The sequence below is a fragment of the Shewanella sp. GXUN23E genome (genome assembly GCF_050865035.1).
In the GTDB taxonomy this organism is placed as follows: Bacteria; Pseudomonadota; Gammaproteobacteria; order Enterobacterales; family Shewanellaceae; genus Shewanella.
In genome coordinates, this window is the sequence record NZ_JBOZWP010000001.1 from 346,028 (window position 1) to 403,698 (window position 57,671).

Genomic DNA, 57,671 nt, shown 5'->3' on the forward strand with positions numbered 1-57,671 from the left:
AAAACCTTCAGGGATATCTTTGGTGCCAATGAAACCTCTGATGTCATTCAGGACGCCAGAGGCAACATCTGGGTCAGCAGCTATGGTGGCGGACTGACCAGGATGAGTCCGGATGGCGCAATAACCCGTTTCAGCACTGACACCAAACCAGCCCTGCCAAGCAAACACCTGATGACTCTGGCTGTCACCGGACACCGGATATGGGCCGCAACATCTGATGGCATCATCATGTTTGACCCGGATAGCCAGCAAAGCCGGGTCTACAATACGGAGAACGGACTTATCAATGATGCGGCGTATCTGATGCACCGGGACAATTTCAACCGCATCTGGGTTGGTTCAGCCGCCGGACTCAGCCTGATTTTTCCAGAAACCGGCGTTATCCGTAACTTTTCGGTCAATGATGGCATTCAGGGTAACGAGTTCAATTTCGGCGCCAGTTTTGAAGAATCCGATGGCACCCTGTATTTCGGTGGCACTGAAGGTTATAACCAAATCATGCAGGGACAGACCTTCAATGTTAACAAGCCTGTAGCCCCGATTATCGAGTCAGTGCGGTTGATGGACGGGGTACATCAACTGTCGTCAGTAGCGCAACCCAATGCGTCCAATTCTCCTCTGATATCGTTGAGTTACGATGCCAACCTGTTTGTTCTGTTTTTCCACTCACCTTCACTGAGCCATGGTGACACCCTGGGTTATGAATATCGGATGCAGGGCTTCAACGACAGCTGGTTCAAAACTACCAACAATGAAGTCAACTTTACCGGTCTGGCGCCAGGCCATTACAAATTGCAATTGCGGGCAGTCAGTTTAAGCCGGGATTACAGTGATATCACAGAAGTGGAGGTCTATATTGCGCCTCCGCCTTGGCAGAGTTGGTGGGCCTTTATGCTATACGGACTGATGGCTCTCAGTGTACTGGGACTCATCTTTTACGTCTGGCAACAAAAGTTCACTGTACAGGAAAAATTGCTGCTGCAACTGGGTCGCAGCGAACAGCGTCTGCAACTGGCACTGTGGAGCAGCGGCGATGAGTTCTGGGATTGGCAGTTAAGCGACGGTAAATTAACCCGCAGCAACACCTTCCTGCGCTACCCCAGCAAAGAGAGCAGCCTGCAGGAAACCATTATGGCCACAGTCCATCCTGAAGATCAGGAAGCCGTGGTTCACAGAATGAAAAACTGCCTTAAAGGCAAGTCAGAAACCATTCATGTCTGTTATCGCGGGCGCTCTAGGGAAACAGATGAATGGATTTGGGTCGAGTGCCGGGGTAAGATCACCGAGCATACAGTCGATGGCAAAATCCAGCGAATGACCGGCACCATCAAGAATATTCAAGCGCTGAAAGATACCGAAGGGGCCTTGCGCCTGCTCAATATGGAACTGGAAGACAGGGTTGATGCGCGCACCCGGGAGCTGAAATCCAGCCAGCACAACTTGCAGGCCATGCTGGAAGAACTGCAACTGACCCGGGAAGAGCTCAAAGACAAAGAGAAGATGGCAACATTGGGGGGCCTGGTCGCCAGTATTACTCACGAACTCAATACCCCGATAGGCGTCTGCATTACTGCATCCTCCAATCTGATGGAGCGGATCAGCGAATTTAATCACAGGTATAAATGCAGAGAGGTCTCTGAAGGTGACTTCGCCCAATATCAGGAGGATGTTGAAGAGTCCTGCCGCCTGTTCCTCACCAATATGAAACGCATATCCAAGTTGATGAACAGCTTTAAGCATGTGGCGGTTGATCAGTCCCATGAAGAAGTATGTCAGTTCAATTTTCATAACTACCTCATGGACATACTCCAATCCATGGAACCTATGCTCAAACGCACCCGGCACCATTATGGTATTCACTGCCCGGAAAACCTGTGGCTCAAGACCAACCCGGGAGTGTTCTATCAGATAGTGTCCAACCTGTTCAACAACTCCATCATGCATGCCTTTGAGGACGGCGTTATCGGCAACATGACCCTGACAGTCACCCAGGCCAGAGACGGGATAGAACTGTGCTACCGGGACGATGGCTGTGGTATGAGTCCGGATGTCAGAGAGCAGATTTTCTGCCCCTTCTTTACCACCAAACGAGGCCAGGGTGGCAGTGGACTGGGCATGAATATTGTCTATAACCTGGTCACTCAGATACTGGAAGGACAACTGCAGGTAGAATCCATGCCCGGACAGGGCACCATAGTCACCATTTTACTGCCTGCCAACCTGTTGATAGAGCAGCCCAGAAAAGAAGCATAATCACTCATTGTGGCTGTCATATGTCGGTCATCGGCCTGTCATCTGACAGTCATCCCAGCTCTCTACTCTGAAGCCAACATGCCGGTGAATTCGCCACCGGCCGGCGTTCAGGACAGGGACAATGATATTCACTTCAGACCAATTGGTTGCACAGAACTTTCCAACTCTCAGCCGGCATCCCCTGCTGGCCAATCCCACCAAAGCGATACTGAAATACTTGCTGCATGAACAGCAATGCAATGATATCGCCGCCCAATTGTCGCATCTGCAGGGAACCGACTTTGTCGATCAATTGCTGGAAACCTTCGACTTCAGCTATACCCTCGCGGATCGTGAACGCGAACATATTCCCCACAGTGGTGGCGTCGTTATTTTTGCCAACCATCCCATAGGCTCTCTGGACGCGCTGGCGCTGATCAAACTCATCAGCGAAGTACGTAAAGATATCAAAGTCGTAGCCAATCAACTGCTGATGGCCATAACCCCACTTCACCAAATTCTGTTACCGGTGAACAACATGTCTGGGGGCACCGCCAAACAACATTTGACGGCCATCCACCAGCACGTCAAAAACGGTGGTGCATTGTTGATATTCCCATCGGGTGAGGTCTCCCGCCTGCGTCCCAACGGGGTCCGGGACAGCCATTGGCAAAGCGGCTTTGTCAAAATCGCCCGGGCCTGCAACGCCCCGCTGTTACCGGTGCTGGTTGACGCCCGCAATTCCGCTGCATTTTATGGAGCTTCCATGCTGTTCAAGCCACTTGGCAGCTTACTGCTGGTCAAAGAGATGTTTAAACAACAGGGTCGCCGCATGCCGGTGCGCATTGGCGGGCTGATTCCATTGCAGGCTCTGGACTCAGCTCATGGCGATATACATCAGCAGGCGCAGCGACTGAAATCCCATCTTTACCGACTCGGCAGTGGCCGCCCGTCACTGTTCAAAACACTGCCCCCCATTGCCCCGCCGGAACCCCGTAAAGCGCTGTGGCAAGCCTTGCGGGAGTGTCAGCTTCTGGGATATACCCAGGACAAGATGGCGATTTATCTGTACCGCCATCAGGAGACCAATCCCGTGATGCGGGAAATCGGTCGACTGCGGGAAGTGGCCTTCCGGGCAGTCGGCGAAGGGACGGGCAAGCGCCGGGATATTGATGGCTATGATTCCCGCTACCTGCATCTGGTACTTTGGGATCCTCAGCAAATGGAGATCGCCGGCGCCTATCGCTTGGGCTGTTGCCGACAAATCCTGGCAAACAATCAGGATTCTGGCCTTTACAGTCAATCTCTGTTTCATTTCAGTGAAGAATTTCACCCCATTATGGAACAGGGGCTGGAACTGGGACGCAGCTTTGTGCAGCCGCAATACTGGGGCAAACGCGCATTGGATTATCTTTGGTATGGTATAGGTGCCTTTCTGGCTCAACATCCTGAGTATCGCTACCTGTTTGGCCCGGTTTCCATCAGCAATGACATGCATCCTGAGGCCAAAGCCATGCTGGTACACTTCTACCGCCGTTTCTTTGGTCAAAGCGGGTGGGCAATCGCAAATCAGGGTTACCAGCTGACAGATGAGTTGCAGACCCGCCTCGATGCTCTTTATCCCGACCATGACTATGCCACCGGTTTTCCTTTGCTGAAGGCCAATCTGGCGTCACTGGGAGAATCTGTTCCTACCCTATTCAAACAGTATGTGGAAGTGGCCAAAAACGGCGGAACCCGGTTCCTTGATTTTGGCGTTGACCCTCAATTTAATCATTGCATCGACGGTCTGGTGTTGGTGGATATCTCGCTGCTTAAATCCAAAAAGAGAGCACGTTACGTGGATGCTCACCGTCAAATGGTGACCGAGGGTGACACTGAGCGAGCGGTTTGATGCCGTTTGATGCCTAAGTAATATTGCACAGTTTGAGAATAAGCCGCTCAGTCAATGCAGCGACTCCCCGGCTCATAACTGATGACTCAAACCGAACCCCAGAATCCGCTGAGTAAGTGCCGGTAGATCCGATATAACGTCATAATATCCTCCAGGCTGACCCGTTCATTGACCTGGTGTATTGTGGCATTGGGCAATCCCAATTCCACCACCTGGGTTTGCTCGGAGGCGAGAAACCGGCCATCAGACGTGCCACCTGAAGTAGACAAGCGCGGATAGGTGCCGGTCACGGCATTCACGGCCTGCTCGACTCTGTGTATCAGGCTGTCGTCCAATCCGGCCGGGGTGAAATAGGCGTCACATACTCTGTCCCACTGCAGCTGATAGTAGACCGCGTCGCGGGAGCCAAAGGCCATCGCCAGCTCAGTCTCTATCCGCGACTGTATGTCGGTGACCGAATACCTGTGACTGAACCTCACGTTAAAACAAAGCTCACAACGTCCGGGCACCAGATTGTCGACAAATGCCCCGGAATGAATCCAGGTGATCTGCAGACAGGTACCGGGAAAGTCATCACTGCCGTTATCCCACTCAAGCCCCTGCAGACTCGCGATAACCTGCTGTGCCAGTATAATCGCATTGACGGTACTGTCCGGGTAAGCCACATGTCCCTGTTTGCCAGTCAACGTCATACGGCAGGAAACCGCACCCCGACGGCCTATCCTGATGGCATCCCCGCTGCGGGTGGCAGCCGTGGGCTCTGCAATCAGGCAGTAGTCAGGCAAGGCATTCATGGCCTGCAAGTGCCTGACAATGTCGATTGTGCCATGCTCTGCCTCGCCTTCCTCATCACTGGTCAGCAGTACCTGCACCTGTAAATCGCGGGGTAGTCCGCAGGCTGTCAGTTGATCTTCCAGTGCTGCCAGCATGACCGCCACACCGGATTTCATGTCCACGGCACCCCGACCGTATAAGCAGTCACCAATAATCCGCGCCGCGAATGGGTCAACTATCCAGTTTTCCATTGCTCCCGGCGGGACCACATCTGTATGCCCGGCCAAGGCCAGTCTGCGGGAGCCCTTTCCCAGCACCGCCACAGTGTTGGTCACGCCCTGGCTCTGCCAGCAATCTATACTGAAACCAAGGGTCTGAAGTTTTTCATTAATCCACTTCTGACAGCCGCCATCCTCCGGCGTGACAGAGGGCATGGAGATCAGCTTGCGGGCATATCGAACGGCTTTGTACTCAGTTTGCCTGGTTTTAACAGTAGCAATGGAGCTTGGTATCGGCACTTGAATATCCTTCACTGACAGGAAACACACAGCACACTATTCCACCTCAGGCAGATGACAGCACAATGACCGCATTACAGCAATCACACTCTTTCGGAGGCTAACCATGTCAACAATCAAGCAGATCATGACCACTAAAGTGCTCACATTGCAGATGGACGACAGGCTGGAGCTGGCTCATCAGCTACTGGAACAGATGAGCTTCCATCACCTGGTGATTACCGAGGCAGGAAAAGTGGTTGGCGTGCTATCTCAAAGGGACATTTTTCGTGCGCTCAGCCCCAAACTGGGGATGAGCGCACAAACCGATAAAGACCTGAGCTGTCTGAACATCAGATTACATCAACTGATGAGCCGTCATCCGATTACCGTGGAACCACATACCAATCTGCAGACAGCGGCGGCCATTTTGCTTGAACATGGCATCGGCTGTTTGCCTGTGACCTCCGGAGATGGTCAGCTTGTGGGGCTGATCACCTGGAAGGACCTGCTGGCCGCGTTTATTCATCAACCCGCGCCCTGCCAGTAGCGCAAGGTCGCATGTGACGTACCACGCAATTCAGGCAATATTGCGACAACCGCCACCCGTGACTCAGATCACAGTCTTATCCCCATGAATCTACAGGCAAATAGTCTGGCAGCAGAGCTTACAACAAAGGTTCACGAAACAGTGTAATGCACTGATATCCACCAATATCAGAGAATATCTGCAAAGACGAGGCACACTTCATTCCCGTCCAGGTTTAAAGCAGCAGCGTCAATATCATGATATTTATGATAAAAATCACGATAACGCCGATTTCTTTGAGATAGATTTAAAAAGCTTTAATTTGCCGCCGCCATCAAACGCCAGTTACCGTGCCACAACAGGCTGTTCTGATTACAAAACTCTGCAGGCCAGAGTGCTTTTTCACAACTTTACATATCCTGTCAAAAGATATTCATTCTGACCGCCATAACGGTTCATATCGTTGAACTATAGTTTCTAAATTACACAGTGAATCTATTGGAGACTAACCAGTTATGGCGACCAATACCCCCTCCGAGCACACCGAAGAGCAGGTAAAGAGCAGTGAGTTAACAGCGCTGGGCTTTATCGTCGTCGTGCTGTTCCCCCTTCTGGCCGTAGGCTTTATCGGCTTCTATGGCCTTTGCGTATTCCTGTATGACACCTTTGGCGGTATGCCAGGTCACAACTAATCTCACATCCGATTTCGAGGACACTTTATTATGAAGTGGTTAAGCAATCTCTGGCGAACCCTTAACCGCCCGTCGCGCTATTTGACGCTGGGTATGATCAGCATTTCTGCATTTATTATGGGTATTATCTTCTGGGGTGGATTCAACACTGCGGTTGAAGCATCCAGCAAAGAAGAGTTTTGTATCAGTTGTCACACCATGAAAGACAACCCATACAAAGAATTGCAAAGCACAGTTCACTATTCCAATAATTCAGGTGTCCGTGCCACCTGTCCTGACTGCCACGTGCCACACGACTGGACCCAGAAGATGGCAGTAAAAGTGGCAGCGGCCAAAGACGTATATGGCGAAATTTTTGGGGTGATCAATACACCTGAAAAATACAACGCCAAGCGTCTGGAAATGGCCAGTCGCGTGTGGAAGCAGTTCGACCGCACCAAGTCTCAGGCCTGTAAAAACTGCCACAGATACGAATCTATGAACTGGGCAGAAATGAGCCCATTGGCCGTGAAACAAATGAAGCAGGCGGCTGAAAAAGACCAAAGCTGTATTGATTGCCACAAGGGTATTGCTCACCACCTGCCCAACATGGGGACTGCCCGTGCTCCTGAACTGATTGCTCAGGTTGGTCATGGTGTAACACCTGCCGTGGGTCAGGAATACTACTCAGCTCTGACCAAAGAGCTGTATGAAGGACCAACTGATAATACTGATGCCGGTATTCTGAACATCGCCACTGAAGTTAAAGTGCTTGAAGCCCAGGGCGACCGGGTAAAAATCAGCCTTAATGGCTGGCGTAAACGCATCGGCGCAGGCCGGGTTATCTACAAGGACTTTGGTGTAAACATTCTGTCAGCGCAGCTGACCATGGAAGCGGCCAAGCATGACGGTAATATCCGGGTATTTGAAGAGAAACAGGATCCACTGACCGGTCTGACCTGGCAGCGTGTGGAAGTCGACATCTGGACCAGCAAAGACTATCTGCTGCAAAACCCTGACATGCTGTGGAGCTACGCGAAGGACACCTACAACACCTCCTGTAGCGTATGTCATACCCAGCCAGAACCATCACATTTCGACGCCAATACCTGGCCTGGTATGTTCCAGGGCATGCTGGCCTTTGTGAACCTGGATCAGGACACCACTGCACTGGTACAAAAATACCTGCAGGAACATTCCTCTACTTTTGATAAGTCTGGCCAACACTGATTAGGATGCCACTGATGACAATGAATAGAAGACATTTTCTCAAAGGCCTGCTGTCTGTCTCGTGTGTAGCGCTGGGAAGCACTTCTGTGCTCAAGCCGCTGACAGCCATGGCCGGACCATTGAGTGAACCCAAAGAAGACTGGCTGGTTACTGGCAGTCACTGGGGTGCATTTCGCATCAATCGCAAAAATGGGGTAATCGATCAGGTTCTGCCATTTGATACCGATAAATATCCCAGCGATATGATCCATGGTATCCGCGGCCTGGTGTACAACAACAGCCGGGTACGTTACCCCATGGTGCGCCTCGACTATCTGCTCAAAGGCTGGGACAGCGACACCACCAAACGCGGTGATTTCCGCTTTGTGCGTGTGACCTGGGACCAGGCACTTGAACTGTTTATCGATGCACTGAACACGGTGCAGACCCAATACGGTCCCTCTGGTCTGCATGCTGGCCAGACCGGCTGGCGCGCTGTCGGACAACTGCACTCCTGTACCAGCCACATGCAGCGTGCAGTGGCAATGCACGGCAACTTCGTCAAGAAGGTTGGTGACTATTCAACCGGTGCAGGTCAGGTCATTCTGCCTTATGTACTGGGCTCCACCGAAGTGTACGCACAGGGTACGTCCTGGTCACTGATCCTTGAACACGCCGATACCATAGTGATGTGGTCAAATGACCCTTACAAGAACCTGCAGGTTGGCTGGAACACAGAGACTCACGAGTCTTATTACTATCTGGCTGAACTGAAGAAAAAAGTTAAAGAAGGCAAAATCAAGGTCATCAGTATTGACCCTGTGGTCAGCAAGACCCAGAACTATCTGGAAAATGTTGAGCATCAATACGTCAACCCTCAGACAGACGTGCCTTTGATGCTGGGTATCACCCATGAGATGTACAAAAAAGGTCTGTATGACGCCGACTTTGTGCAGGGGTACAGCCTGGGCTTCGATGAGTTCCTCAAATACCTGCTTGGCGAAACTGACGGTGTGGAAAAAACACCTGAATGGGCAAGTAAGATTTGTGGTGTCAGCCCTGAACGCATCCGAGAACTGGCAAAAGTACTGACTACGGGGCGGGTTCAGCTGATGATGGGCTGGTGTATCCAGCGTCAGCAACATGGAGAACAGCCTTACTGGATGTCTGCTGTGCTGGCAACCATGATTGGCCAGATCGGCTTGCCCGGTGGCGGTATCAGCTATGGTCACCACTATTCAGGTATTGGTATTCCGGCGTCCGGTGCGGCCATGCCAGGTGCCTTCCCCCGTAACCTGGATGAGGGCATCAAACCGATTTTCGACAATAACGACTTTAAAGGCTACAGCAGTGTCATTCCGGTAGCCCGCTGGATTGATTCGATCCTCGAGCCCGGCAAGGTGATTGACTCCAACGGTGGCAAGGTAACCTTACCGGACATCAAGATGATGGTGTTCTCCGGCTGTAACCCATGGAATCACCACCAACAGCGCAATCGGATGAAAGAGGCGTTCCACAAACTCAAGTGCGTGGTCACCATCGATACCAACTGGAATGCCGGCTGTCGTTTCTCAGACATAGTACTGCCCGCCTGTACTACGCTTGAGCGCAACGACATGGATATTTACGGTGCGTACGCCAACCGCGGTATTCTGGCCATGCACAAGATGGTTGAGCCACTGTTTGAAAGTCTGTCTGACTTTGAAATCTTCACCCGCTTTGCCCGCAAGCTGGGTAAAGAGAAAGAATATACCCGCGGCATGACGGAGCTGCAGTGGCTGGAATACCTGTACAACGGCAGCAAACAAGCCAACGATGGCCAGTTTGCCATGCCTGATTTTGCAGAGTTCTGGAAAGCCGGTTATGTCGATTTCGGCCAGGGACAACCCTGGGTACGCCATCAGGCATTCCGCGAAGATCCTGAAATCAATCCACTGGGTACTCCATCCGGTCTGATTGAAATCTACAGCCGGAAAATTGCCGGATACAACTACGACGATTGTCCTGGCCACCCAGCCTGGATGGAAAAAATCGAGCGCAGCCACGGTGGACCGGGATCCAAGAAACATCCTATCTGGTTGCAATCCTGTCACCCTGACAAACGTTTGCACTCGCAGATGTGTGAGTCTGACGAATACCGTGAAACCTATACAGTTAAAGGTCGTGAACCCTGCTATATCAATGCCAAGGATGCTCAGAAACGTGGCATCAAAAATGGCGATATTATCCGGGTGTTCAATGACCGTGGGCAACTGCTGGCAGGCGCCGTAATTTCGTCCAACTTCCCTGAAGGCGTAATCCGTATTCAGGAAGGTGCCTGGTTCAGTCCAGTGGGTAAAGACGGTTCCAAAGCAGGTGGCTGGGAAATTGGCGCACTGGATTCCTACGGTGACCCCAATACTCTGACACTGGATATCGGTACCTCAAAACTGGCTCAGGCTTGCTCTGCCTACACCTGTCTGGTTAACTACGAGAAATATCAGGGCAAGGTTCCTGAAGTCAGTGGTTTCAGCGGTCCAATTGAGGTTTCTCTATGACAGACAAGGAGTTAAACCAGGCCAGAAGTCTGGTTTACCAGTTGCTCTCGTCGCTGTTTGCCTGGGAAGTCAGCGAGCAGAGACAAAGGGAGTTGACCAGTGATGATGCCATGGCTTTTTGGCACTCACTGGCACAGGACGAGGCGCTGGCTCCTCAGGTGCAAATACTGCAATCAACGCTGATGCACATGATCAATGAGCGTCAGCGACTTGAGCTGGCCGCCGATTTTTGCGGCCTGTTTCTGGTCGGCGACAAGCAGTCGGCCTCTCCTTACGCCAGTCTGTATCTGAGCGATGAGGAAATGCCCACCCTGTTTGGTGAGCAACACCATGTCATGTGTGATTTTCTGCGCCAGAGTGGCTTGCAACTGCAGAGCGATTTCAAGGAGCCAGCAGATCATCTGGCAGTGATGCTGGCCTTTATGGGACAACTCTGCCTGCATGCTGACCGGGGATCTCAGCTGAGCTTTCTGGAAACCTGCATCGACTCCTGGCTGGGGCGTTTTGTCGATAAAGTTGATACCTGTGATCCTGGTCAGTTCTATCGGGCACTGGCCAAGCTGACCTTACTATGGGTCAGGGACGATATCAGCGCGCTGGCGAATTGATGAGAACTTCTCTGGCAAGGTGACGCTCTGAAAGGACAGACACTGTGTCAGGATCCCGGCAAACAAGCAGGGGTGTTGCTCTTTTCCCTAGCTTGTATAGCCTGACACTCAGGTAATTTGCTCAATAAAAAACGCAGTCACTGATATCAGCGACTGCGTTTTTTCTATTTTCTGTCTCACCCACTCAGTAACTTGCGGCCCCTTCAGTTGCATCGCCCCACCCGGAGATGGAAGAGATTGGCAGTAATCAACTGAACTGCGAAGCAATAGATATTGGCAGGGACTTTGTTGGTTGCCGTCTATATAACCAGCCCCGCTATCTGTTGACAGTTATGCCGCAGACCGCCAACGCCTAAGGCAAAATCAGTCCCGTGGTGAGGCCGCAAACAGATAGCCTTCACCGTGCACAGTCACAAACAAATCGCAGGACATCTTGTTACGTAAACGGCGGATAATGACATCTATGGTTCTGTCATTCACATCCTGATTACGATGGCTGGTCTGTTGCATCAATCGCTCCCTGGTCAACACCTGCTGCGGATGCAGGGCAAACACAACCAACAATTCAAACTCGGCTTTGGTCAACTTAATCAGCTCAGCACCTTTGCGCAGCTTCCTGCTGTTGAGTTCCAGCTCATAGTCTTCAAACTGGATCAGATTGTCCTGCCTGGCATGGGGCGCCGTGGCGGCCGCTTCAGCTTTTCGCACCAAAGAAATACGCCACAACAAATTGCGCAGCCTGACCTGCAGTTCTCTCAGTTCAAAAGGGGAAGCAATATAGTCATCGGCCCCCATTTCCAGTCCAATGATCCTGTCAATGGACTCACCTCTGTCACTGATCAGCACAATACCCACAGTGGATCGCGCCCGTAACTCTCTGGTCAGGTGCAATCCGGCAGAACCTGGCTGTCTGATGTTAAGCAGTACTAAATCAAGATGTTGTCTGTTGAACTCATACCAAAACTGCTCTGGTTCAGTCACACAAATCAGGCGATACCGGTTAGGTTCCAGATAGGTTTCCAGCTGAGTAAGCAGGCAAGTGTCAGTATCAAAAATAAGAATGTTGTACATAAACTTCAGCTGATCGGTAGATGAATTTTCTAATTTTATTCACAACTATTCATATTTTCACGGAAAATTAGTTTAAATTTAGTTTAAAAATGAACAAATTTCATCAACTGACGGAGTGCTGCACCAGCAGGCAATACCGTCACATACTGCTGATGGCGGGCGATTGCGGGTGGTTTTCTGTTGCACCCTGAAAAAGCTGAGATATGCTTATACAACAATAATGACACATCCACTTCAGGAGACGTTTTCCATGACTGACAGGCGTTTATATTCACGGATTTTGTTTCAGGCACCGGCCGAACTGAAGCAACATAATGGTGCTTGGTCTACCCGAATTCTGGACTTGAGTCTTAATGGCGCCCTGCTGGAACGACCTGATGGCTTTCAGCCTTCCGAAGAGCCGTCATTCCTGAGCTTTTGTTTACCCGACTCACAGATCGAGATAGATATTGAAATGCAGCTCAAGCATCTTGATGACGACACCATGGGGTTTCGCTGTCTGCATATTGATGTAGTCAGTATCAGTCATTTACGTCAAATGCTGACACTGAACAAAGGTGATGCATCGCTGCTGGAACGGGAGCTTGAACACTTCGTCGCCGAGCGTGCAGGTTCCCGCTACTGAGACGCCTCACACGCTCAGTGATACGTCAATCGATATTGCTTAACGCATCCAGGGCTTCGGACAGTTTACTGACACCAAGCACCTGCATACCCGGTGGCATTTTTTTGGGCACATTGGCAACAGGAACGATAGCTCGGGTGAAACCGTGCTTGGCAGCCTCCAGCAGACGTTCCTGACCATTGGGCACAGGACGGATTTCACCGCTCAGCCCCACTTCACCAAAGACCACCATATCCTGAGGCAATACCCGGTTACGGAAGCTGGAAACCATGGCCAGCAACAGTGTCAAATCGGCGCTGGTTTCAGTCACTTTGACGCCACCGACAACGTTGACAAACACGTCCTGATCGGACATTTGCAGGCCGCCGTGACGGTGCATCACCGCCAGTAACATTGCCATCCTATTACCATCCATACCAACGGCTATACGTCTTGGGTTGGCCAGTGCCGAGCTGTCTACCAAAGCCTGCAGCTCTACCAGCATCGGTCGGGTACCTTCCCAGATCACCATAACCAAAGAGCCGGAGGCCGCCTCACTGCCCCGGGACAGAAAAATTGCAGATGGATTGGCCACTTCCCGTAACCCTCTTTCGGTCATGGCAAACACCCCCAATTCGTTGATGGCGCCGAATCGGTTTTTATGTGCTCGCAGCGTACGGTAGCGGCTGTCACTGTCGCCTTCAAACATCACAGAGCAATCGATACAGTGCTCCAATACCTTGGGCCCCGCCAAACTGCCATCCTTAGTCACGTGACCGACCATAATCACCGCGATGCCATGTTGCTTGGCAAACCGGGTCAGAAATGACGCCGACTCTCTTACCTGTGATACGCTGCCTGGCGACGACTGAACATCCGCCATATGCATCACCTGAATAGAGTCAATCACCATCACCCGGGGTTTCTCTTTCAATGCAACATCACACAGCTGCTCTACACTGGTTTCAGACAGCATCCGCAATTTACCGGTAGGCAATCCCAGACGATGTGCCCGCATAGCCACCTGCTGCAATGACTCTTCGCCGGTGACGTAGAGAGCCGGCATGGTTTCAGCCAGCTGACACAGGGTCTGTAACAATAACGTACTCTTGCCGGCTCCCGGATGCCCGCCAATCAAAATGGCACTGCCCGGGACAATCCCGCCCCCCAGCACCCGGTCAAACTCTTTGAACGAACTGCCAAGTCTGGGCAATTCATTCAAATCAATTTGATCCAGGGTTTTCACGTCGCTGCCGCTGGTGCCGGCATAACCACTGAATTGATTGCCTCGGGTTGCCGCTACGCTGCCCAGCCTGACCTCTGTGATAGTGTTCCATTGCTTGCAGGCACTGCACTGCCCCTGCCAGCGGGGAAAGTCCTGACCACACTCATTGCACACATATGCAGTTTTATTTTTCGCCATGATTTAAATAAATTTTCGTATAAACTTTAATAAAGTAACCGGTCTCGCTGCCGACATTAACAGGTGAAAACCGGCATTCAAACTAAAACCAAAAAAAGACCAGAACATGAGTATCGAGCTGCAAGCCCTACTGATAGATCAACTCAAACCGTTACTGAAAGAGGAACACTTTCAGGAAGTTTTTGAGCACCTCACCGCAGACGAAACCACCTCCACCCGTTTTCTGATAAAGATGGAACTGAACCGTATTTCAGCGCCCTGTAGCCGTACTATCGATCTGCGCGATCGCAGCGACCTGCCCTGTGATGCCGTGCAACACGACAAACTGGTGCACTTTCTCGATGAACCGGCCAAAGCCGTATTTGAATCTAATCTTGCCCTGTATCAGGGAGAGTATACCGTAGGCGTTTACGAAGAGGTCATTGAGAGTTTTCGTACCCGAAGGGCGCAGCAGAATGAACTGCGGGCTCAGGGACAACCGGTAGTGCGTGAGGAAGGTAATCCGCTGATCGCCCCCGGAGTATTGCTGGGCAATCATTACAACCGCAACGAAGTGCGTCTGAATATGGCCATCAAGATATCGGCCAGTCAACATAATGGTCCTGCGCTGCTGGGCAACACTCTGGATTTATCTGTCAACGGTGCCAGAGTCCGACTGTCTCCCGCCACTCGCATTGATACCAACCGCCCAATCCATATTAAGCTGCAGTATATCGATGAAGAACACCTGTTTGATGAACTCGCCAGAGGGATGGATTACGAGGTGCTGAGTGCAGAAGAGCCTGTCGACGATCAGGTTGTACTGCGACTCAAGCGCATCGACAACAGCGCCAGCTTAACCGAGCTGCTGGAAAGCTTTATCGCCAGTTACAAGCAAAAATACAAACTGGATGTAAACGACGTAGTGCAATCCGCGATCTCGTTGGGACTGGAGCGTCAATATCTGCCCAGAATGCCTCACCTGCCATTGTTTATCAGTAACAAGCATAATGAACCTCTGATTGGACACATGTTGCTCAGCCAGGACAATCATTCTCTGGTTAACTATTTCTTCGATGAAAATGACAAAAGCCAGCTGACGTCAATGCTCACGCCAACCCGTCTGCGGCGGATCATTACCGAGCCGAAAAACAGCAGCCACCGTCTGATATTTTGCTTTACCCACACAGTCAAAGGCAGTATTCACTTTTACTCCGCCACGCTGGCCGAACTCAAAGCCAAGAAACTGGTCCCATTGTTTCTGGGGTTTGGCTCCCGCAAAAATGGCTGGAAGGTGTTTCGTGTGGGTTGCCACAGAATTGATCACAGTAAGCCCTACCGCGCCATCTCCATGCCGTCTGATGAAGATCGCTATTCTGATATCACCGAACACAAGCTGTCGCGCTTTAGCCACATACTGCAGTTGATTGACTGCACGTCGGCCAACGCCTCGACGCAATACCAACAATGGTTCAATAATCAGGATGTTAACCAGCTAAAGATATTCGCCCAGCACAAGGTAAGAAGCCATCAGGCGCAACTGGTCTCCCTGCAATTCAATGAACGCCGTGCCGAGGCCCGATTTGCTTTTAAAACGCTGGTCACTCTGACGCAGGGGGGCAAGTCCGCCCACGCCATCACCCAGAATATCTCCGGCAAAGGGATGCAATTGACGCTGGAACATCCGGTCGAGTTTAACGAAAAGGAAGTGGTTTCAATCGCCTTCCCCAAACTGCAACCGCTGGCAGGTAAGGTCAATCTGTCTGAATTGCCCTACCGGATAGTGCGCACCCGCAAAAACGGAGTCACGATTCATTTAGCCGCCGTCATCGGCCATGAGATCCATGTGGGAGTGGAGTTCATTCGCCGTCTCATAAAACACAATGCTGACAAACTCGAGCATCTCACCGAGAGCAATGGAGAAATTAAAGAGCTGGCCGACGGCATGAAGAATTTGTTGATGAGCAAACTGCCATCAGTGCCTTTGTTCATCGAAAAAACAACCAAGTCTGCCAAAGTCTGTGCACTGGGTATCGGCCCTGAGTCCAACGAACTGACCGATATGTTCGCCGCAGGCAGTGGCAATCATTTGGAGTTTGATCTGACACCTTTGCTGGCCGAGGAGCGTTTCAAAAAGTGGATCATGACGCCAATCAGGGATGCAAAACCAACGGACAAACCCGCGGTGGTGGAAGTTTTCGTTGAGATGGCGCGTCAGTCCAGGGGGCAAATTGAGCTGTATTGCTACGAGGCCGAAGAAGTCGGCGACAGGGACGGACAACTGGCGTTTATTCAGCGCTGTCAGCGTAACGGCCAGTTCCGGGCCTTGCGTCTGTATATCGGCGCGACGACCAAGCCTGATATGTTCTACATCCGTCGGGAGATGGATTACATCACGGTGCAGGCGCCGCACAAAGCCAAAATGGTGGAGCACATGATGTGGCACCTCATAGGTGTCGGTGAACTGCTCGATGTCACCCAGGAAGTGTTGATGCGCTTCCCTGAGCTGCATCAGACGCCATCATCTGCGGACTAACGCAGTCCGCAAACATTGTGTGACAGATACCAGTCCAGCACCTCTGGAAAATGATCCGACTCTGCATCCATATGAGTCAGCATACCGGCGTGGTCATAGTCGTGCCGGTATCCGGATGCGCGGGCCAGCAACGTATACCGGGCACCGGCAATACCACACTCAGCAATGGTTCGCTGCACATCCGCCGGGTTCCCCAGCACAGTGTCGTTACGGCCGGCAATAAACCAGCACGCAGGCCAGTTAAGTTCAACCGCCTCCGCCTGATAGTCAAAAGCATCCTCATCATCGCGCCAGTCACCCCGCACCCATTCAATGCTTTGCTGCAGCGATGCCCGGCTTTCATTGTCCATTCCCATACGCCATTTATCCGCCGCAAAATAACCGTCTCGCCGGGCGAGTGCCGGCGCAATACGATTCCACACCAGGTCAACCATCAGCCATTTTTTCAGTGAGCGGGTACGAATGGCCCTTTTGGTGCCAAAAGTCAGAATCGACGCCACACTCCGGCGCAGCTCAGGACAGCGAACAAAGCTGCTGAGCATCAGTACGCCTCCCCATGAGTGCGCGCACCAGTGAATCTGCTTTTGCTGATGACGCTCAAGAATATAGGCCTGCACCAGTGGCAGTTGCTCAACGATGACTTCACTCTGCCCAAGCTCAAACCCGGGCCCAAGCCTGGGCGTGCTGAGCCCCCGACCGGCCGTATCCAGGACATATACATTAAAACCGGCTCGCGCGAGGAAACAGGCCAGCCCTTTACCTGACTGGCTGTAAAACACCCGGCCGTTGGACATGGCACCATGCAGCATCAATACCGGGGGGTAGGTATCACAGGGATTGGCAGGCGAAACCCGCCTGAGGTGCAGTTGCCCCTGACGATATGGCAGAAACAGCGACTCCTGAACGATTGCGGACATAAGGATAAATGTTAATAAACAGTGAATACACCCTACCCTGCGTATCGTTCAATCTCAAGAGTCTTTACTCTAAATAAACCGGACTCAGAGCGACAACAGGAATGGCAGCACCCGCAAATCCAGCTGCTCAATGGCAGCATCAGCAGCCTGTTTGAGTTTGGGCTTGGCGTGAAAGGCGATACCAAAGTCCGCTCTCTGAATCATAGGGATATCATTGGCACCATCGCCGATAGCAAGCCGTTGCCCCTGAGGTATGTCGTACTGGTTTGCCAGTGTCATCAACACGTCGGCTTTAAAGGCGGCATCCACCACCCGCCCATCGACTTCACCCACCAATAAACCATCGCGCACCACCAAATGATTGGCGAAGGCAGCGCTCAATCCGAGTTGTTGCCTGAGATGATTCACAAAAGGGGTGAATCCACCCGATGCCAGTGCAATCTGCCAGCCATAAGACTGCAATTCGGCCACCATCTGCTCCAGTCCCGGCATCAGCGGCAACTGATGACAAAGTTTATCTATGATGCTGGCCTCTGCCCCGGCCAATGCAGCAACACGCTGCCTCAGACTCTGCTCAAAATCCAGCTCCCCCTGCATTGCCCGCTCGGTAATGGCGGCCACCTCATCACCACGCCCGGCCATCGCGGCCAGCTCGTCAATGCACTCAATCTCAATGGCTGTTGAGTCCATATCCATCAACAGCAGACCGGGGCGGGATAATGAAGCCAGCGGGGAAGTCAGTTCAAACCATTCCAGCTTCTGAATTGCCGGAGCGACGATGGCTTGCTCACTGCCAAGTTCAACACCGGTCAGTGTATTCTGGCGAACCAGCGGACACAGACTGACAGTATTCGCAAGTCCGGCAAGCCAATCCAGAACCTCTCCCCGCCCTTCGTGAGACTCCCATACCAAACGATAGCGATAACAAAAACCAGAACCCTGCGACTCAGCATGAACAGGACAATGAGTCCGTTGGTTCAGGTGATGAAACCACTGGGGAAAGAGACTGTCGGCAGTAAAGCGAGCTTGGCTGTCCATGTTAAATTAAGGCTCCGGTACAGAAGGGGGCGTGTGATTAATTGATTCAAGACGCCCAAAGAATCATTTATCATGGCTCAATACAAGCAAATTCTATTCATGGAACGCCAGTGTTTTTTCTTCGTGGCCTCAAAAAAAGTCATAAGTTTTTCCGCCTGCTGCAGCTCGCCATTGCTGTGGCCTTAATTATTGCGCTGGTGCAACTGTGGAAAACATCCCTGGTTCAGGGGCAGGAATTACTGGAATCTCAGACTGAAAAAATGGCTCGTCTGATGGTGCAACAAACTGCCTACAGCGCAGCGCCGGCTTTGCAACTGCAAAATGACGAACAACTGCAATGGCTGACCGAGGCACTGGTGGAAGACCCGAAGGTCATGGCAGCCACCATTTTTAGCGCGGAAGGTCAACGTTTATCATTTGCTCAGAGCCTGTCGGAGCAGGAACTAGAGCCGGGCTCAGAAGAGTTGACCGAGTTACTCGCTCCTTACCCTCCCTATGTGGAAGCCGTATATCAGGGCGACACCAATCTGGGGTACGTTGAGGTCTATCTGGCGCCGCAACTCTTCTTTAATGAAATTAAAACCGCCCATCAGATGAACATGGAGCAGCAACAGCTGATGCTGCTGATCGCCGGTTTAATCGGCTTTCTGCTGTGCCGTACATTTTCTTATAAACGTGCTGACTTCGACCGTCGTAAAGCCAGAGCCAATCGAATAAAGCAAAGCGCTCAGACTGAAAGTGCTCGCTCTGATGCCGATATTTCAGATACAGAAAGTTCAGATACAAAAAGTTCAGATACGGATATTGCAGATACGGATAGTGCAGATAAGCCTCACCGCCAGTCAACTGATTAGCAAAATCAAGATATTGGAACATCAAACCTGACTGAATACCGGCGTCGCCAGCGACTGGTCATATCGTCAATCCAATAACGATTTATTCCTGATAGCCAATCGCCTCTGCTGAGATAACTGCTTCAGCGACAAGTTGGACAGTCACTCGCTTGATACAACGCAAGTTACCGTCATCGAGGTAGTGGACCGTATCCAGATTGACCTTACGCGCAATTCCCCGCCCCCATGTCCTGTACTCGTTGCCCGTTCCCAGTGCTCTGAACAGTCACAACACCTGACATTACTGACCGTTTCAACGTTTTCGACCGTTATACCAATCCGCACAGAAAAAAAATCGGAAACCCTACAGGTTTCCGATTTATCACGTTCACTGATTTCGGGAGCAGTTGAAAATCCAACTGCTGCCATCCGTAAATTAGAACGTCAGGTCATACTGGATGTACATGAAGCGACCAATGTTGCTGTATACCCCCTGATCATAGAACGGCCAGTCTTCCGGAGCGGAGAACGATGGCTGGCGATCCAGCAGATTACGTACACCAACGGTCAGTTTGTTATGGTTGTCGATATTGTAGATACCGGTCAGGTCAAACTGTACATAACTGGCAACGTGCTGAGGGCGGCCTGGGTTAACCAAATCTCCGTTGGCATCAACTTCTGAGCCAGCATCATAATAACCGATCAGCTGGCATGACTTATTACCTGTGTTACGGGTACGGTACTCATCATACCCCTGCAACCAGCGGGCATTCAGAGTAGCGGTGAAATCATCCAGCTCATAAGAGACATCACCATTCACACGCCACTTCTGCATGGCATCATCCGCTGCCCAGTCACACAAAGGCTGAACCTTGGAAGACTGAGTCTCGAAGGACAGATATTGCTCTGCGCGCAGGTTGGCAGAAATGCCACCAAAGGAGAAATCTCCACTGTACTGCAGGTCATAAGTCAAACCCGTGGCGCTCTGCTCAGTCAGGTTTTGCAGGTTGGTCCGCACATAACCGGTTCTCAGACTGTCATCCAGACGGCCCTGAGAGTTACGCACAACCAAATCTGTCAGTTCACCTTTGGCTTCTGCATCCAGAATCTCCTGAATACCCAGAGAATCAATGATGTTATCGACGCTCAAAGACCAATAATCAACAGAAACCGACAGGTCTTCAGTGATCTGATAAACCGCACCCACATTGTAAGAGGTAGAAGTTTCAGACTCGAGCTCTGGGTTACCACCGCTCTTGCTGTTCAGTTCAAGGATCTTACAGTCTACGTTGTTTTTATCGTTACCCGCTGCGTTACACAACTTGGTGTCAATGGCGCGGGATACACCGGAAGACTCAGCCAGGTACAGGGCGTCCAGTCCAGGCGCCTTGAAGCCGGTACCATAGCTGGCACGCAGCAGCAATTCTTCAATCGGTGAATAAGACATATTGGCCGAATAAGTCGTCTTGGCGTCGTCACTCAGTCCCCAGTCAGCCTTATCGTGGCGGGCAGCCAGACCAATTTCCATGTTTTCCATCACTGGCAGAGACAATTCGATGAAACCTGCCATGTTCTTGAAATCGCCGCCACCGTTGGAACCGGCACCACCAATTACCTGACCATCGATAGACGCCGGGTCAGAACGATCCAGGTACTCTTCATAACGATAGTCCAGACCAGCTGCCAGACCGATCTCACCACCCCACAACTCAAGAGGAGTCAAACCGGACACCACCAGAGAAGAAAACTTCATGCTGTATTCGCTGGTACGATGGATAGAAGCCTGCAGATCGTTACAAATTTCAGACAGTTCAGCAGAGTTACAATCGTTGATGACGAAAGGATTCAGCTTGCCGTTGGCAAACGCGTCCGTCACGCCGTCAATCAACAACTGGCCACCGGCACCAATCTGACGGTTGGTCAGACGGGAGAAGCCCAAGTCGTAGTCCACCAGCCAGTTGCCATCGATGTCATAGTTGAAGCCCACGATGGACTCGAAGGTTTCGTTGGTGTTGTCTTTCTGGCGGTTCGGGAAGTCCAGGTAACGACGACCGACATAAACCTCTGCTTGACCGGCTTCAATCTCATCAATGATTTGCTGAGCCTTGATAGGGTCATCCTTATAGCGGTCGTTACGCAGGAAATCGTAAAGATAAGGACTATTGGTCACTTCTACTGCACCGGGAGAAGGAGCATTGGAGGTTTTGGTATAAGCACGGGTATAACGGAACTGACCATCAAACTTCAACTGTTCACTGAAGTTGTAGTTCAATGCGGTAAAGATAGACTGTCGGTCAGAAGCCGGCTGCAGCTGGTACAAAGGAGCAAAGTCGTAAGCACAACGGCCGTTGGACAGCTTGTCACCTTCAGGACAGTTTGACCATGGCGCATTACCTTCTCCGGCAGATACAGTACCTTTGTCACCATAGATAGCGGTAAAGCCAGGAATACCCCAGGTGGAACGGCCATCACCACCTTCCTTACCAGGAATGTATGCAGAACTGCCCAGTTCACGATCAACAGCCATAATGGGTTTACGCTCGAAATACTCAGCGGCAAACAGGATGTTGGCTTTGTCATTGGAAGCACCGGCAACCAGCGAGAAGTTATACTCGTCGGCATCCATGTGCTCAGGCGCTACGCCATAACGCGCAGAAAAGTCCAAACCATCAAAATCTGTCTTGGTAATGATGTTGATAACACCAGCTACCGCGTCAGAACCGTAAATTGCAGAAGCGCCATCAGGCAGCACTTCAATACGGGCAACCGCAGCGATGGGCAGCTGGTTAACGTCGGTAAATACGCCACCGGCAGAGTTCTTTGGAATACGACGGCCATTCAGCAGGATCAGGGTGTAATCAGATGAAAAACCACGCAGACCAACAGAAGAAGCACCGGCCGCCTGAGACAATGTTGATGACTCATTAAAGCCGCCGGAAGAAGCTTCTGAGCGCAGGAACTCAGAGACTGTAGCGAAACCGGTTTTGTCGATATCTTCAGCGGTGAACACTGTTACCGGGGTCGCAGTTTCCATGTCTTTACGCTGTATACGGGAACCCGTTACTTCAATACGTTCAACTTTGGCACCAGCGGCTTCTTCGGCAATCGCAGGCGCCATACCGACTACACCAGTACCCACTATCAGAGCTAAACTGATTGATTGACTCAACTTTGTTTTATTAATCATACTTCCTCGCAGGTTACATATTGCAACATGTTGATTGTTATAATTTTGCGAGACAACTATTTAACAATTGCAATAACAAAGTCAACACCAAGGTATCACTTAAATCTGTTGATTACGTACAACAATCCACACAACACCCCGAAAAACCTTGATACGCCTAGCTCACAGAAGAATGTTAAAAATAAGTAAAATATTTCAAAATGATACAAAAAAGCCCCGCACAGGCGGGGCCTTTTACAAACCCATTAACAATTACAGGGTAATTGCAGCATCCAGAGTCATTTCAATCATCTCGTTGAAGGTGCTCTGACGCTCGTCAGAAGAGGTCGCTTCACCGGTACGGATGTGGTCAGATACAGTGACCACACACAGCGCACGGGCACCGTATTCGTGGGCAACACCGTACAGACCGGCGGCTTCCATTTCCACGCCCAGTACGCCCATCTTTTCCATGGTATCGAACATGCTTGGATTAGGGGTATAGAACAGATCTGCAGAGAATACGTTACCTACACGTACCTGAGTACCGCGAGCCTTGGCAGCATCGACCACGGCCGACAGCAGTTCATAGCTGGCGATTGCGGCAAAGTCCTGGTTCTGGAAACGGATACGGTTTACCTGAGAATCGGTACAGGCCCCCATACCAATAATCACATCACGTACTTTAACGTCAGTGCTGATCGCGCCGCAGGTACCCACGCGGATCAGGTTTTTGACACCATAGTGCTTAATCAGCTCAGTCGCATAGATAGAGCAGGAAGGAATCCCCATGCCTGAGCCCATGACGGAAATGCGCTTACCCTTGTAGGTACCGGTGAAGCCCAGCATGTTGCGCACGTCAGTCACCTGCTCAACATTTTCCAGGAAAGTTTCTGCAATGTATTTGGCACGCAGTGGGTCGCCTGGGAACAGAACGGTATCTGCAAATGCGCCCTCTTTGGCGTTGATATGTGGTGTAGCCATCTAATTAACCCCTGTATTGGTTGTCATTATGGCCGGCGTTATCACACCGGCGTTTTGTATTCAGTTAATAAAAGATTCGCCGTATTCCATCGGCTCCAGCTTGAAATAGCTGGCAATGGACTGGCCGATATCGGCAAAGCTGTGTCGCTTGCCCAGAGAGCCAGCACTCAGACCCGCCCCCAGTGCCAGCACAGGCACATGTTCACGGGTATGGTCACTGCCCGGCCAGGTTGGGTCGCAACCATGGTCAGCGGTCAGGATCAGTAGATCTTCATCATCCAGCAGCGCCAGCAGTTCAGGTAGGCGGGCATCGAAATACTCCAGCGCACGGGCATAACCGGCGACATCACGGCGATGGCCGTAATGGGAATCGAAGTCTACAAAATTGGTAAACACTATGGTGTTGTCACCGGCTTGCTTAATCTGCTCCAGGGTCGCATCGAACAGCTCTTCCAGGCCTGATGCCTTCACCTTTTTGGTGATCCCACAGTGGGCGTAAATATCGGAAATTTTGCCCACAGACACCACTTCACCGCCGGCAGCTTTCAGCTTGTCCAGTACGGTTTTTGATGGCGGCTCAACCGCGTAGTCACGACGGTTACCGGTACGGGCGAAATCGCTGGCACAGGTGCCGACAAACGGACGGGCGATCACCCGGCCAATGTTGTAAGGCTCCAGCTCTTCACGGGCTATTTCACACAGACGGTACAGATTTTCCAGACCGAAGCTCTCTTCGTGGCAGGCAATCTGAAATACCGAATCGGCAGAGGTATAGAAAATCGGCTTGCCGGAAGTCATGTGCTCTTCACCCAGATCTTCCAGAATGGCGGTACCGGATGCATGACAATTGCCGAGGTAATCACTCAGGCCAGCACGTTCAAGGATTTTATCCGTCAGTTCTTTCGGAAAAGAGTTCTGCTTATCAGAGAAATAGCCCCAGTCAAACAGCACGGGTACGCCGGCCATTTCCCAGTGACCACTCGGGGTATCTTTACCTGAGCTCAGCTCTGCCGCATAACCGTAAGCGCCAATCACCTCAGTTTCAGCAAAACCTGCAGGCAGCTCACCAGTGCTCTCTTTGGCAGCCATAGCCAAACCCAGTTTGCTCAGATTTGGCAGTTTCAGCGGACCTTCACGACCGTCATTGGCTTTACCCTCAGCGCACATGCGGGCGATGGCACCAAAAGTGTCAGCACCTACATCACCAAACTGGGCAGCGTCTGCCGAAGCACCGATACCGAAAGAGTCCAGCATCAGAATAATGGTACGTTTCATCAATCTTCCTCTTACAGATCCGCAGCGCGGATCTTGCGATAGACCTGTGGATGTTGCTCTGGTGCAATATCAGCCACAGTAATTGCTTGCTTCACCGCATTGGCTGCGGCAGCAAAGTCATCTTCAGACTGGGCATGCACCACTGCCAAAGGCCGGTGCATATCAATACTGTCACCCAGAGCGCAGACATCAGACAGACCCACACTGTAATCCAGCAAATCGCCCGGTTTACGGCGACCGCCGCCCAGTGTGACGACAGCCAGTCCCAGTCCCCGGGTATCCATGCTATGCGCATAACCAGACACATCGGCATACACAGGGCGGACGATTTTAGCGGTGGGCAGATACTTGTCAAAGGATTCCACAAAATCTGCAGGACCACCCAGACCGGCAATCATACGGCCAAAACGTTCTGCCGCCGCGCCATTATCCAGCACACGATTAAGGTTTCTGCAGGCTTCAGCCTCGTTGGCAGCCAGGCCACTCAGCACCAGCATCTCGCTGCACAGTGCCATGGTCACTTCATACAAACGGGGATTGCGGTAGGCGCCGGTCAGGAAATTCACCGCTTCGCGCACTTCCAGCGCATTACCGGCGCTGGATGCCAGCACCTGATTCATGTCGGTCAGCAAGGCGGTGGTTTTGGTGCCGGCACCATTGGCAACCGCAGTGATACTGCGCGCCAACTCTTCAGACGCTTCATATGTTGGCATGAACGCGCCACTGCCGACTTTGACGTCCATCGCCAGTGCATCCAGCCCTGCGGCCAGCTTTTTGGACAGAATGGATGCAGTGATCAGCGAGATGGATTCAACGGTGGCAGTATTGTCACGGATGGCATAGAAGCGTTTGTCGGCAGGCACCAGATCGCCGGTTTGACCTATAATGGCCACCCCAACCTCTTTGACCACTTTACGGAACGTCTCGCTGTCGGGCTCGGTTTGATAGCCGGGAATGGCATCAAATTTATCCAGGGTGCCGCCTGTATGTCCGAGGCCACGCCCTGAGATCATCGGCACATAGCCACCACAGGCCGCCACCATAGGGCCAAGCATCAAACTGGTCACGTCACCCACACCGCCGGTGCTGTGCTTGTCGACCACTGGACCGCTGAGATCCAGCGCATCCCAGTTAAGCACAGTGCCTGAATCCCGCATGGAGGTAGTCAGGGCGATGCGCTCATCCATATTCATGTCATTGAAAAATACCGCCATGCCCAGAGCGGCAATCTGCCCCTCAGAGACACTCTGATCGGTAATACCTTTTACAAAAAACTCAATCTCCTGACGACTCAGCGCCTCACCGTTGCGTTTTTTGCGAATGATTTCCTGTGCCAAAAACATCAAAAGCCTCCGGAAAAATCTGCAACCGGCATCCACCGGTTATTCCTTTGGTATCGGGCCCCTGCGGGGCCCCAATTAGCGCTATCAGTAGCCCTGAGTCTGGGCTGGTGCGTCAGTCAGTTCCAGTGTGTGCAGCAAACTGGCCAGCAGGCTGGATGCCCCAAAACGGTATGTGCGCGAAGAGATCCAATCTGCGCCCAGAATACGCTCGGCAACGCCCAAGAACTCGGCAGCAGCCGCTGCGTCACGCACACCACCGGCTGGCTTGAAGCCAACACCAGTGTTCTTTTCCTTGATCACAGTCAGCATGATCTCGGCCGCTTCCAGCGTGGCGTTAACCGGTACTTTACCGGTAGAAGTCTTGATGAAGTCAGCACCGGCATCGATAGAGATTTCAGAGGCGCGCCGGATAAGCGCAGGGTCTTTCAGCTCACCGGACTCGATGATCACCTTCAGCAGCACATCCTCACCACACTCTTCTTTACAGGCCTTAACCAGCTCAAAACCCACCGTCTCATTGCCTTCCATCAGTGCACGATAGGGGAATACCACATCCACTTCGTCGGCGCCGTAGGCCACAGCTGCACGGGTTTCCAAAACGGCGATAGCGATATCATCATTGCCGTGAGGGAAGTTGGTCACAGTGGCGATTTTGATGTCTTCAGCACCCAGTTCCATCAGGGTCTTGCGGGCAATCGGGATAAAACGTGGGTAGATACAGATAGCGGCAGTGTGACCAGCTGGCGTCAATGCCTTGTGGCACAGGTCGATAACCTTCTGATCGGTATCGTCATCATTCAGAGTCGTCAGATCCATCAGTGCAATGGCCTGCTTGGCTGCCTTTTTTAAATCGCTCATAGTTGCTCTCCAAAGCATTAAATCAAATGAGTAACAATCGGAATTGGCAACAGCTGAAAGTGGCTGGGATGGAGTTCGTATTGTGACCGAGCCTTCAATTGCTGCCAGATGTTTTTTACACCTAACTTAAGTATTCAAATTTGATAGCGAGTATCACGACTTGAATCCTTGAAGACCGGAAGGAGGGAACAGAAAGCTATAGCAAGCGTTCCTGCCATTCCGCGAAAAGTCCGTTTTAGCGCGAGGGAAAATCATAAACCTTACTTAAACAAGCTCAATCAATATAAACCATGCTTAACTAAAGATTAAGGGTTGCAGGTCACATTCCCATCCTGCAAAGAAGCCGCCCGCAGGCGGCTTCCAGTACCACTTCTTAGAACTTGTAAGAAGCAGAGAAGTAGTGGCTGATACCGGTAGACTCGAAACCGTCTGAGTCAGGGATCAGGTATACATCGTTATAGGCTTTCAGGCCGTAACCCAGAGCAAACTGCTCAGAGTGCCAGAACAGACCGAAGAACGCAGCACCACCGTTAGAGGTCTGGGCATTACCTTCAAAGTGCTTGTCTGCACCGAACTGCCAGTCAACATAACCCTGGAAAGAGACAAAAGAACCGTTATCAAAGTTGTGCAGAGGCTTGAACCAGTTGGCAGAGAACTGGTAACCATTCCAGTCTTTGGCATTCAGATCATACAGAGCATACAGGTTCATACCTGTGGTACCCAGCCAAGGCACTTCCACGTCTGCACCGATACCCCAGAAAGAGTTGTTAACATCTACGGCGTTACCGCCCCAGTTGAACAAGGTAGAGAAGTAAACTTCTTTAACAGGGCCGAAAGACAGATCTTTACCGGTCAGCGCATCCAGAGAAACACGTGGTGCCAGCTTCATGAACATCTTTGCTGCATCACCGTTTTTATCGCTGGACTTACGCTCGGTAGGGTTGAACACGTCAACATAACCGTACAGGCTGAACATACCGCTACGACCGCCGAATTCCATTTCCAGGTAATCGTGACCGGTAGGTGCGTCAGGAGAGCGTGGCAGCTCTTCCAGAGCATACATGTAGTTGAACTGCATCCAGGAGAAATCGTTCTTATGGATATCGTCAGAGTAGTCTGCAGCGCTTACTGCACCGGTCATACCGGCGGTCAAGGCAGTGGTCAGAGCCAGAGTTTTTACAGCTTTCATCATCAACCCCATTTTGTGTAGGTGTTCTGCTTATTTAGCAGTGTGTTATTTTGCGTCCGCATTTTACTCATTTAGACGTAAATCGCAAACACTAAATTCGCACATGTGAACAAACGGTTAATTCATATATCACTGAAGTTGCACATATGCATTTTGCGCACACACGAGCGGTAACTCTTTGGCTACTTTATTGTGCTGGTGTCTGCGCAGATTGTGGGAGCGCATCTGGCTCCACGATTGGATTAGGTTGGAAAAGCCGGGCATATCGCCCGGCTTATCGTCATTGATTATAGTGCGAGGAACAGACCCGCAATGGTGGCGCTCATCAGGTTTGCCAGTGAGCCGGCGATAACAGCACGGATACCCAGCTTGGCTAAATCGTGACGACGGTTTGGTGCCATGGCACCCAGACCACCCAGCAAAATAGCAATAGATGACAGGTTGGCAAAACCACACAGTGCGAAAGAGATAATCGCCTGAGTACGGGCGCTCATCGCAGCTCCGGTACCTTCCACACATAAAGGCAGAGAACCTTTCACCACGTCAGCAGCAACTGAAGTACATGCCTGAGCCGCATCGTTAATGTATGGCGCGAAGTTCAGGTAAGCCACAAACTCGTTCACGACGATCTTCTGACCAATGAAAGAACCGGCAACCATGGCTTCATTCCAGGGCACACCAATCAGGAATGCCAGCGGCATAAACACATAACCCAGGATCAGCTCCAGGCTCAGACCTGGCATACCAAACCAGCCACCAACGCCGCCCAGAATACCGTTCAGCATGGCGATCAGACCGACGAAGGCCAGCAGCATAGCGCCTACGTTCAACGCCAGGTGCATACCGGAAGAAGCACCGGCTGCAGCCGCGTCCAGTACGTTGGCAGGCTTGTCACCATCTTCTGGCAGATCTTTCATTTCATTGATGGTGTGCTCTGTCTGAGGGTGCATCAGCTTGGCCATCAGCAGACCACCGGGTGCCGCCATAAAGGAAGCCGCAACCAGATATTCAATAGGTACACCCATCTGTGCGTAACCGGCCAGTACAGAACCGGCGATAGACGCCAGACCGCCCACCATAATGGCAAACAGCTCAGATTGGGTCATGGTTGGAATGAAAGGACGAACCACCAGCGGCGCTTCAGTCTGACCAACGAAAATGTTGGCGGTTGCGGACATGGACTCAGTACGTGAAGTACCCAGAGCAGCCTGCAGGGCACCACCGATAATACGGATAATCCACTGCATCACACCCAGATAGTAGAGTACAGCGATCAGCGAGGAGAAAAATACGATAACCGGCAGTACGTTTACGGCAAAAATAAAGCCCAATTTAAATTGAGCCAAATCACCAAACAGGAAGTTAATACCATTCTGGGCATAACCGATAACCGAGGATACTGCATCGGAAACGGACTTCAGAATGTCTTTACCGACGGGAACATACAGAACAAATCCACCAAAGGCTGCCTGAATCGCGAGCGCACCACCCACGGTACGCACACTGACTGCCTTACGGTTGTTGGACAGTGCATAACCAATGGCGAGCAACACGGCAATGCCGACCAAGCTCATAAGAATATTCATTTACCATCACCCTTCTGTTAACATTTATTGTTTATGTTGTTAACCAACCTATTTCCGAGCTGGATTATATCCAATAAGGCGGGGGAAATCGCGCTTTTCAGGTGAATTTTGAAGTTAAATTTCAAAAGTTTACCCAAATGCGCCCGGATTAAATTCGGCTGTTTCAACAAATTCAGCTAGACGTCAAATAGTTGGGTCACGTTTCTGAATAATTGTTCTTTTAACTGAACAACGTCAACCTGCCTCAGTCTGGCGATTTCTTCAACAACCTGCAACATTATAAGGGGGGTATTGCGGGATATTCCTTTAGGCGCCATGGCCGGAGAGTCAGTTTCCGGCAAGAGTGACGCTATTTCCATATTGGCAACACAATGACGTAACTTCTTCATATTGGTGTTAAGGACCGCGGCACCAATACCAATCAAAAATCCCAGTCCGGCAAATTGCCTGGCAGTTTCCAGACTGCCGCCAAAGCCATGTATCACGCCCCGGCATCCGGGATATTGCGCCAGCAACTCCAGCAGCGGCCGCTGCGCTTTCACGCAGTGCAGGATCAGTGGCAAATCGTATTGAATCGCCAGTTCAATATGTCCGCGTAAACTCGCCAGCTGAACATCCAATGTCGGGCCTTTCAGGCTATCCAGCCCGGTTTCACCTATGGCAACCAACCGCGGATCGTCCTTTTGCTCACTGAGCATTTCAGCTAACTGCTGCAGATGATGCGCGCAATGCTCAGGCGTCACCCACCAGGGATGAACACCCAATGCATAATGACAACCAGTTTGACGCGCCACTTCACGCACCCGCGGCCAGCAGGCTGGGTCGGCAGCCGGAATAATCGCGCCGCCAATGCCAGCCTGACGCATCTGCGCCAGCAATGGCTGACGGTCAGTATCAAACTCGGGGAAGTCCAGATGGGCGTGAGTATCAATCAGCATGTTCTGGCTTATTGGTTGGCTTTTCTGCAGGCAAGTCTGCCGAGGTTGCAGCAGGCAATGGGCGACATTCAGTTCGGCGTTCAAGCTGCGGGTCCGACAGACTTGGGGCACAGCAGCGGCGGGATTCCGGCGTCAATCCCATACGATCACACCAGTCACAATAACCTGTCCAGATCCGTTTTATCCAGTTCATCTCCCTCTCCTGCTGGATGTCGTTTGCAGCAGAATAACAAAAGGCAGCCGAAGCTGCCTTTGAAATCCCAAGCCGCGAGCAATTAATGTTCGCGGGTCTTGGCAAACTCGATGTCAGGATAACGCTCGGCTGACAGGTTCAGGTTCACCATGGTCGGGGCGATATAAGTCAGATTGTCACCGCCATCCAGCGCCAGGTTGGTGGAGCACTTGCGACGGAACTCTTCCAGCTTGCGCTCATCCTTGCAGTACACCCAGCGCGCGGTTGCCACGTTCACCGCTTCATAAATCGCTTCCACGTTGTACTCAGACTTGAGACGGGCCACGACCACTTCAAACTGCAGCACACCCACGGCGCCAACGATCAGATCATTGGTATCCAGCGGACGGAATACCTGCACCGCGCCCTCTTCTGACAGCTGAACCAGACCTTTAAGCAGCTGCTTCTGCTTCAATGGGTCTTTAAGACGGATACGACGGAACATTTCCGGCGCAAAGTTAGGAATACCGGTAAATTTCAGATCGTCGCCCTGGGTAAAAGTGTCACCAATCTGAATGGTGCCATGGTTGTGCAGACCGATAATGTCACCGGCATAGGCTTCCTGAGCACGCTCACGATCACCGGCCATAAAGGTCACAGCATCCGAGATGCTGACGGTTTTGCCGATACGTACATGCTTCATCTTCATGCCCTGGGTGTATTTACCCGACACAATGCGCATAAAAGCAATACGGTCGCGGTGCTTGGGATCCATGTTTGCCTGGATCTTGAATACAAAGCCAGAGAACTTCTCATCCTGAGCTTCAACTGTACGCTCACTGGTTTCTCGTGGCATAGGTGCCGGTGCCCACTGAGTCAGGCCATCGAGCATATGGTCTACACCAAAGTTGCCCAGTGCAGTACCAAAGAATACAGGCGTAAGCTCACCGGCAAGGAACATCTCCAGATCGAACTCGTTGGAGGCGCCCACCACCAGCTCCATCTCTTCACGCAGGGTGTCGGCCAGGTCACTGCCCACGGCCTCATCCAGCTCAGGGTTATCCAGCCCTTTGATGATACGCACTTCCTGAATGGTATGACCGTGACCGGTTTGATACAGAATGGTCTCATCACGGTGGATGTGGTACACGCCTTTGAAAGACTTGCCACAGCCGATAGGCCAGCTGATAGGCGCGCACATGATGTTGAGCTCAGTTTCAACCTCGTCCAGCAACTCCATGGGGTCGCGGATATCACGGTCGAGTTTGTTCATGAAAGTCACAATCGGCGTATCACGCAGACGGGTCACTTCCATCAGCTTGCGGGTACGGTCTTCCACACCTTTGGCGGCATCAATCACCATCAGACAGGAGTCAACCGCGGTGAGTGTACGATAAGTATCTTCCGAGAAGTCTTCGTGACCCGGGGTATCCAGCAGATTCACCAGACAATCATTGTAAGGAAACTGCATCACAGAGGTGGTCACCGAGATACCACGTTCTTTTTCCATCTCCATCCAGTCTGATTTGGCATGCTGATTGGAGCCACGGCCTTTTACCGTGCCCGCGGTCTGGATCTGGCGACCGTGCAGCAACACCTTCTCGGTGATGGTGGTCTTACCGGCGTCCGGGTGCGAAATAATGGCGAAGGTACGGCGTTTGCCGACTTCCTGCTGCAAAGAATTGGACATCTGTGACTATCTTCTGGTTGACCGGCCAACGCAGGTGGCCAGTGGAGTGAATCAAAAATTGGCGGGTATTTTCTCCGATCCGGCCGCAATAGACAATCGGTGACGACAAAAGTATCGGTCAATAGGCCTGATCTGGAGATATCCAAGCAGTTACCAGCGGGAGTTTTCTGGCAACGCGATAATGACTGAGTGGCCGTTGGGAACCCGGCAAGCAATTGAAGCATGGCATTGATACAGTTCTGCCACTTTAGATTTATTGTAATATAAATGTTACATATGATAGAAATTAGAGTCCTTCATTTTTTGTGGCCGTTGAAGGAGCAACAAGGTTTCGAAAGCAAAGATGTAGTTGGAGCCCCCGTCTTCACAATGAAGACCGTACAAATACGAGGAACTCTACATGAAATATATACTTGCCACCCTGCTCATCTGCTCGGCGTTCGCCGGACAAATGGCCCAGGCCAAAGACAGGATCACCGGCTTTGTGCTGCGCGGTGACACCAGCGGTGCTGTGGGTCAGCGCAATCACTTCGACAATCCCAACGGTGCCAACTGGGGCACCTCAGTTGATGGGATTGTTGTTCAGGTTGAATGGGCACACCTGCAAACCACCAAAGACGGTGAAATCACCTCAAACAACGTGATCGACCAGGCAATTACAGCAGTTACCCAGTGGAACGATGCACATCCCAACAACAAGCTGGGAATTAAACTGCGGGTGTTTGCCGGGATTTACTCCCCCGCCTGGGTCGGGAAGGAAACCGGCCAATTCTATGCCCAGTACAAAAATGGTAAAGAAGGTTACCTGCCGTTTTTCTGGAAATCCAAGCTGTTCCGCCCACTGTGGAATACATTCCAAACCAAACTGGCGGCCAAATATGATGGCAATCCGCTGATCCGCGAGGTAGCAGTGTCCGGCTGTATGACCCACAACGCCGAAACCATGTGGCGTAATCCCAATGACAACAACCGGGATGATGGCCGCAAAAATATCGACATCATGAGGGACAACGGCCTGACTCTGGCCAAGGATGAAAACTGTCTGGAGTGGGAAATCCGCATTGCCGCCAATAAGTGGAAAAACACCCATATCGGCATGGCTTACAACATGTGGAAAGACTATGAAAACGGTTGGGCGCTGAAGCCTGAGTTCGTCAACAGTCTGATGGATTACTGTCTGGCACAGGCGCCCGGCCGCTGCGTGCTGGGAAATAACTCACTGGGACTGGCCGACATTGGCGATGAAACCAGCCGCAATGACGTCACTTACTATCTGCGGCAAAAAGGCGGAGCAGGAAATCCGATTTACATTCAAACCGAAACCGTCGCCGATGATATTCATGTAGCCATCAATCATGGCGCCGACCGTTTGCACGCTGCCATGGCAGAGCTGCCCAAACTCAGCGCCATGGCGAAGGTCAGCCCCACCTACCTGCAAGGCACCAATATGCAGGATGCCAGACAAAACCTTAAAGGTAACTGATAAGCAGTAATTGCTCTGGTTGTTAACCAGTGGCACAGGCTTGAGACTGTGCCGGCCTGTCAATCAATAAAGCTCCCAATCGGGAGCTTTATTTTTCATAACCGCCAGCATCAACGCGTTAATTTAACTGCGAATTATTGCGCATCCTTATTTCACCAGTGGCCTGGCCTGCTCAATCTGATAGCGCTGATACCAGCTATCCAGTTGCTGCTGCAATTGCTGATGAACCTGTGGTTGCTGCGACAACAGATTTCGCTGCTCGGTAATATCACTGGCCAGATTATACAGCTCCTGGCGGTTATCCTCATAAAAGGTAATCAGCTTCCAGTCTCCCTGCCTGACCGCTACGCTGGGCGTGTTGCCGCTGGCATGGTAATGAGGGTGGTGCCAAACCAGAGTACGCCCTCTGGCCTCATCCGGATGTTCATCCAGCGCCAGCAGATCATCACCGTCTATGCCCTGAGGCACACTTGCCCCGGCGACATGCGCCAGCGTGGGATACAGATCGACCGTGGAGGTCAGGGTGTCATACAACTGCCCCTTTTGCTGCGCGGGCATGCGGATCATCAAGGGGATGCGGATCCCGCCTTCATACACCCAGCCTTTGCCCAATCGCAGCGGCAGATTGGCGGTGGAAACCTCTCTGTCGTCACCCTGTGCCCGGGTAGAAAATCCCCCATTGTCCGACGTCAGCACCACCAGGGTATTGTCATCCAGCTCCAGTTTATTCAAGGTCTCCAGCAATCTGCCCACCGAGCGGTCCACCGCCCAAATCATGGAGGCATATTTGGCGTCGACCTGACTGAGCTGAGTACGGCTGTGATTGACGTCATCCAGTAAATAAGCCGGTTTACTGCCCACTTTGTCTGATTTGTCACTGAAGTATTCGTACTTCTGCGGTCCGGCCTCCAGCGGAGTATGTACCGCGTAGTAGGACAGCATGGCAAAAAACGGTTTATCGTGGGGCTGCTCGATAAAGGCGATGGTTTCTTCCGTCAGCCTGTCGGTCAGATGTTGCCCCGGCTTACGATTGGGCAGTTGCGGATTTTTATAGGGATCATAATAGCCACCTCTTGGCGAGCCTTTGTCGAACCCGCCAATATTGACATCAAACCCCTGATCAGTCGGCAAATACCCGTCGCCCCCCAAATGCCATTTCCCGGCAAAGAAGGTGTCGTAGCCACTGGCTCGCAGCGTCTCGGCCAGCGTCACTTCCTCCAGCGCCAAATGTTCGGCCTTTTGGGGTTCAGTAACTCTGGGATGAGGCTCCTCGAATCCGGGGATATGAGTGGTGATTTTGAGTCGGCTGGGATGTTTGCCTGTCATCAATGCTGCCCGGGTCGGCGAACAAACCGGAGATGCGGCGTAAGCCTGGGTATACAACCGGCTTTGACTCGCCAGCCGGTCAATGTTGGGCGACTCATAATACTGGCTGCCATAGGCCCCCAGATCCATCCATCCCAAATCATCCACCAGGATCAGCAGAATATTGGGAGCCTGTTGCTCCGCGGCAATGAGCGGCAATGCGCAGCTCAATGCCAGTAATCCGCTGAGCAAAGTCAATTTGGCTTGTTTCATTACGCTTATCCCCTGTTCGTTCGCTATGGCAAAAACCCGGTTATTTCACTGCCAGTTGTTGCCAGTACTGCAGTTCCCAACCGGCAGGCTTTGCCAGCGTGTTGAACCACTGCCGGTAGTCCTCAGTCAGTTTGGCGACCACCTGAGGATTGGCCTTGGCAAGATTGTGCTGCTCCGCGTGATCCTCTGTGACATCAAACAGCTCAGTGGTTTTGGTGTCTGCCCAGTATCTCAGCATCCAGGGACCACTGCGTACCGCCCAGGCTGGTTCGCCGGAGGCTTTGTCGTCAACTTTTCCACCATCGTCATCCCGGTCGAATCCCCAGTGATGAGACACCTGACTGGCCCAGAACAGCTGGCGCCTGTCTGCAACCGGCGCTTTCAGGCGTGGCAGCAGGCTTACACCATCCAGATTGGCAGGTAACGTCTGACCGGCTGCCGCCAGTGCGGTAGGCAACAAATCCATTGACGACACCGGCTTATCATCGACCCGCCCGCCGTTAATCAATGATTTTGGTCCCCAAATCACCACCGGCACCCGGGTGCCACCCTGCCAGACCTGACCTTTGTAACCGGTAAAAGGCGCATTGGCCGGCAGCGGGAATGGCTTGCCACCCGGGGCCCCGTTATCACTCAGGAACATAATGATGGTGTTGTCCAGCTGCCCCTGCTTGGCCAGGGATGCCATCACGCGGGCAACCCCCTGATCCAGTGCGTACAGATAGGCATAGAAAATATCCAGATACTTATCACCGCTCTGAAATTGCTGCTGATATTGTTCGGGAGCAGGCTCTTTCAACGGACCGTGTACCGCGTTGTAGGCCAGATATAAAAAGAAGGGGCGGGATTTATCCGCTTCAATAAAGGAGATGGCTTTGTCGGTCAGCTGATCTGTCAGATACCCCTTGGCTTTGGCTTTGTTGCCATTCTCCTCAAGAATGGTCGACCCATAATAAGGGGTGCCAGAACGGTCAAAACCAAAGAAATAGTCAAAGCCTCTGGCATTGGGCGCCTGACCTTCCTTGTTGTCCGCTTTGCCCTCGCCTTTGCTCAAATGCCACTTGCCAATGGCCCCGGTGCGATAACCCGCTTGTTGAAACTCCTGCGCCAGCACCCGCTCAGAAACCGGCAGACCGGCCGCTTTCACATCCGCGTTATTGTAAACCCCGAATCGCTGCGGGTAGCGTCCCGTCATCAGTGCCGCCCGACTCGGACCACACAGGGGACTGGGCACGTAAGCGTTGGTAAAGCGCACGCCCTCACTGGCCAGCTGACTCAGGGTCGGCGTGGCCCGGCCGGCAAACTCCCGCGCCAGCGCCGGAGAGTAGCGCTGGCTGTCGCGCTCCAGATTCTGAGGGTTGTAGCTGCCCTCCAGCGCCAGATCCAGATTCATGGCCACATGACCAAACCCCATATCATCGGCCATCACCACCAGCACGTTGGGCTTGCGTTCAGCGGTCTGAGGCTCACCTGCAACTCCCCATCCACTGACGAGCATTGCTGCCAGCCCCCACAGCAATGTCGACGCCCTTGACCTTGTTTTCATGCTTTCCCTCTTTGATATTTCATTGTCCGATTACCGGCGAAAATCACCGACCTGGCTCAATTTAATACCATTTATAATATAAATATCAGGCGATTTACCCAGATTTACACAAATCCGCAACATGAGCAAGCCGGTGTTCCCTTGTTGGGGAAAATCACGCCACAGCGATTTTTATCAAACAGTTAAGAGTCAATGAATGTCAGGTGTATCAGGGATCATCATCATACTTCAGGCGCCAGAGCAGATAGTCCAGGGTCATTAGTACAGTTGCGAATCTGGCACATCCCTCCTGAAATATATATGATAAATTCAGATTGTTAACATTCTCACAGCATGATAACCGACAGGCCGCCATTATTGGCGAGCTTAATGATAGGCAGGCGTCGCCATCGGCAGACTCAGCCATTTACCGTCTCAGCCACTTACATGGACGGCCAGCTTCAGGAGTAATTGTGTCCTTACCTTTGAATATCAGTCTTGCCGCCTTGCTGCTGTGTTGCAGCGCATCCCAGGCCAATCCGGGCATAAAACCGGTAGCGCTCGATAATACTGTATGTACCCATTGTCACAGCGCACAACATCAGGCCTGGCAAGCATCCGACCATGCCCGCGCCATGGCTCTGGCTACCTCCACGCCAGGCACACCAGATACGCCGGATAAGATTGCTGCAGACTTCTCTGATATTAAGGTCAGCCACTTTGATCAGCAGGCCCGTTTTTATCTGCACAATGGCCAGCCCATGGCCGATATTGATGATGGCAATCAGCAGCAAACCTTTGAGGTGCTGTACAGTTTTGGGTATTACCCGCTGCAGCAGTATCTGGTCAGTACCGGTAAAGGCCGGCTGCAGGTATTGCCATTCGCGTGGGACAGCAGGCCGGAGCAGGAAGGCGGTCAGCGCTGGTATCACAACTACGCCACAGAGCAAATAGACGCCAATGACAGACTGCACTGGCGTCAGCCACTGCAAAACTGGAACGGCATGTGCGCCGATTGTCATTCCGACGGTCTGGTGCGTCACTATGATCCGGATAAAGACGAATTCGCGACCCGCTGGGACAACATCAATGTTGGCTGTCTGTCCTGTCATGGCGACATGCAGGCCCACGCAAGGGATCCGCAAACGGCACTGAGTCAGCAGGCCAGTTTGCAAATCCAGGTGACCGGCAAAGGCAGCTGGCAAAGGGACAAGGCGACCAACATAGCGTCCTGGCAAGGACCGCCCCGCGACAACCGCTTTATGGAAAACTGTTTTGCCTGCCACTCGCTGCGCACACCGCTGACCGATGGATTCAAGGCCAACGTCCCCTTTCTGGAGCAGTTCAGTCCACAGTTGGTCAACGCCCCGCTCTACTATGCTGATGGCCAAATCAAGGAAGAGGTCTACGTCTACGGCTCGTTTATGCAAAGCAAAATGGCCGCGGCGGGGGTCAATTGCCAGGATTGTCATGACAGTCACACCATGCAAGTCAAAGTGCCGGGCAACGGCCTGTGCCTGCAATGCCACAACCCAGATGCCTACAATGTTGCAGCTCATCTCAATCATGAGGCGGGCAGCAAAGGCAGCCAGTGTGTCGATTGTCATATGCCCCAAACCCGTTATATGGGAGTGGATGACAGACGTGACCACAGCTTCAGCATTCCCAGACCGGCGCTCACGGCGCAATTTGGCATCCCCAATGCTTGCGAGCGTTGCCACTCGGACAAAGGAACTCAGTGGGCCATAGCTCAGGTCAACAAAGCGTATCCCAACCCCAAAGCCCAGCTTAGCGCCAATCAATTGCGCCTGATTGAATTAAGAGCCGGCGCGCCAATCAGTGCGCAGGCACACCGTGCAATTATCGATGACGCCAGCCTGCCTGTGCTGAGTCGCGCCAGCGCCATTGAACTGTTGCCAATAACCCACAATGAACTGCCGTCGGAGTGGTTCAGCCGGTATCTGCATCATGCAGAGCCCCTGCTCAGGCTGGCAGCTGCCGCTCAGGGCGGACTGCTGCCGCAATCGGCACAGCAGGGACTGATCACCCCTTTACTTGACGATAACCTGCGCGCGGTGCGGGTAGCCGCGGCGCGCACGCTGTCGATGAATCAGCCACAGCAGGAGCCCTCATCACCTGCCATCAGTGAGCTTAACAGCGCCAATCGAATAAGCGCCTGGCGCGGCGAAGGTCGCATGAATCAGGCGTTGATGTTACTGGCTACGGGTCGCTGGCAGGAAGCGTCGGATGAACTGCAGGCAAGCATCAGGATTGATCCATTTTTCGCCCCCGCCTATGTGAATCTGGCAGATATCTACCGGGCGACTGGGCAAACGGCAAAAGCGGGCGAAATATTCAGGCTTGGGCTAGCCAATAACCCCCAATCGGCGGATCTACATTATGGCTATGGCTTACAGCTGATCAGAGCCAAAACTTATCAGGAAGCAGAGCAACACCTGAGCCAGGCTGCCACCCTGGCGCCCGACAATGGACAATATGTGTACGGCTATCTGCTGGCTCTGGACAACAATGGTAAGCAGGTACAGGCGCTGAAGATATTGAAAACCTACCTGCAAACCCATGGTGCCGATCCGCAATTGCATGCGCTTGGTCTGGCGCTTGCCCGAAAGGCCGGCGATTGGGTGACGCTCAATCAACTGTTGCAAAGCGGTAACTGAGTAAAAGATGCGGCCCGGCGTCAGTTGGTTATCCACGATTGACGCCGGTAAATTTAACGTGATGCCAAAAAGCGGTGAGTCACACCGGTATTAGCTCACAACCTTCTTTTACCACTATCAACGCAATATCAGCAGCAACTCAGGAATGTTGTTCCTCAAGCCAACCCGTTATAGTCGGTCGCAATGATTGTGCCGCAATTGACATCCCAAAAACACATAATACCAATTTCATTTAATAGTTGATCTGTTTCCGCGGGAGTTCAATGCGCTTGAGACAAGGTCACTAACGGCTCCTCGGCAACGGCTCCAGCACTGCGCTACCTCCTGCATCCATACAGTCGTGCATTAATGACATTCGCCACATCCTTGTGGCTTGCGAGCCGGCGAAGTCATAGTGGTGCTATGCCTAGACGGCTGAGCACAGTATCAAGTGCATTGAAACCCGCACTGCGTGAGCATGTCAGGCATCCTGCTTGTATGTTGCATTGCTCTTAACGGGAGCCCCCTTAGTCAATCAATGTGCCTTGAATCAGCATCCCTGACACGCTCTGAATTGATCCAACTATTAACGAAGTTGGTGTAAGTGACCACTTACCTGCAGCTAACTTACAGCCCGGGCCTGAGCTAAAAAAGAGAAAAAGAGGAAAAAGAAAAGACAACAAAATTTGACCTGCCAAATACCACTCGGGACAATACCGCCACTCGGTGTTAGCCATAGCTTGAGCCGCTGTCATACAAAGATGATCAGACGTTCGCAGTGCCACTCCCGACATCTACCAACAAAAGAAATTCAGACTGAATCTGCAACCAAAAAAATGGCCGGAGTCACAGGTGAGCCAACCGAGACCCCGGCCTAATAGCGTTGGGACGCCAAAAGTACACAAGTAAGAACTATGGATATCTGCTTCATCAGGCTTCAGCGCCACTCAACGTACGTCTGTCACAGCTTCGCCCTGTATCATGTGCTCAGGAGTGAGCGTCCCTAGCAGCAATACACAACTGAAGCCGACGGCTGAAACAGTGACAATACTGAGCACCTGCAAGCGACTGTCGGACAGATGCCAGACAGCACTCCCAAAAACGTCTCTGAATTGGCACCAAGCGCAAATGAAACCGATATTCAGGTTGGGCAGCAACAAATGGACTCCAAGACCCGAAGAGTCCGACCTCCGTCTGTCTGCTGCCCGGCAACAGACGGAAGCAATGGGTTACAGCAGATCCGGACGCTTCAGCGTGGGGTTAACGCCCACCTCTTTCTGCCATTCAAGCAACGACTGTTTCATTGCCTGAACCTGTTGCGGATACTGGGCCGCCACATCTGTGGTTTCCGATGGATCGGCCTGCAGGTCATACAGCTCGGCTTTACCTGAAACGAACGCCACCAGTTTCCAGCGTTCACCTATCACAGCCGCGTAAGCATCCTCATAATTGCGATACAGGATCACCTGATGACGATCTGACGTTTTGCCATGCAGCAGCGGCACTATGCTCTGACCATCAAGAGGTTTGACCGAGGCCGGATCGCCACCGGCAATCTCCATAAAGGTCGGCAACATATCGGTGGATAACACCAGTTGCTCAGAGACAGCGCTGGCAGGTGTTACGCCGGGCCAACGCACCAGTAATGGGACTCTGGCGCCCCCTTCATACAGGGCTTTGCCTCCCAGTTTTCCACCCCGCAGCGGCGCGTTGCTGAAAAAGCCGCCCTGATCCGAATAGAAGATCACCACTGTGTTATCCGCCTGACCGGACTCCTCCAACGCCTGCAGAATACGACCTACCGACTTATCCAGCGCCTCAACCATGGCACCGAAATTGGCATAATCCGGCTGCAGTCCTTTATCCAGATATTTCTGAACACCTTCGGCAGGTCCCTCATGCGGGGTGTGCACTGTATAGTAGAAATTGGTCAGCATAAACGGCTGTGGTTTGTCATAGCCTTTGATAAAGCGCACCACATCATCGGTCAATCGCTCGGTCAGGTAGGTGCCTGGTGGCGTATCCGGATAAGGATTGCGGTAGGCCTCCCAAAATGGCGCAGTGTAACTTTTGGGATGACCTGCGGTAGATACCCCAAACTGCTCATCAAAGCCTTGTTTGATGGGGAAATACTCTTCAGATCCCAGATGCCACTTGCCGGAAAATGCGGTGTAGTAGCCCAGCGGCTTCATGACCTCGGCAATCGAAGTCACCTCCAGCGGCAAGTAGTTTCGTGAGGGTTCCTGCGCCGGATCAGTCGGTAACACATGAAACTCCTGAGTCGCGCGGTGGAACTTGTCGAATCCCATTTTGGCGCTGCCATCGGGAATGTGTCTGGGCATCTTCAGCCGTGCCGGATGCTGGCCGGTAATCACCGATGCCCGGCTCGGGCTGCAGGTGGGTGAGGCCACATAAGCCCGGGTGAACTCCAGACTTTGCTGTTTCAGACTGTCGATATTGGGGGTATCCCAGCGGCCGCTGCGATAGCCAAGATCTGTCCAGCCCAAATCGTCGGCGAACAGCAGCAATATGTTGGGTTGCTGTTGAGTTTGCTTATCGTCAGTTGCCGCTGGCGCGGTGGTTTGCGCGCAGGCTGTCATCGACAGCGTCAGCGCCATCATGGCCACCAGCGGTCGCAATCCCTGACTGAAGTTAGGGTAAATCATGGTTATTCTCCTGCAGCCGGTTTGGCATCACACTGGTTTTGAAAACATTTCGGGTGTTTAGCCATCATCGCCTGCACCGATTTATGTTGAGCTTTCCGCAGTGAGTCACTGTTGTACAAATGGGCCGGCACGGTCAGTCCGGGCACAGTGATAGGGGCCGGTTTATTCGCCTGCCAGCCATGAATGGCCCGGCGCATGCGGGTGACCCGCTCCTGATATCCGGCTTCATCCGCCAGATTATGCAGCTCCTTTGGGTCACGACGCAGATCATACAGTTCCGCCTCACCCTCGCCGGACGTACCTGAGACAATGAGCTTGTAATCGCCCTGGCGGTACATCAGATCGCTGCGCTGGGAAAAGGCAGAATTCTTCCAGTCTTGTGCTTTGCCTGCAGTCAGTGGCAGCAGTGATTGCCCCTGAACACCGTTGGGGATATCGATGGCCATCATCTCCAGCAGGGTTGGCATCACATCTATGCTCTCCACGACCTGCTCGACGACTTTGCCCTGATTGAACAACCTGGCATATTGGGTGTTTTTGCCTGCACGGATGATCAGCGGAATACGGCTGGAGCCTTCATACATCACTCCTTTGAACCACTTGCCGTGATCCCCGAGCATGTTGCCATGGTCGGCGCTGAACACCACTATGGTGTTGTCCGCCAGCCCGGAACTGTCCAGATAGCTCAGCACCCGCCCGACATTGTCATCCACGTTGGTGATATGCCCCAGATACTGGGCCGTCAGATCCCGCATCATCTGCTCATCATCGATCAAATGCCGGGACATTCCCTTGTTTCCTTTGGCGATAGCCGCCTGACGCTGTGCCTTGACCTCTGCAGGAATGACAGGCACCGACAGCTTACTGGGGTCATACATGGACGCATAAGGCTCAGTCACCCGATACGGACTGTGAGGCTCGTTGAAACTCAGGAATAAAAAGAAGGGCTTCTCGCCATTACGCTGATCCAGGTACTCAAGCGCCCTGTCTGTCAGCCAAAAGGTCTCAAAGTCCGCTTTGTCAAAACGGTATTGGCCCAGATCATGTCCCAGTGGATCTCTGGGATAAGGCACACTGCCGGGTTTGGGAACAAAGGCTTCCGGGCCGTATTTGGCCTGCATATACTGGCGATATGTCGGCTCGCGGTTGGGGCCTTCACTGGTTCTGGACCAGAAATAGTCAAAGCTCCAGTCGTGCCACTCGGGATAAAAGTGCAATTTCCCGGAAATGGCGGTTTCATACCCCTGATGTTTCAGCAAGGTCGGCAGATCCACTTCGGCATCATTGGCCAGGGCATCCCTGGTGTTATCCAATACGCCATGGACGTGAGGATAACGTGAGGTAAAGAATGACCGTCTGGAGGGCGAGCAGATAGGTGCCGCCGTATAGGTCGTCCGGTAATATGTCCCCTGGGCCGCCAGGCGATCCAGATTCGGGGTCTTGACCACCGGATGACCGGCTACGCCCATCACATCCCATTTCATCTCATCTGTCATAATAAACAACAGATTATCGCGGGATTTCTGATCCGGTTTGGCGTCCAGCGCAGCCGCTGCTGCGGGTTGCAGCGCCAGACAGGCCAGAGAACACAACAGCAGTGCTTTCATCAGACTTCTTCCTCGACACCGTTCTTGCCTGTCTTGCGCTGAATGGTCACCTCATTGATGGACACCAGTTTGCTGCGCTCATCAAAGCCAACAAAATCATTGTCGCCATGGACAAAGCCACTGGAGCGCTCAACCTGCACCGCCGCCACCTTACCCGGCTGGTTTGGATATTCATCGGTCAGCACGATCCTGTTATTGACGAATATCACATCGCTGGTGCGACTGGCGGTCAGCACCCTGCCGTTAAACACTTTGAACTCATTGTCATGGATGCGAACATTGCGGTGAAACGGCGTGTCGGCATCCGATTTGCGACCAGGCACGATATCGATGGCTGACGAGGCCTTGGCATAGTTGCAGTTATCGAACAGGTTGTTGCGGATCTCCACTGATTCAACCGGGCCGGACTCGTACCACTTGGTCCCCCCGGAACCTATCTTGATGGCGATACCAGGAGTATGGAAGTAATTGTTTTCGATAATGATCTTGCCTTTGGCCGAGATTAGCGCGCCTCGGGCACGGTTGCGCTGGAAGCGGCTGCCGCTGATCAGCACATGCTCGGGTTGCCAGGTCAGATTATCCAGCACATCATCAATCTTCAGCCCTGCTGGCAGCGACTCTTTGAACTCCACGGTCCAGTATTTGGCGTCACGACGCTCAGTTGTGGCTATCTCGTTGGTGTGAAATACCTGCAGATCCGCATCACTGAAGCTCACCTGACTGCCCGGTTCAAAAATATCTATCCCCAACTGCTGATAGTGAACCAGTTCAAAGGTCACGCTCTTGCTGCTATGGATTTGCGCCACTCTGGCGTACATGCCATGAATATTGGTGCCATCGTCAATTTGTCCCTGAAAAATGCAGTCTTTCAGAACAATATGGCCGCGGCAATTGACGAAATGAGTTGCATCCACAGTGGTTGAAACCAGACGACCTGAGGTTTGCGTCGGTTGAATACGAACCTTGTCCAGCTTCACGCCATCGGCCAGTTGGGCGATCACTCCCATGGCACCGGAATGATGGATGTCGATATTCTCAAGCCAGGTGTTTTTGGTCTGCTGCAGCGCCACTGCCGGCCAGTCACGGTGCTCCTGCATGATAAGCAGGGTATTGCCGACTTTGGGCCAGGTTGACAGCCTGGTCGTCAGACGCAGCACGCCCGGACGCACCTGTGTGGTGATTGGCTGGATCTCACGCTGGAAGTTGTCCTGGGCCATATAGGCCTGCTCCTGCCGCTCGGTATCAAACTCCAGCAAATTTTTGATGACAGGGTTTTCAAATCCCTCCCCCACAAAACGGAAGCGGCCATCTTCAACGCGATAACGAAATCCGGGTTTCACTCTGACTTCAACATACTCTTGCTGCGGATTAACGGCCTCAATAATGGCCTCACAGTGAAACGGCACGTCCCAATCGATGGAAAAGTTCTGCAGGGTTACACCGCGGGACTGAGTTACCATAAAAGGCACAATGCCACCGTGAAACACAAAGCTGGAACCCTGACCATCCAGGGTAAAATTGTGAAAGCCGCTGAGAGGAAAGGCTACCGGCTTGATACCATCGTCGTTGTTGGAGATGTAATAGAAATCCTGATCCGCCAGGGTATACCAGAAGTCATAGCGGCCTTTGGGGAACACCAGCGTTGTCCCCGGATTCTCACGGCAATACTCAAGCGCCTGCTTCAGTGCCGGTACCACATCGTCACGGGAGTCCGGCTTGCCGCCGAAATCGGCAATGGACACCTGCTTGCCACCGGCCATGGCACCGGTGACATTGCCAACGGATGCCATTGCCAGGGCGCCCGACAGCGATTTGATAAAAGTACGTCGTTCCATCTTTCAGCTCCTCGGCACTATTTTTTTGATTGTTATTGGTTTTGCTTGTTTTTGTTTTGGACTGCTATTGGTTTTTGGGATGACGCTTCAGATAGTCCAGGCACTCGGGACTGGCACAATCTTTGTAGAACTCCAGCACTTCGCGGACGCCTTCATCGCTCTCCGGGTACTGTCCCTTATCATCGGTAGCCGCCATCCAATCGATCAGCACGGTACGCATTTGTCGCAACTGAGCCTGAAACGCAGGATCGCTGGCCAGATTGTGAATTTCAAAAGGATCTGCCTTGAGGTCATACAGCTCCTCCTGCGGCTTGTTGGGTGCCATCAACTGCGCCTGTACTTCATTGAACTTGCCTTCACGGTAAGCCTTGCGATACTCCTTGGTCATAGGCCACTTATCCCGGTACTGAGGCTGCATATAAGGACGCTGGGGCATGAAATTACGGATATATTTGAAACGGTCGGTTCTGACAGAACGCATGTGGTCGAAGGTGTAATCCAGCCGGTCCCGCGCTGAAATAATCCATTCAGGTGCCTGATAATCGGTGGCAAAGAAGTCTTCCGTGGTCATGTAGTCCGGGATTGCAATGCCTGCCAGCCCCAGGCTGGTGCCGCCTATGTCCAGTCCACGCAGAGGTTCACTGCGCACCGCACCCAGTTTGCGGATCTGCTCATTACCGGCAGGCCAGCTGACCACCAGCGGCACCTGCAAACCACCATCGTAGAGGAACTGCTTGTGGCGCAGGCTGCCGTTACCATGGTCGGTGAAGAAGAAGATCGCGGTATTTTGCAGCAGTCCATGTTGCTCCAATTGTGCCAGCACCTTGCCGACATCCAGATCGGTAGCATGCACAGCCTCATACTGCATCGCCCAGTATTCGCGGGTCAGCGGCAGATCAGCGTAATAGGGCGGCAAAGTCAGGCTATTGCGATCGACTTTGAACGGAGGGTTCTTTTCTTTGTACTTGCCGCCAGTCAGCTGCAATTGTCCGAAAAAGGGTTTGCCGGATTTGGCCACTGTCGCCGCCCAGTCAAACTCAGGACCTTCCAGCTGGCCCTGATGACCGACGATGGGACCTGGTGACAAAGAGTAAAAGCGGGTTCTGTCGTAGTGAAAGTTATAATCATCCTTGCCTATGTTGAAGGTGTCATAACCGGCATCACGAAACAATTCAGGCACGCTTTTGTGGCCTGCTGGCAAGGTAATGGGATTGTAGTCAAAGCGTGCACTTCTGTGATTGTGCAGCCCTAAGGTGGTTTGCATGTCACCGGCGATAATGGCGGAGCGTACCGCTGAGCACACAGGCGCAGGCATAATCAATTGATCAAACCGCACCCCCTGGGAGGCCAGGTTATCAATATTGGGGGTTGGCACTGTATGGTCACCATAAGCTCCCATCCAGTCATTCATGTCTTCAACATAGATCCACAGAATATTGGGGCGTTGAGGATTGGCAACCGCGGTAGCAGGTTCCTGCGGGGAACTCAGGCATCCTGTCGATATCAGCAGCGCCACTATCAGGCAAATCAATCTCATATTGCTCTCCGGGTCCTTTTAAAAAACTATAGCGAGAGTGACCACTATTTGTGCTATTTACAAATTAGATACTATTTATAATACAATTTGATTGCAACAGTGATTTAACACATTTACACAGGATTACACTGGTGAAATCAGGCGGGAAATAAAGAAAGGCCCCTAACGGGGCCTTAATATTGATGAAGGCTACTGACTCACCTTCTTCAACAGCGGGATTAAAAGCTATAACTCAATCCCAAGTGATATCTGCGACCATAGATATAGTTTTCATATAAACGCTCTTCAAACTCGGCAAATTGTCGCTGTTCGGCATTTGTCAGGTTGATCGCGTTAAAGGTCACAGACAGGTTTTTGGTAATATCATAACTGGCGGTGAAATCCAGTTGTCCATATGCATCACCAAATACCACATCTTCCTGGCGTCCTGATGGTTCAATCAGGAATTTACTGCGGTAGTTATAAGCAAGACGGCTGCTGAAATCATATTTCTCGTAATACAGCGCCGCGTTATAACTGTTTTTCGACAGTCCGGGCATACCGAAGTTATTGGCCACACCTTCGCGACTGAAGTTTGCATCACTGTCCTGATAGGTGTAATTGAGGTTAATGCCAAATCCATCCAGGAAACCCGGCAAATAATCGAATTGATGTTGCAGAGCAATTTCCGCACCTTTCACTGTAGCTCCCACTCCGTTGGTTGGAGCAATAACTTCAACGTCATTACCCTGATCATCCACAGAGGTGCTTCTCAAGTCGAAAATAAAGGAGTCGACATCTTTATAAAACAGTGCTGCAGAGAGCACTGAGGCCTCTTTGAAGTACCATTCCAGAGACAGGTCATAGGCGGTGGCACGATAAGGGTCCAGCTTGGCGTTACCCTGACGGATGATAATAATATCTTCACTGTTACTGATGGCTTGGTGAGCAGACAGATCAACCAGAGATGGACGCGACATGACTTTGGCTACTGCACCGCGAAGCAGCAGATCGTCAGTCAGTTCCAGCGCCAGGTTGAAAGATGGCAACACATCCGCATAGTTGTTGGTGACCTTACGCTCAGTAAGACTGCCATCCAGTTCCTCGGTAGAGCCAAGGGACTCTACGTCCGTGTTAACGTAACGGACACCGAAGTTTCCTCGCAATGCCTTGTCACCAAATACCTGAGTATCATAGTCTACCCGGACATAGGCGCCCTGGGTGTTTTCGGTCACATCATAGTCAAACGAAGGCACATGCTCGACACTGAAATCAAACCCTTCTGCCAGCGCAGCCTCACGCATTGCTTTAAGCGGCGTCTTGGCCCAACTCTGGCTGGATACCTGTGCATCAGAGCCGTCATAAAGCCCTGTAATGTTGCCATCGGCAAATTCACTCAGGCTGTGACCATTAAAGGGAGAATTCACATGTTCAAATTTAATCCGGCTCTTATTCTGATGCTTGATTAACGCACCGAAACTGATGCCGTTAAAAATATCGTGATCAATTGCGCGCTGCAGATCAAATTTGAATGTTTCCTTGGTATCTTCAATATCGTAAAGCTGAACCCTGAAAGTTGGCGCTTTAGTGGTATAAAACTGAATATCCCCCGGATTATCCGGAATATCATCTCCGGGGAAATAGTAATCAATAACCGGGAAACGCCCCTCAAGATGATAGTCCATCTCAAATGCATTATCGGCCTGGGCAAATGAGGTCGCATTATCATCGGTATGACGTAAGCTGTGGGAATACCCTATTTCTGACGATAACTGCCAGTCGTCATTGATATTATATTCGCCGCCCAGTGTGCTGGTGACGGTTTTGGTGGTTTCTTTACTGTACCAGGCGTTATTAAATAACTGAGCATCTGATATTCTGGCGGCAACTAAAGTGCCATTCTCATTAATCACTGCGGAATCAGAGTTATCCTTAATAACTTTTGATTTATTTTTACCGGTATTAACGGGGAAACGGGTTTCTAGGAAAGTTTCATCGCGAACCTGTACCAAATGGCTGTACAAGGTATCCCAATACAATTCCAGGGCATCCGTGGGTTGCCACTGGAACGACAGCGTACCATCGGTACGGGTGCGCTCAGTGGTGCCGGTTTGATAACGGATACGGTTCAGATAAGAATACTCATCCCCCACTTCTCCGCCTTCGACAACACCATCTTTGGCTTCAACAGTATTTTCACGCCACCCCCAGCCACGCAATGCATCTTCCTGCAAAGTTCTGACGGTATGGTTGGCAGACAGCAACACGCCAAAAGTTTTGTCTTCATTCTGGCGACTGACCAGACCTGACAATCTGGGCTCGGTTTTATTGGTCAATTCTGAGTAATCAGCAAAGGCAGATATCTTGGTTTTGTCGCCCTTGAAATCCAGTGCACGGCGGGTCACGACGTTAACCGTGGCACCAATACCGCCTTCTTCCATATCGGCGGTCGGGCTTTTGATCACCTGCAGTGCCGATACGTTTTCTGAAGAAATGGCATCAAAGGAAAACTCCCGTCCTTCACCGGCAGCACTGGCCTGCCCCTGGCCGTTAACGGTAATTTGTGTCAATCCTGGTGCGACGCCGCGAACGCTGACAGTCGAACCTTCACCATCACTGCGGGAAATGGTCACCCCGGTCACCCGCTGCAATGCATCAGCAACGTTTTCATCCGGCAGTTTGCCGATGTCTTCTGCCGAAATCATGTCTGCAACCTGATCGGCAAAGCGCTTATCATCCAATGATTTTTTGAGGCTGGACTTAATACCCCGCACCTCAATGACTTCCATTTCCTGCTTGTTGACATCCGCCTTTTCCGCTGCGACCGCAATCTGACTGGTCCCCCCAGCCAACACACTCAAACATGCCAGCGATATCGCACTCTTTCGAAACGACGTCATAACCCCTCCACCTGTTGTCTAATTGTTATAGCAAATAGAAACCTTCACTGGCGGGGATGACCCCTACGACATGCCAAATGACACTTCCAGTTTTCTATGATTTATAGTATTAATAATTTAATAGCAACAAAAGATCAACACGCACGAAACATTCTTTCGTTATGGAAGTGAGAGACGGAGGAATCAACTTAATGCAAACAGCAGGTTAGCATAAACAATCAAGCACTCTTAAGTATGCAATTAAGAACAGACAATTTAATTCAGCACAAAATGCTGTAGTTACGAGACTGCACAGACAAATGATTGACTTACTTGCCAGCTACAGAGTGAACGCTGACAAAATGTAGCGACAAGTTTGAAAAATATGGAACAGGGAGACACCTGGTGAACAAGAGACTGAAAATCATCGCCACCGGCGGCATAGCGTTGCTGTGCCTGTGCCAGCTTCCGGTGCAGGCAATAGTGCTGGACAGGCTGCTGAACGATACCAACACCCCCGTCAACGTCCGGGCAAGCCAGCCGCAAACAGCGGCAGACAAGGCGCTCAATGGTGAAGCACAACCCAATGTACTGCTGATCCTGGCCGACGATCTGGGGATTATGGATACCCAGGTATATGGCGCTCACCAATATGCCACTCCCAATATCAACACCCTGGCCAATGCCGGAGTGCGCTTCAGCCAGGCCTATACCAATGCCGGTAACTGCGCGCCCAGCCGGGCCAGTTTAATGACCGGGCTGACACCGGCTGAGCATGGAATTCTGACCGTAGGCAGCAGCGCCAGAGGCAAACCGGCGCTGATGAAGCTGACCCCCCCTAAAAATCGCACCGAGCTTGACCCGGCCATTCCAACTCTGGCCGATCTGTTCAAACTCAGGGGCTATCACACCGCTATCATAGGTAAGTGGCATTTGGGAGAGCAGCCACTGACAGCTTATGGATTTGATGAGGCACTTGCGGCCTCGGGACTGGGCCATGCGCCCAGCCATTTCTTTCCCTATGGCGCAGACAAACGGGCACTGCCGGGACTTGAACAGCCAAAGCAACAGGATGAGTATCTGGCCGATCGCCTGACCGCTGAAGCCATCAGCTACATGCAGCAACAACAGTCACCGTTTTTCCTGTACCTGCCCTTTTACGCAGTCCACACGCCAATTGAAGCGTCAGAAAATGACATCCGCCCGCATCTACCGGCAATGCAGGCAGGCAAAATCAAAAATGCTACTTATGCAGCCATGGTCAGCAACCTGGATACCAATGTGGGCAAACTGCTCAGCGCGCTCCAGACCATGGGCAAGGCCGACAATACCCTGGTGATCTTTGCCTCGGACAACGGCGGATTCGAGCCGGTCACCTCATCACTGCCCTACCGGGGCGCCAAAAGTACCCTGTTTGAAGGCGGCATCCGCACGCCATTGCTGATGCGCTGGCCAGGGGTCATCCCGCCTGATACCCAAAACCAAACCCCGGTACAGCTTTCCGAACTGTTTGCGACTGTCAGTCATCTGCTGGGGCTTGAACAGACCCAGGACAATCTGCTGACGCTGGCAGTCAGGCAACAGCAAAAAAGTGACAAAACCCTGTTTTGGCATGCGCCGGTCTATATGACGCAAAATGCCGCAATCAATTCAGATCCTGCATATTCTTATTGGAAACATACGCCGGCTTCGGCGATCCGCGACGGGCATTACAAATTAATCCATAACGACGAAACGGACACCAATCTGCTGTTCGATTTGCATGCCGATCCGGGAGAACAACAGGACATAGCCGCCAGCCGGAGCGATATCGAACGCCAGCTGTATCAAAAATTGCGGGCCTGGCAGCGCATGGTCAATGCACCTATGGCTGACCAAGCCAATCCGGCATACCACCCGACTTCGCCCGCGCCGCAACAAGTTTATCAATCCTTGCCTTAACCTATGAAAAGAGAACCAGTATGAAGCACAAGTCCCTACTCTGGTTGCCAGCCCTGATGGCTCTGCTGCTCCAGGCCTGCAACCCCAGCACACAGGCGCAATCGAACGCGACCGCGGCACAACCCGGCGTGGCCGAAGCGTCCGCCAAAAAGGCGCCTAATCTGGTCATCATTTATGCCGATGATCTGGGCTATGGCGATGTCGGCAGTTACGGTGCCACTGGCGTTGCCACCCCCAATATCGATGCATTGGCCGCCAATGGTCTTAAACTGACGGATGCTCACGCCTCGGCGGCCACCTGCACCCCTTCGCGTTATTCGCTGCTGACCGGGGAGCACGGCTTTCGCAGCAAAGCAGCCATTCTGCCCGGCGATGCACCTTTGCTGATCAGTCCCAGCCAACCTACCTTACCCAAATTGCTCAAACAGGCCGGTTATGCCTCGGCGGTCATAGGTAAGTGGCATCTGGGGCTGGGGGATGGTCAGGTTGACTGGAATCAGGCGGTGAAACCCGGCCCACTGGAACTGGGTTTTGATTACAGCTTTCTGCTGCCGGCCACCGGCGATCGGGTACCGACTGTCTATCTGGAAAACCACCATGTGGTTGGGCTGGAACAGGCCGATCCGCTGGAGGTCAACTATCAACACAATATAGGTCAGCGGCCCACCGGGCTGGATCACCCGGAATTGCTGCGGATGAAAGCCGACCCCCAGCACTCCAACACCATAGTCAATGGCGTCAGCCGGATAGGCAGCATGAGTGGCGGCGAGGCGGCTTACTGGGTGGATGAAGAGTTTGCCGACATCTTCACTGAAAAAGCAGTGAACTTCATGCGGGCCCACAAGGACCAACCTTTCTTCCTGTTTCACTCCATGCACGATATTCATGTGCCCAGACTGCCCAACCCCAGATTCAAGGGTAAATCCAGTATGGGGCCAAGGGGCGATGCCATTGCCCAGCTGGACTGGATAACGGGTCAGATAATCAAGGAACTCAATACCCTGGGCATTGCCGATAACACCATAGTGATGTTCACCAGCGATAACGGTCCGGTGCTGCACGATGGTTATGAAGATCAGGCAGTGGAACTGGTGGGAGATCACAGACCGGCGGGGGTTTTCCGGGGTGGCAAGTACAGCGCCTACGAAGGTGGTACCCGGGTGCCGACCATCCTTTACTGGCCGGGCACCATAGCGCCCAGAGAAAGCGCGGCACTGGTGTCACAACTGGATATTTACGCCACTATGGCAGATATTCTCGGCCTTAAACTGGCTGACGATGAAGCTATTGACAGCGTCCCCCTGACTGACGTCTGGCTGGGCAATTCCGATCAGGGGCGGGAGTGGCTGGTTAAAGAGTCGGTCGGCACCTTATCCCTGCGTCACAATAACTGGAAATATATCCGGCCATTTCAGGGCGAATCTTTGCCGGACTGGCTGCATAACAAAGATGTCGAAACCGGTTTGCAGCATGAGCAGCAACTCTACAACCTGAGCAATGACGCCGGTGAAACCACCAATCTGGCGGTCAACGAATCCTCGCAGCTGGCGCAGATGCAGACCCGGATGGAGCAGATAGTGCAGCAGGGCTACCGCCCTTAAGCGACCGCGCTTTGGCAGCGAGTTGGTTCAGCGGGCATCAGCTCTGGCAATGGTTACAAGCCAACCGGTCCGGAGCTAATTTGTTGATAAAAAAGCAAAGCACGACGCTTGTGCTCCCAATCCGACGAGCGCTCCTAGAGCGACATTGTAATCAGCCGCAACTAGGGTTGCGGCTGATTTTTATCTGAACCTCCACTTCCCCAACCTGATACCCCAGTCATTGCGTTCGCGACAACGTCCCGCTGAGTTGGCATCAAGCCGGCAATCATCGCCACATTGAGTTCAGAGCAGCAACCATCGGCCAGGTAAACAGCGAGTTGGATTTATCCGGAGAATCGACACAAAAAAACATGACATCGAATTAATCCCAGCCCTGACGCCCTAATCTTTCGGATCGCATAAACTCGGGGTCTTATACCAATTTCATTTAATAGTTGATCTGTTTCAGCGGGAGTTCAATGCGCTTGAGACAAGGCGAGCTGGCGAAGTCATAGTGGTGCTATGTCAAGACGGCTCAACACAGTATCAAGCGCATTGAAACCCGCACTGCGTGAGCGTGTCAGGTATCCTGCTTCTGTGTTGCATTGCTCTCAAAGGGAGCCACCCTTAGTCAATCAATGCGCCTTGAATCAGAATCCCTGACACGCTCTGAATTGATCAAACTATTAATGAAGTTGGTATTAAGTCCACAGATGATCCCTATTTCCCAGGTTTTACCTTTGGTGGATAAGCACCTGAAACATATGGCCGCAAACGAGGCGGTAAGATTTAAAACCTATAAGAAAGACAGAAGCATACTGATATATTGCCGGGCGATGGGCGAGTTTTCGCTGATTGAACAGGGCTTTCACCATCACACCTGCACAGGCGACAGGCACAGCATCCTTAAGCAAACGAAAAAGGCGTTGCAGCGGGAGTTTCCACGAAGTAACACAGCCTGGGTCGAATATTTTGAGCAGGTGGATGACCCGTTCAATCTAACCTCAGCCCACAACCGCCAGGCCTCGCTGTTTGACTGAAAGCAGCATGAGCGATGATGCAAAGCCATCACAGGTGATAATGCAAGCTCATCACACAGTCAGCGCAAAAAAGGATTCCCGAAAAAAGCGCCGGCCAGGTTGCTGGATAGCCGATAGTTGTCGGGACTCTGATATTGCTTCGGATTGGCAACGATAGATAATTGCCAGCAGGATGGCTGATGACGACCAGTAGGGGTTGTCTCTAGTGAACGTGGCGCCGATAAACGCCATTTGAGGCACAAACAACACCGCAAAACCGGATAACGTTCGTTATCGTTGGCGCGATTTGTCTTCCTGCTCCCTGCTTTTTGATACTTTGATGTGATATTGACGGCTTGATTCTGACTGTCTAAATCAGATTTCCCGGCGCTGATTTGGGGTATGGATGATGCTGAGTTCCAGGCTCCCGCAATCCGACCAGCGTCGACGCGGGAGCACTCTGAAACGGTTAATCAGTCGAAGTTCCAGATATCCAGTGACGATGCCTGTCGCTGATTCATTACCGCCAACGCCCGGGCCACCAGCTGTGGATGTTGAGCGGCAACATCCACGGATTCAGCCGGATCACTCCCAAGCTGATACAGCTCAATGTTCCCCGGCACCATAGCGCCGTGCTTTTTGTCGGCACCTTTGGTCCTGGTGAAATGACGTATGGCCTTCCAATCCCCCATCACCACGGCCTGGGAAGGATTACCGGCATGAAACTCCCAGTAGAGTGTATCGTGAACCTGCTGCTCTTTGCCCCGCAGCGCTGGCAGCAACGATTGCCCCTGAATGGTAACAGGAGCCGGTATTCCCAGCAGCTCGGCAAAGGTTGGCAACATGTCCCAGAATGCCGAAACCACCTGGCTTTCAGAGCCGGGCTTAATATTGCCCGGCCAGCGGGCAATCATAGGTGCCCGGATCCCACCTTCATACAGGGTTGCCTTTTCCCCCCTAAGGCCTGCGGTACTGGCAAAGAAGTCAATATCCGAGCCACCGGCGCTGGAGGCACCGTTATCGCTGGAGAAAAACACCAAGGTGTTGTCGTCCAGATGCAACTCCTTGAGCAAGGCCATCATTTGTCCTACCTGAGCATCCATGGCGGAAATCATTCCTGCTCTTGCCGCCCTTGGCCGCGGGTGAGGCGTGTAATCGTTGCCCCCGGTCACCTGATGCGGTACCTCGTCAAACTCATATTGTGCCAATGCCTCATCCGGCACCTGCAGCGCGGCATGGGGAACAACGAAAGGCACATACAGGAAAAACGGCTCATGCTGATAACGACGGACAAAATCCTGCGCTTTGGCAAAAATCAGGTCAGGCGCATAATCCGGCCCCATATAAGCATGATAGGGCTGCACCTCGGATGGTTTGGGATGCACATCAATAACCGGATTGTGCAGCAACTGGCGTTGCTCGTTGTGCCACAGATAGGGCGGGAAATAATTATGGGCATTGCGCTGATCAAGGTAGCCATAAAACTCATCAAAACCCATGTTGAATGGGTTACCGCTGCTGGTCATGGCGCCCAGGCCCCATTTGCCAAAGGCCCCGGTACGGTATCCGGCCTGTTGAAACAGATGCGCAACCGTCAGAGTTTCTGATGGCAACGGAATTTGCCCCAGATTCTCAGGTACCGCTGACTTGGCCTTACTTTGCTGGTTGCCTCTTACCGCTGCATGACCCATATCCATGCCAGTCATCAAACTGGCTCTGGATGGGGCACACACTGAGCTGCCTGAATAATGGCGGGTAAAAAGCATCCCCTCACTGGCCAGCTGATCTATGTGGGGAGTGTGTATCTTCTGCTGACCATAAGCCCCAACATCCCCTACCCCCATATCATCAGCCAGAAAGTAAACCACATTGGGTGGCCGGGAAACCGGCGGCGTCTCTACCGCTTTATCCAACTCGCAATACGCCACTGCTGACATACCGCCGGCCAGCACCAATGCCGGAATCCACCATTTATTCATCGCCGTGTCTCATCCATGCGCCGCCATGGCAGCTTCAAATACACCTGTTTGCAAGCCATCACCGGCGTGGGCCACGTAGATGGTTTCCTCCAGTCCAAAACTGGCACAGTATTGAGTGGATACTGCCTTTATCACCTTGGGAACATCCTCATGGTGACAGATACAGATCACTGCCCCGCCAAAACCACCGCCCGTCATCCGGGTAGCACACCGGTTACCCAATGCCTGCTGACATATCTCCACCAGCCCGTCAGTTGCCGGCACAGTCACCTCAAAGTCTTGCTTGAGTGAGGTATGAGATGCCGTCATCAGCTCACTGAGCCTGGATAAATCATCCTGCAACAGCGCCTTGGCCGCTGCCACGACCCGGGCATTTTCGGTGATAACATGGCGGGCACGCTTGAACTCATTGACCGTCATCTTACTGCGGACCGTCTCCAGCAATGGCATGGTTGCCTCTCTGAGACTCGACACGCCCATTTTGGCGGCCGCGTTCATACAATCGCTGCGACGCAGGTTGTACTCGCTCTCCACCAGCTTGCGGGGAAAGTTGGAGTTGATCACCACCAGCGCCAGATCCTCAGGAATGGGATAGTGCTGAATACTCAAATCCTGACAATCGATCATCAGCGCCTGATTCTGACTGGCTTTGGCGGACACCAGCTGATCCATGATGCCGCACTGACAATCCATAAATTCATTTTCAGCCTGTTGTCCCAGCAGCGCAATTTGCTGCTCGCTGAGCGCCAGTCCGAAAGCCTGGTTCAACGCGCCGCCCAACGACACCTCCAGCGCCGCCGAAGATGATAGCCCGGCGCCCTGCGGCACGTCTGAGCTGATGAGAATGTCCAGG

General features: G+C 52.2%; 39 protein-coding genes (2 of these 39 running past the window's edge). 15 read left to right on the plus strand and 24 right to left on the minus strand.

Annotation, left to right across the window (positions count from 1 at the left end):
- Positions 1-2,253: the 3' portion of a two-component regulator propeller domain-containing protein gene (locus tag ACRRUX_RS01505; RefSeq protein ID WP_432526455.1), read on the plus strand. 1,425 nt of this gene lie to the left of the window's left edge; the window shows 2,253 of its 3,678 coding nt (coding positions 1,426-3,678); its start codon lies beyond the left edge, outside the window; it ends in the stop codon at positions 2,251-2,253.
- A gap of 88 nt (positions 2,254-2,341) precedes the next feature.
- Complete coding sequence (locus ACRRUX_RS01510; protein WP_432526742.1) at positions 2,342-4,126, plus strand: GNAT family N-acyltransferase; 1,785 nt, start codon at positions 2,342-2,344, stop codon at positions 4,124-4,126.
- Positions 4,127-4,212: 86 nt separating this feature from the next.
- Here ACRRUX_RS01510 and dapE read toward each other — a convergent pair whose 3' ends face one another.
- Positions 4,213-5,418, minus strand: coding sequence for a succinyl-diaminopimelate desuccinylase (dapE, locus tag ACRRUX_RS01515; protein ID WP_432526457.1), 1,206 nt, complete (start codon positions 5,416-5,418; stop codon positions 4,213-4,215).
- Positions 5,419-5,524: 106 nt separating this feature from the next.
- Between dapE and ACRRUX_RS01520 the strand changes: the two genes are divergently transcribed.
- The 5 genes from ACRRUX_RS01520 (at position 5,525) to torD (ending at position 10,951) form a co-directional block, all read left to right on the plus strand.
- Positions 5,525-5,947, plus strand: a complete 423-nt coding sequence (locus tag ACRRUX_RS01520; protein WP_432526459.1) for a CBS domain-containing protein — start codon at positions 5,525-5,527, stop codon at positions 5,945-5,947.
- A 494-nt stretch (positions 5,948-6,441) separates the two neighbouring features.
- Positions 6,442-6,618: a periplasmic nitrate reductase, NapE protein gene (locus tag ACRRUX_RS01525; protein ID WP_432526461.1), complete on the plus strand. Its 177-nt coding sequence runs from the start codon at positions 6,442-6,444 to the stop codon at positions 6,616-6,618.
- A gap of 30 nt (positions 6,619-6,648) precedes the next feature.
- On the plus strand, positions 6,649-7,827 hold the full coding sequence (gene torC, locus ACRRUX_RS01530) for a pentaheme c-type cytochrome TorC (protein WP_432526463.1): 1,179 nt from the start codon (positions 6,649-6,651) through the stop codon (positions 7,825-7,827).
- A gap of 20 nt (positions 7,828-7,847) precedes the next feature.
- Entirely contained in the window at positions 7,848-10,343 is a 2,496-nt protein-coding gene (gene torA / locus ACRRUX_RS01535; protein ID WP_432526465.1) for a trimethylamine-N-oxide reductase TorA, read from the plus strand.
- Positions 10,340-10,951 (plus strand): molecular chaperone TorD, encoded by a 612-nt coding sequence (gene torD / locus ACRRUX_RS01540; protein WP_432526467.1) that lies wholly within the window; start codon positions 10,340-10,342, stop codon positions 10,949-10,951. The genes torA and torD overlap by 4 nt, the downstream gene beginning before the upstream one ends.
- A 363-nt stretch (positions 10,952-11,314) precedes the next feature.
- Here the strand turns inward: torD and torR are convergent, their stop codons facing one another.
- Positions 11,315-12,022, minus strand: a complete 708-nt coding sequence (torR, locus tag ACRRUX_RS01545) for a two-component system response regulator TorR (RefSeq protein ID WP_432526469.1) — start codon at positions 12,020-12,022, stop codon at positions 11,315-11,317.
- A 250-nt stretch (positions 12,023-12,272) separates the two neighbouring features.
- Here torR and ACRRUX_RS01550 point away from each other — a divergent pair, with 250 nt between their 5' ends.
- Positions 12,273-12,647 (plus strand): PilZ domain-containing protein, encoded by a 375-nt coding sequence (locus tag ACRRUX_RS01550; protein ID WP_432526471.1) that lies wholly within the window; start codon positions 12,273-12,275, stop codon positions 12,645-12,647.
- Between the two features lie 25 nt (positions 12,648-12,672).
- On the opposite strand, the gene radA is transcribed toward ACRRUX_RS01550, so the two are convergent.
- Positions 12,673-14,049 carry a DNA repair protein RadA gene (radA, locus tag ACRRUX_RS01555; protein ID WP_432526473.1) on the minus strand — a complete coding sequence of 459 codons (1,377 nt, stop codon included), beginning with the start codon at positions 14,047-14,049 and terminating at the stop codon, positions 12,673-12,675.
- A gap of 106 nt (positions 14,050-14,155) precedes the next feature.
- Between radA and ACRRUX_RS01560 the strand changes: the two genes are divergently transcribed.
- Positions 14,156-16,564 (plus strand): PilZ domain-containing protein, encoded by a 2,409-nt coding sequence (locus ACRRUX_RS01560; RefSeq protein WP_432526475.1) that lies wholly within the window; start codon positions 14,156-14,158, stop codon positions 16,562-16,564.
- Here the strand turns inward: ACRRUX_RS01560 and ACRRUX_RS01565 are convergent.
- On the minus strand, positions 16,561-17,481 hold the full coding sequence (locus ACRRUX_RS01565) for an alpha/beta fold hydrolase (RefSeq protein WP_432526477.1): 921 nt from the start codon (positions 17,479-17,481) through the stop codon (positions 16,561-16,563). The genes ACRRUX_RS01560 and ACRRUX_RS01565 overlap by 4 nt on opposite strands.
- A gap of 84 nt (positions 17,482-17,565) precedes the next feature.
- Positions 17,566-18,519 (minus strand): phosphoserine phosphatase SerB, encoded by a 954-nt coding sequence (serB, locus tag ACRRUX_RS01570; protein WP_432526479.1) that lies wholly within the window; start codon positions 18,517-18,519, stop codon positions 17,566-17,568.
- A gap of 41 nt (positions 18,520-18,560) precedes the next feature.
- On the opposite strand from serB, the gene ACRRUX_RS01575 reads away from it, so the two are divergent.
- The gene (locus ACRRUX_RS01575; protein ID WP_432526481.1) at positions 18,561-19,373 is read left to right on the plus strand and encodes a YtjB family periplasmic protein; all 813 of its coding nucleotides are present in this window, start codon (positions 18,561-18,563) and stop codon (positions 19,371-19,373) included.
- A gap of 415 nt (positions 19,374-19,788) precedes the next feature.
- Here ACRRUX_RS01575 and ACRRUX_RS01580 read toward each other — a convergent pair whose 3' ends face one another.
- The 10 genes from ACRRUX_RS01580 to prfC all read right to left on the minus strand — a co-directional run bounded on the left by ACRRUX_RS01580 (position 19,789) and on the right by prfC (position 32,553).
- Complete coding sequence (locus tag ACRRUX_RS01580; protein ID WP_432526483.1) at positions 19,789-22,539, minus strand: TonB-dependent receptor plug domain-containing protein; 2,751 nt, start codon at positions 22,537-22,539, stop codon at positions 19,789-19,791.
- Between the two features lie 252 nt (positions 22,540-22,791).
- Positions 22,792-23,502, minus strand: a complete 711-nt coding sequence (gene deoD / locus ACRRUX_RS01585) for a purine-nucleoside phosphorylase (protein WP_432526485.1) — start codon at positions 23,500-23,502, stop codon at positions 22,792-22,794.
- Between the two features lie 60 nt (positions 23,503-23,562).
- Positions 23,563-24,777: a phosphopentomutase gene (locus tag ACRRUX_RS01590; RefSeq protein WP_432526487.1), complete on the minus strand. Its 1,215-nt coding sequence runs from the start codon at positions 24,775-24,777 to the stop codon at positions 23,563-23,565.
- Between the two features lie 11 nt (positions 24,778-24,788).
- Positions 24,789-26,120 (minus strand): thymidine phosphorylase, encoded by a 1,332-nt coding sequence (gene deoA / locus ACRRUX_RS01595; protein WP_432526489.1) that lies wholly within the window; start codon positions 26,118-26,120, stop codon positions 24,789-24,791.
- Between the two features lie 84 nt (positions 26,121-26,204).
- Positions 26,205-26,978 carry a deoxyribose-phosphate aldolase gene (deoC, locus tag ACRRUX_RS01600; RefSeq protein ID WP_432526491.1) on the minus strand — a complete coding sequence of 258 codons (774 nt, stop codon included), beginning with the start codon at positions 26,976-26,978 and terminating at the stop codon, positions 26,205-26,207.
- Positions 26,979-27,351: 373 nt separating this feature from the next.
- A complete protein-coding gene (locus ACRRUX_RS01605; RefSeq protein ID WP_432526493.1) occupies positions 27,352-28,167 on the minus strand; it encodes an outer membrane protein OmpK in 816 nt (271 codons plus the stop codon).
- A gap of 287 nt (positions 28,168-28,454) precedes the next feature.
- Positions 28,455-29,753, minus strand: a complete 1,299-nt coding sequence (locus ACRRUX_RS01610) for a NupC/NupG family nucleoside CNT transporter (RefSeq protein WP_432526495.1) — start codon at positions 29,751-29,753, stop codon at positions 28,455-28,457.
- Positions 29,754-29,929: 176 nt separating this feature from the next.
- Positions 29,930-30,691 (minus strand): TatD family hydrolase, encoded by a 762-nt coding sequence (locus ACRRUX_RS01615; protein ID WP_432526497.1) that lies wholly within the window; start codon positions 30,689-30,691, stop codon positions 29,930-29,932.
- Complete coding sequence (locus ACRRUX_RS01620) at positions 30,681-30,884, minus strand: hypothetical protein (protein WP_432526499.1); 204 nt, start codon at positions 30,882-30,884, stop codon at positions 30,681-30,683. Before ACRRUX_RS01620 ends, ACRRUX_RS01615 begins: the two co-directional genes overlap by 11 nt.
- A gap of 82 nt (positions 30,885-30,966) precedes the next feature.
- Positions 30,967-32,553 carry a peptide chain release factor 3 gene (gene prfC, locus ACRRUX_RS01625; RefSeq protein ID WP_432526501.1) on the minus strand — a complete coding sequence of 529 codons (1,587 nt, stop codon included), beginning with the start codon at positions 32,551-32,553 and terminating at the stop codon, positions 30,967-30,969.
- 400 nt (positions 32,554-32,953) lie between these two features.
- On the opposite strand from prfC, the gene ACRRUX_RS01630 reads away from it, so the two are divergent.
- Complete coding sequence (locus tag ACRRUX_RS01630; protein ID WP_432526503.1) at positions 32,954-34,036, plus strand: hypothetical protein; 1,083 nt, start codon at positions 32,954-32,956, stop codon at positions 34,034-34,036.
- A 147-nt stretch (positions 34,037-34,183) separates the two neighbouring features.
- Here ACRRUX_RS01630 and ACRRUX_RS01635 read toward each other — a convergent pair whose 3' ends face one another.
- The gene (locus ACRRUX_RS01635) at positions 34,184-35,614 is read right to left on the minus strand and encodes a sulfatase (protein ID WP_432526505.1); all 1,431 of its coding nucleotides are present in this window, start codon (positions 35,612-35,614) and stop codon (positions 34,184-34,186) included.
- Positions 35,615-35,654: 40 nt separating this feature from the next.
- Positions 35,655-37,160, minus strand: coding sequence for a sulfatase family protein (locus tag ACRRUX_RS01640; RefSeq protein WP_432526507.1), 1,506 nt, complete (start codon positions 37,158-37,160; stop codon positions 35,655-35,657).
- A gap of 452 nt (positions 37,161-37,612) precedes the next feature.
- Between ACRRUX_RS01640 and ACRRUX_RS01645 the strand changes: the two genes are divergently transcribed.
- Positions 37,613-39,817 (plus strand): tetratricopeptide repeat protein, encoded by a 2,205-nt coding sequence (locus ACRRUX_RS01645; protein ID WP_432526509.1) that lies wholly within the window; start codon positions 37,613-37,615, stop codon positions 39,815-39,817.
- Between the two features lie 1,208 nt (positions 39,818-41,025).
- Here the strand turns inward: ACRRUX_RS01645 and ACRRUX_RS01650 are convergent.
- The 5 genes from ACRRUX_RS01650 to ACRRUX_RS01670 all read right to left on the minus strand — a co-directional run bounded on the left by ACRRUX_RS01650 (position 41,026) and on the right by ACRRUX_RS01670 (position 50,320).
- The gene (locus ACRRUX_RS01650; RefSeq protein WP_432526511.1) at positions 41,026-42,462 is read right to left on the minus strand and encodes a sulfatase; all 1,437 of its coding nucleotides are present in this window, start codon (positions 42,460-42,462) and stop codon (positions 41,026-41,028) included.
- Between the two features lie 2 nt (positions 42,463-42,464).
- Positions 42,465-44,069 carry a sulfatase family protein gene (locus ACRRUX_RS01655; protein WP_432526513.1) on the minus strand — a complete coding sequence of 535 codons (1,605 nt, stop codon included), beginning with the start codon at positions 44,067-44,069 and terminating at the stop codon, positions 42,465-42,467.
- Positions 44,069-45,904, minus strand: a complete 1,836-nt coding sequence (locus ACRRUX_RS01660; RefSeq protein ID WP_432526515.1) for an alpha-1,3-galactosidase-related protein — start codon at positions 45,902-45,904, stop codon at positions 44,069-44,071. The genes ACRRUX_RS01655 and ACRRUX_RS01660 overlap by 1 nt, the downstream gene beginning before the upstream one ends.
- A 64-nt stretch (positions 45,905-45,968) precedes the next feature.
- Positions 45,969-47,441, minus strand: a complete 1,473-nt coding sequence (locus tag ACRRUX_RS01665) for a sulfatase family protein (protein WP_432526517.1) — start codon at positions 47,439-47,441, stop codon at positions 45,969-45,971.
- Positions 47,442-47,659: 218 nt separating this feature from the next.
- The gene (locus ACRRUX_RS01670; RefSeq protein ID WP_432526519.1) at positions 47,660-50,320 is read right to left on the minus strand and encodes a TonB-dependent receptor; all 2,661 of its coding nucleotides are present in this window, start codon (positions 50,318-50,320) and stop codon (positions 47,660-47,662) included.
- A gap of 384 nt (positions 50,321-50,704) precedes the next feature.
- On the opposite strand from ACRRUX_RS01670, the gene ACRRUX_RS01675 reads away from it, so the two are divergent.
- The 3 genes from ACRRUX_RS01675 (at position 50,705) to ACRRUX_RS01685 (ending at position 54,860) form a co-directional block, all read left to right on the plus strand.
- Positions 50,705-52,240, plus strand: coding sequence for a sulfatase (locus ACRRUX_RS01675; protein ID WP_432526521.1), 1,536 nt, complete (start codon positions 50,705-50,707; stop codon positions 52,238-52,240).
- Between the two features lie 56 nt (positions 52,241-52,296).
- On the plus strand, positions 52,297-53,841 hold the full coding sequence (locus ACRRUX_RS01680) for a sulfatase family protein (protein WP_432526744.1): 1,545 nt from the start codon (positions 52,297-52,299) through the stop codon (positions 53,839-53,841).
- A 668-nt stretch (positions 53,842-54,509) separates the two neighbouring features.
- Complete coding sequence (locus ACRRUX_RS01685; RefSeq protein ID WP_432526523.1) at positions 54,510-54,860, plus strand: hypothetical protein; 351 nt, start codon at positions 54,510-54,512, stop codon at positions 54,858-54,860.
- 452 nt (positions 54,861-55,312) lie between these two features.
- Here ACRRUX_RS01685 and ACRRUX_RS01690 read toward each other — a convergent pair whose 3' ends face one another.
- Positions 55,313-56,818: an arylsulfatase gene (locus ACRRUX_RS01690; RefSeq protein WP_432526525.1), complete on the minus strand. Its 1,506-nt coding sequence runs from the start codon at positions 56,816-56,818 to the stop codon at positions 55,313-55,315.
- 9 nt (positions 56,819-56,827) lie between these two features.
- A protein-coding gene (galK, locus tag ACRRUX_RS01695; protein ID WP_432526527.1) for a galactokinase crosses the window boundary here: on the minus strand, positions 56,828-57,671 show its 3' portion. 329 nt of this gene lie beyond the right edge of the window; only the last 844 of its 1,173 coding nucleotides appear in the window; its start codon lies beyond the right edge, outside the window; it ends in the stop codon at positions 56,828-56,830.

Bases quoted from the DNA above. Each gene is read 5' to 3' on its own strand.
- ACRRUX_RS01590 (WP_432526487.1), bottom strand. From the start codon at position 24,777: ATGAAACGTACCATTATTCTGATGCTGGACTCTTTCGGTATCGGTGCT.
- prfC (WP_432526501.1), bottom strand. From the start codon at position 32,553: ATGTCCAATTCTTTGCAGCAGGAAGTCGGCAAACGCCGTACCTTCGCC.
- ACRRUX_RS01630 (WP_432526503.1), top strand. From the start codon at position 32,954: ATGAAATATATACTTGCCACCCTGCTCATCTGCTCGGCGTTCGCCGGA.
- ACRRUX_RS01665 (WP_432526517.1), bottom strand. From the start codon at position 47,441: ATGAGATTGATTTGCCTGATAGTGGCGCTGCTGATATCGACAGGATGC.
- deoC (WP_432526491.1), bottom strand. From the start codon at position 26,978: ATGAGCGATTTAAAAAAGGCAGCCAAGCAGGCCATTGCACTGATGGAT.
- torC (WP_432526463.1), top strand. From the start codon at position 6,649: ATGAAGTGGTTAAGCAATCTCTGGCGAACCCTTAACCGCCCGTCGCGC.
- ACRRUX_RS01580 (WP_432526483.1), bottom strand. From the start codon at position 22,539: ATGATTAATAAAACAAAGTTGAGTCAATCAATCAGTTTAGCTCTGATA.
- ACRRUX_RS01680 (WP_432526744.1), top strand. From the start codon at position 52,297: ATGGCTCTGCTGCTCCAGGCCTGCAACCCCAGCACACAGGCGCAATCG.
- deoA (WP_432526489.1), bottom strand. From the start codon at position 26,120: ATGTTTTTGGCACAGGAAATCATTCGCAAAAAACGCAACGGTGAGGCG.
- ACRRUX_RS01660 (WP_432526515.1), bottom strand. From the start codon at position 45,904: ATGGAACGACGTACTTTTATCAAATCGCTGTCGGGCGCCCTGGCAATG.
- ACRRUX_RS01520 (WP_432526459.1), top strand. From the start codon at position 5,525: ATGTCAACAATCAAGCAGATCATGACCACTAAAGTGCTCACATTGCAG.
- ACRRUX_RS01525 (WP_432526461.1), top strand. From the start codon at position 6,442: ATGGCGACCAATACCCCCTCCGAGCACACCGAAGAGCAGGTAAAGAGC.
- radA (WP_432526473.1), bottom strand. From the start codon at position 14,049: ATGGCGAAAAATAAAACTGCATATGTGTGCAATGAGTGTGGTCAGGAC.
- ACRRUX_RS01670 (WP_432526519.1), bottom strand. From the start codon at position 50,320: ATGACGTCGTTTCGAAAGAGTGCGATATCGCTGGCATGTTTGAGTGTG.
- ACRRUX_RS01690 (WP_432526525.1), bottom strand. From the start codon at position 56,818: ATGAATAAATGGTGGATTCCGGCATTGGTGCTGGCCGGCGGTATGTCA.
- ACRRUX_RS01685 (WP_432526523.1), top strand. From the start codon at position 54,510: ATGAAGTTGGTATTAAGTCCACAGATGATCCCTATTTCCCAGGTTTTA.
- ACRRUX_RS01615 (WP_432526497.1), bottom strand. From the start codon at position 30,691: ATGCTGATTGATACTCACGCCCATCTGGACTTCCCCGAGTTTGATACT.
- ACRRUX_RS01650 (WP_432526511.1), bottom strand. From the start codon at position 42,462: ATGATTTACCCTAACTTCAGTCAGGGATTGCGACCGCTGGTGGCCATG.
- deoD (WP_432526485.1), bottom strand. From the start codon at position 23,502: ATGGCTACACCACATATCAACGCCAAAGAGGGCGCATTTGCAGATACC.
- ACRRUX_RS01550 (WP_432526471.1), top strand. From the start codon at position 12,273: ATGACTGACAGGCGTTTATATTCACGGATTTTGTTTCAGGCACCGGCC.
- ACRRUX_RS01620 (WP_432526499.1), bottom strand. From the start codon at position 30,884: ATGAACTGGATAAAACGGATCTGGACAGGTTATTGTGACTGGTGTGAT.
- ACRRUX_RS01640 (WP_432526507.1), bottom strand. From the start codon at position 37,160: ATGAAAACAAGGTCAAGGGCGTCGACATTGCTGTGGGGGCTGGCAGCA.
- ACRRUX_RS01560 (WP_432526475.1), top strand. From the start codon at position 14,156: ATGAGTATCGAGCTGCAAGCCCTACTGATAGATCAACTCAAACCGTTA.
- torR (WP_432526469.1), bottom strand. From the start codon at position 12,022: ATGTACAACATTCTTATTTTTGATACTGACACTTGCCTGCTTACTCAG.
- torD (WP_432526467.1), top strand. From the start codon at position 10,340: ATGACAGACAAGGAGTTAAACCAGGCCAGAAGTCTGGTTTACCAGTTG.
- ACRRUX_RS01655 (WP_432526513.1), bottom strand. From the start codon at position 44,069: ATGAAAGCACTGCTGTTGTGTTCTCTGGCCTGTCTGGCGCTGCAACCC.
- ACRRUX_RS01565 (WP_432526477.1), bottom strand. From the start codon at position 17,481: ATGTCCGCAATCGTTCAGGAGTCGCTGTTTCTGCCATATCGTCAGGGG.
- ACRRUX_RS01635 (WP_432526505.1), bottom strand. From the start codon at position 35,614: ATGAAACAAGCCAAATTGACTTTGCTCAGCGGATTACTGGCATTGAGC.
- torA (WP_432526465.1), top strand. From the start codon at position 7,848: ATGAATAGAAGACATTTTCTCAAAGGCCTGCTGTCTGTCTCGTGTGTA.
- ACRRUX_RS01605 (WP_432526493.1), bottom strand. From the start codon at position 28,167: ATGAAAGCTGTAAAAACTCTGGCTCTGACCACTGCCTTGACCGCCGGT.
- serB (WP_432526479.1), bottom strand. From the start codon at position 18,519: ATGGACAGCCAAGCTCGCTTTACTGCCGACAGTCTCTTTCCCCAGTGG.
- ACRRUX_RS01610 (WP_432526495.1), bottom strand. From the start codon at position 29,753: ATGAATATTCTTATGAGCTTGGTCGGCATTGCCGTGTTGCTCGCCATT.